At 36.8% G+C, this 57,671-nt stretch carries 57 protein-coding genes, 1 riboswitch and 1 other annotated feature (1 of these 59 running past the window's edge); of the genes, 47 read left to right on the top strand and 10 right to left on the bottom strand.

Translation table 11 applies throughout. The features are described from left to right. Positions 1-568, top strand: the 3' end of a protein-coding gene (locus tag RRB46_RS06585) for an AI-2E family transporter (protein WP_311537922.1). Its footprint begins 656 nt before the window's first position; 568 of the gene's 1,224 nt are visible here — the last part of the coding sequence; its start codon lies off the left edge, out of view; it ends in the stop codon at positions 566-568. 32 nt (positions 569-600) lie between these two features. Here the strand turns inward: RRB46_RS06585 and RRB46_RS06580 are convergent, their stop codons facing one another. Beyond that, positions 601-1,215 (bottom strand): thiamine diphosphokinase, encoded by a 615-nt coding sequence (locus tag RRB46_RS06580; RefSeq protein WP_311537921.1) that lies wholly within the window; start codon positions 1,213-1,215, stop codon positions 601-603. 92 nt (positions 1,216-1,307) lie between these two features. Here RRB46_RS06580 and RRB46_RS06575 point away from each other — a divergent pair, with 92 nt between their 5' ends. The 14 genes from RRB46_RS06575 to hydE all read left to right on the top strand — a co-directional run bounded on the left by RRB46_RS06575 (position 1,308) and on the right by hydE (position 18,267). After that, positions 1,308-2,516 carry an AI-2E family transporter gene (locus RRB46_RS06575; RefSeq protein ID WP_311537920.1) on the top strand — a complete coding sequence of 403 codons (1,209 nt, stop codon included), beginning with the start codon at positions 1,308-1,310 and terminating at the stop codon, positions 2,514-2,516. After that, positions 2,506-3,114 (top strand): hypothetical protein, encoded by a 609-nt coding sequence (locus RRB46_RS06570; RefSeq protein WP_311537919.1) that lies wholly within the window; start codon positions 2,506-2,508, stop codon positions 3,112-3,114. The genes RRB46_RS06575 and RRB46_RS06570 overlap by 11 nt, the downstream gene beginning before the upstream one ends. Further along, the gene (malQ, locus tag RRB46_RS06565; protein WP_311537918.1) at positions 3,107-4,621 is read left to right on the top strand and encodes a 4-alpha-glucanotransferase; all 1,515 of its coding nucleotides are present in this window, start codon (positions 3,107-3,109) and stop codon (positions 4,619-4,621) included. Before RRB46_RS06570 ends, malQ begins: the two co-directional genes overlap by 8 nt. After that, positions 4,621-6,996, top strand: a complete 2,376-nt coding sequence (locus tag RRB46_RS06560) for a glycogen/starch/alpha-glucan phosphorylase (protein ID WP_311537917.1) — start codon at positions 4,621-4,623, stop codon at positions 6,994-6,996. Before malQ ends, RRB46_RS06560 begins: the two co-directional genes overlap by 1 nt. A gap of 4 nt (positions 6,997-7,000) precedes the next feature. Next, entirely contained in the window at positions 7,001-7,795 is a 795-nt protein-coding gene (locus tag RRB46_RS06555; RefSeq protein WP_311537916.1) for a ZIP family metal transporter, read from the top strand. 281 nt (positions 7,796-8,076) lie between these two features. Beyond that, positions 8,077-9,981 (top strand): SpaA isopeptide-forming pilin-related protein, encoded by a 1,905-nt coding sequence (locus RRB46_RS06550; RefSeq protein ID WP_311537915.1) that lies wholly within the window; start codon positions 8,077-8,079, stop codon positions 9,979-9,981. A gap of 90 nt (positions 9,982-10,071) precedes the next feature. Further along, positions 10,072-11,052 carry a class C sortase gene (locus tag RRB46_RS06545; protein ID WP_311537914.1) on the top strand — a complete coding sequence of 327 codons (981 nt, stop codon included), beginning with the start codon at positions 10,072-10,074 and terminating at the stop codon, positions 11,050-11,052. Continuing rightward, positions 11,045-11,923, top strand: coding sequence for a class C sortase (locus tag RRB46_RS06540; protein WP_296126313.1), 879 nt, complete (start codon positions 11,045-11,047; stop codon positions 11,921-11,923). The genes RRB46_RS06545 and RRB46_RS06540 overlap by 8 nt, the downstream gene beginning before the upstream one ends. After that, positions 11,898-12,779: a class C sortase gene (locus tag RRB46_RS06535; RefSeq protein WP_311537913.1), complete on the top strand. Its 882-nt coding sequence runs from the start codon at positions 11,898-11,900 to the stop codon at positions 12,777-12,779. The genes RRB46_RS06540 and RRB46_RS06535 overlap by 26 nt, the downstream gene beginning before the upstream one ends. A gap of 283 nt (positions 12,780-13,062) precedes the next feature. After that, positions 13,063-14,475, top strand: coding sequence for an alanine/glycine:cation symporter family protein (locus tag RRB46_RS06530; RefSeq protein WP_311537912.1), 1,413 nt, complete (start codon positions 13,063-13,065; stop codon positions 14,473-14,475). 120 nt (positions 14,476-14,595) lie between these two features. Continuing rightward, complete coding sequence (locus RRB46_RS06525; protein WP_311537911.1) at positions 14,596-15,807, top strand: S41 family peptidase; 1,212 nt, start codon at positions 14,596-14,598, stop codon at positions 15,805-15,807. 34 nt (positions 15,808-15,841) lie between these two features. After that, the gene (locus RRB46_RS06520; RefSeq protein ID WP_311537910.1) at positions 15,842-16,531 is read left to right on the top strand and encodes an acyl-ACP thioesterase domain-containing protein; all 690 of its coding nucleotides are present in this window, start codon (positions 15,842-15,844) and stop codon (positions 16,529-16,531) included. Further along, on the top strand, positions 16,524-17,147 hold the full coding sequence (locus tag RRB46_RS06515; RefSeq protein ID WP_296126327.1) for a phosphohydrolase: 624 nt from the start codon (positions 16,524-16,526) through the stop codon (positions 17,145-17,147). Before RRB46_RS06520 ends, RRB46_RS06515 begins: the two co-directional genes overlap by 8 nt. A gap of 97 nt (positions 17,148-17,244) precedes the next feature. Continuing rightward, positions 17,245-18,267, top strand: coding sequence for a [FeFe] hydrogenase H-cluster radical SAM maturase HydE (gene hydE / locus RRB46_RS06510; RefSeq protein ID WP_296126330.1), 1,023 nt, complete (start codon positions 17,245-17,247; stop codon positions 18,265-18,267). Positions 18,268-18,322: 55 nt separating this feature from the next. On the opposite strand, the gene RRB46_RS06505 is transcribed toward hydE, so the two are convergent. Then, complete coding sequence (locus tag RRB46_RS06505) at positions 18,323-19,336, bottom strand: low specificity L-threonine aldolase (protein WP_296126333.1); 1,014 nt, start codon at positions 19,334-19,336, stop codon at positions 18,323-18,325. A 258-nt stretch (positions 19,337-19,594) separates the two neighbouring features. On the opposite strand from RRB46_RS06505, the gene RRB46_RS06500 reads away from it, so the two are divergent. The 6 genes from RRB46_RS06500 (at position 19,595) to RRB46_RS06475 (ending at position 23,933) form a co-directional block, all read left to right on the top strand. After that, positions 19,595-19,819, top strand: coding sequence for a FeoA family protein (locus tag RRB46_RS06500; protein WP_106460921.1), 225 nt, complete (start codon positions 19,595-19,597; stop codon positions 19,817-19,819). After that, positions 19,819-20,046, top strand: coding sequence for a ferrous iron transport protein A (locus RRB46_RS06495; protein ID WP_106460920.1), 228 nt, complete (start codon positions 19,819-19,821; stop codon positions 20,044-20,046). The genes RRB46_RS06500 and RRB46_RS06495 overlap by 1 nt, the downstream gene beginning before the upstream one ends. Continuing rightward, entirely contained in the window at positions 20,043-22,196 is a 2,154-nt protein-coding gene (gene feoB / locus RRB46_RS06490; RefSeq protein WP_311537909.1) for a ferrous iron transport protein B, read from the top strand. The genes RRB46_RS06495 and feoB overlap by 4 nt, the downstream gene beginning before the upstream one ends. Positions 22,197-22,324: 128 nt before the next feature. Next, a complete protein-coding gene (locus tag RRB46_RS06485) occupies positions 22,325-22,474 on the top strand; it encodes a FeoB-associated Cys-rich membrane protein (RefSeq protein ID WP_296128245.1) in 150 nt (49 codons plus the stop codon). A 478-nt stretch (positions 22,475-22,952) separates the two neighbouring features. Beyond that, the gene (locus RRB46_RS06480; RefSeq protein ID WP_265236047.1) at positions 22,953-23,384 is read left to right on the top strand and encodes a flavodoxin; all 432 of its coding nucleotides are present in this window, start codon (positions 22,953-22,955) and stop codon (positions 23,382-23,384) included. 3 nt (positions 23,385-23,387) lie between these two features. Further along, complete coding sequence (locus tag RRB46_RS06475; protein WP_296128255.1) at positions 23,388-23,933, top strand: DUF3793 family protein; 546 nt, start codon at positions 23,388-23,390, stop codon at positions 23,931-23,933. A 100-nt stretch (positions 23,934-24,033) separates the two neighbouring features. Here RRB46_RS06475 and RRB46_RS06470 read toward each other — a convergent pair whose 3' ends face one another. The 3 genes from RRB46_RS06470 to RRB46_RS06460 are packed head-to-tail and all read right to left on the bottom strand — an operon-like array spanning position 24,034 to position 28,838. After that, on the bottom strand, positions 24,034-25,800 hold the full coding sequence (locus RRB46_RS06470) for an ABC transporter ATP-binding protein (RefSeq protein ID WP_311537908.1): 1,767 nt from the start codon (positions 25,798-25,800) through the stop codon (positions 24,034-24,036). Further along, positions 25,790-27,658, bottom strand: a complete 1,869-nt coding sequence (locus RRB46_RS06465) for an ABC transporter ATP-binding protein (RefSeq protein WP_311537907.1) — start codon at positions 27,656-27,658, stop codon at positions 25,790-25,792. The genes RRB46_RS06470 and RRB46_RS06465 overlap by 11 nt, the downstream gene beginning before the upstream one ends. Next, entirely contained in the window at positions 27,642-28,838 is a 1,197-nt protein-coding gene (locus tag RRB46_RS06460; RefSeq protein ID WP_311537906.1) for a winged helix-turn-helix domain-containing protein, read from the bottom strand. The genes RRB46_RS06465 and RRB46_RS06460 overlap by 17 nt, the downstream gene beginning before the upstream one ends. Positions 28,839-29,005: 167 nt before the next feature. Continuing rightward, positions 29,006-29,110: riboswitch (TPP riboswitch) on the top strand. A 184-nt stretch (positions 29,111-29,294) separates the two neighbouring features. On the opposite strand from RRB46_RS06460, the gene thiD reads away from it, so the two are divergent. Beyond that, positions 29,295-30,113 carry a bifunctional hydroxymethylpyrimidine kinase/phosphomethylpyrimidine kinase gene (gene thiD, locus RRB46_RS06455; RefSeq protein WP_311537936.1) on the top strand — a complete coding sequence of 273 codons (819 nt, stop codon included), beginning with the start codon at positions 29,295-29,297 and terminating at the stop codon, positions 30,111-30,113. Next, positions 30,097-31,257, top strand: coding sequence for a putative hydroxymethylpyrimidine transporter CytX (cytX, locus tag RRB46_RS06450; protein WP_311537905.1), 1,161 nt, complete (start codon positions 30,097-30,099; stop codon positions 31,255-31,257). Before thiD ends, cytX begins: the two co-directional genes overlap by 17 nt. A gap of 34 nt (positions 31,258-31,291) precedes the next feature. Here the strand turns inward: cytX and RRB46_RS06445 are convergent, their stop codons facing one another. The 3 genes from RRB46_RS06445 to tyrS all read right to left on the bottom strand — a co-directional run bounded on the left by RRB46_RS06445 (position 31,292) and on the right by tyrS (position 33,328). Next, a complete protein-coding gene (locus RRB46_RS06445; protein ID WP_311537904.1) occupies positions 31,292-31,432 on the bottom strand; it encodes a hypothetical protein in 141 nt (46 codons plus the stop codon). Continuing rightward, positions 31,425-32,006: a protein adenylyltransferase Fic gene (gene fic, locus RRB46_RS06440; RefSeq protein ID WP_311537903.1), complete on the bottom strand. Its 582-nt coding sequence runs from the start codon at positions 32,004-32,006 to the stop codon at positions 31,425-31,427. The genes RRB46_RS06445 and fic overlap by 8 nt, the downstream gene beginning before the upstream one ends. A gap of 68 nt (positions 32,007-32,074) precedes the next feature. Then, the gene (gene tyrS, locus RRB46_RS06435; protein WP_311537902.1) at positions 32,075-33,328 is read right to left on the bottom strand and encodes a tyrosine--tRNA ligase; all 1,254 of its coding nucleotides are present in this window, start codon (positions 33,326-33,328) and stop codon (positions 32,075-32,077) included. A 299-nt stretch (positions 33,329-33,627) separates the two neighbouring features. On the opposite strand from tyrS, the gene RRB46_RS06430 reads away from it, so the two are divergent. From RRB46_RS06430 to rsmA, 9 genes are all read left to right on the top strand, one after another. Beyond that, entirely contained in the window at positions 33,628-33,918 is a 291-nt protein-coding gene (locus tag RRB46_RS06430; protein ID WP_311537901.1) for a hypothetical protein, read from the top strand. A 133-nt stretch (positions 33,919-34,051) separates the two neighbouring features. Next, on the top strand, positions 34,052-35,095 hold the full coding sequence (locus tag RRB46_RS06425; RefSeq protein ID WP_311537900.1) for a hypothetical protein: 1,044 nt from the start codon (positions 34,052-34,054) through the stop codon (positions 35,093-35,095). After that, on the top strand, positions 35,071-35,349 hold the full coding sequence (locus RRB46_RS06420; protein ID WP_311537935.1) for a hypothetical protein: 279 nt from the start codon (positions 35,071-35,073) through the stop codon (positions 35,347-35,349). The genes RRB46_RS06425 and RRB46_RS06420 overlap by 25 nt, the downstream gene beginning before the upstream one ends. A gap of 345 nt (positions 35,350-35,694) precedes the next feature. Continuing rightward, positions 35,695-36,063: a hypothetical protein gene (locus RRB46_RS06415; RefSeq protein ID WP_311537899.1), complete on the top strand. Its 369-nt coding sequence runs from the start codon at positions 35,695-35,697 to the stop codon at positions 36,061-36,063. A gap of 149 nt (positions 36,064-36,212) precedes the next feature. Next, the gene (locus RRB46_RS06410; protein WP_311537898.1) at positions 36,213-37,298 is read left to right on the top strand and encodes a glycosyltransferase; all 1,086 of its coding nucleotides are present in this window, start codon (positions 36,213-36,215) and stop codon (positions 37,296-37,298) included. A 124-nt stretch (positions 37,299-37,422) separates the two neighbouring features. Beyond that, positions 37,423-39,369 (top strand): methionine--tRNA ligase, encoded by a 1,947-nt coding sequence (metG, locus tag RRB46_RS06405; protein WP_311537897.1) that lies wholly within the window; start codon positions 37,423-37,425, stop codon positions 39,367-39,369. Then, complete coding sequence (locus RRB46_RS06400; RefSeq protein WP_311537896.1) at positions 39,369-40,127, top strand: TatD family hydrolase; 759 nt, start codon at positions 39,369-39,371, stop codon at positions 40,125-40,127. Before metG ends, RRB46_RS06400 begins: the two co-directional genes overlap by 1 nt. Further along, complete coding sequence (gene rnmV, locus RRB46_RS06395) at positions 40,124-40,654, top strand: ribonuclease M5 (protein WP_311537895.1); 531 nt, start codon at positions 40,124-40,126, stop codon at positions 40,652-40,654. The genes RRB46_RS06400 and rnmV overlap by 4 nt, the downstream gene beginning before the upstream one ends. Beyond that, positions 40,651-41,493, top strand: coding sequence for a 16S rRNA (adenine(1518)-N(6)/adenine(1519)-N(6))-dimethyltransferase RsmA (gene rsmA, locus RRB46_RS06390; protein ID WP_311537894.1), 843 nt, complete (start codon positions 40,651-40,653; stop codon positions 41,491-41,493). Before rnmV ends, rsmA begins: the two co-directional genes overlap by 4 nt. On the opposite strand, the gene RRB46_RS06385 is transcribed toward rsmA, so the two are convergent. Next, complete coding sequence (locus RRB46_RS06385) at positions 41,479-41,766, bottom strand: hypothetical protein (protein WP_311537893.1); 288 nt, start codon at positions 41,764-41,766, stop codon at positions 41,479-41,481. The two genes, rsmA and RRB46_RS06385, sit on opposite strands and share 15 nt — an antisense overlap. Positions 41,767-41,893: 127 nt before the next feature. Here RRB46_RS06385 and RRB46_RS06380 point away from each other — a divergent pair, with 127 nt between their 5' ends. From RRB46_RS06380 to RRB46_RS06345, 8 genes are all read left to right on the top strand, one after another. Continuing rightward, positions 41,894-42,121 carry a glutaredoxin family protein gene (locus RRB46_RS06380; RefSeq protein WP_106460892.1) on the top strand — a complete coding sequence of 76 codons (228 nt, stop codon included), beginning with the start codon at positions 41,894-41,896 and terminating at the stop codon, positions 42,119-42,121. Positions 42,122-42,223: 102 nt separating this feature from the next. Next, the gene (locus RRB46_RS06375; RefSeq protein ID WP_106460891.1) at positions 42,224-42,547 is read left to right on the top strand and encodes a type II toxin-antitoxin system Phd/YefM family antitoxin; all 324 of its coding nucleotides are present in this window, start codon (positions 42,224-42,226) and stop codon (positions 42,545-42,547) included. Further along, positions 42,544-42,864 carry a type II toxin-antitoxin system RelE/ParE family toxin gene (locus RRB46_RS06370; RefSeq protein WP_311537892.1) on the top strand — a complete coding sequence of 107 codons (321 nt, stop codon included), beginning with the start codon at positions 42,544-42,546 and terminating at the stop codon, positions 42,862-42,864. The genes RRB46_RS06375 and RRB46_RS06370 overlap by 4 nt, the downstream gene beginning before the upstream one ends. A gap of 163 nt (positions 42,865-43,027) precedes the next feature. Then, on the top strand, positions 43,028-44,446 hold the full coding sequence (gene hydG / locus RRB46_RS06365) for a [FeFe] hydrogenase H-cluster radical SAM maturase HydG (RefSeq protein ID WP_311537891.1): 1,419 nt from the start codon (positions 43,028-43,030) through the stop codon (positions 44,444-44,446). Next, entirely contained in the window at positions 44,430-45,581 is a 1,152-nt protein-coding gene (gene hydF / locus RRB46_RS06360; protein WP_311537890.1) for a [FeFe] hydrogenase H-cluster maturation GTPase HydF, read from the top strand. The genes hydG and hydF overlap by 17 nt, the downstream gene beginning before the upstream one ends. Positions 45,582-45,648: 67 nt before the next feature. After that, positions 45,649-45,880 (top strand) — a binding site (T-box leader). A 61-nt stretch (positions 45,881-45,941) separates the two neighbouring features. Further along, a complete protein-coding gene (locus tag RRB46_RS06355; protein ID WP_311537889.1) occupies positions 45,942-46,973 on the top strand; it encodes a methionine ABC transporter ATP-binding protein in 1,032 nt (343 codons plus the stop codon). Beyond that, complete coding sequence (locus tag RRB46_RS06350; protein ID WP_311537888.1) at positions 46,960-47,625, top strand: methionine ABC transporter permease; 666 nt, start codon at positions 46,960-46,962, stop codon at positions 47,623-47,625. Before RRB46_RS06355 ends, RRB46_RS06350 begins: the two co-directional genes overlap by 14 nt. A 60-nt stretch (positions 47,626-47,685) precedes the next feature. Next, positions 47,686-48,555, top strand: coding sequence for a MetQ/NlpA family ABC transporter substrate-binding protein (locus tag RRB46_RS06345; protein WP_311537887.1), 870 nt, complete (start codon positions 47,686-47,688; stop codon positions 48,553-48,555). 480 nt (positions 48,556-49,035) lie between these two features. On the opposite strand, the gene RRB46_RS06340 is transcribed toward RRB46_RS06345, so the two are convergent. Beyond that, positions 49,036-49,566, bottom strand: a complete 531-nt coding sequence (locus RRB46_RS06340; protein ID WP_311537886.1) for a sigma-70 family RNA polymerase sigma factor — start codon at positions 49,564-49,566, stop codon at positions 49,036-49,038. Between the two features lie 339 nt (positions 49,567-49,905). On the opposite strand from RRB46_RS06340, the gene RRB46_RS06335 reads away from it, so the two are divergent. The 7 genes from RRB46_RS06335 to RRB46_RS06305 form a co-directional block, all read left to right on the top strand. After that, a complete protein-coding gene (locus tag RRB46_RS06335; RefSeq protein ID WP_311537885.1) occupies positions 49,906-50,046 on the top strand; it encodes a YvrJ family protein in 141 nt (46 codons plus the stop codon). 21 nt (positions 50,047-50,067) lie between these two features. Beyond that, entirely contained in the window at positions 50,068-50,751 is a 684-nt protein-coding gene (locus RRB46_RS06330) for a peptidoglycan amidohydrolase family protein (protein WP_311537884.1), read from the top strand. Positions 50,752-50,838: 87 nt separating this feature from the next. Then, positions 50,839-51,057, top strand: coding sequence for a hypothetical protein (locus RRB46_RS06325; protein ID WP_296128351.1), 219 nt, complete (start codon positions 50,839-50,841; stop codon positions 51,055-51,057). 23 nt (positions 51,058-51,080) lie between these two features. Beyond that, a complete protein-coding gene (locus tag RRB46_RS06320; protein WP_296128354.1) occupies positions 51,081-51,311 on the top strand; it encodes a DUF2922 domain-containing protein in 231 nt (76 codons plus the stop codon). A gap of 210 nt (positions 51,312-51,521) precedes the next feature. Further along, positions 51,522-51,794 carry a type II toxin-antitoxin system RelB/DinJ family antitoxin gene (locus tag RRB46_RS06315; protein WP_311537883.1) on the top strand — a complete coding sequence of 91 codons (273 nt, stop codon included), beginning with the start codon at positions 51,522-51,524 and terminating at the stop codon, positions 51,792-51,794. A gap of 2,398 nt (positions 51,795-54,192) precedes the next feature. Then, positions 54,193-54,843, top strand: a complete 651-nt coding sequence (locus tag RRB46_RS06310; RefSeq protein WP_311537882.1) for a YSIRK-type signal peptide-containing protein — start codon at positions 54,193-54,195, stop codon at positions 54,841-54,843. After that, positions 54,761-57,671: Rib/alpha-like domain-containing protein (locus RRB46_RS06305; RefSeq protein WP_311537881.1), on the top strand; the 2,911-nt coding region annotated here is incomplete at its 3' end. The genes RRB46_RS06310 and RRB46_RS06305, both read left to right, overlap by 83 nt.

The following is a 57,671-nucleotide window of genomic DNA, read 5'->3' as shown; positions in this document are numbered from 1 at the left end:
CCTTCCAATAGAAGTGGCCAAAAATATAATCTATGTTTCAAAACTATCCTATGCATCATTTTCTAGGTTTCTTGAAACTAAAATTTTATCATGCATAGCCCTGGGAGTGGCTTGCTTTATAGGTATGCTCATCCTAAGGTTGCCATCAGCTGGTATGATATCAATCCTTATGGGAGCTTTTGACATTATTCCATATATTGGAGCATTTTCAGCAACAGCCATCGGTATGATTTTGATATTTATCTATTCGCCAGCCAAGGCCTTGATATTTTTGATCTTCATCCTAATCCTCCAACAAGTCCAACAGCAGATATTTTATCCGCTTGTAATAGGCAAGCACCAAGGCCTACCAGCTATTTGGATTTTTGTATCGGTAGTAATAGGTGGGGGACTCTTTGGAGTCTTTGGTATGGTAGCCTTCATACCACTCGCAACTGTGGTCTACACCCTAGTTACAGATAATACCAAAAAGAAACTTAAAAACAAAAATATCAGCGAAGAAGAAATAGAATATTTGAGGAATAAAACCTACGAAGAAATAAGAGAAGAAAATTTAAAAGATATGTAAGCAAAAAGCTAGCGGCTTATACTGCTAGCTTTTTATATAGAAAAATCTTCAAAAATTATGAGCAAATAGCCTGTTTCCAGGCTAATTTTAAAATCAGACCCCTTAGTCTGGTTAGAAACTCCTAGGCTATCATCAAGACTCATTTTATAGCAGTCAAGCTCATAGGCAAGTCCATCTATTGAAAGGATGGCTTCCCCATCTAAGGCAAAAATTGATACATAAAAGTCATGGCCCTTAAATTTATAAGAAAAATCAGAATCTATGACAAAAATTTCCTTGCCCCTTGCCTTTAGAGAAATATTTACACCCTTTTTCTTGTAATGGAGGAGGGTTTTGATATTTGAAATCGTATGAGATTCTCGTCCCCCTAGGCCGCCGTAGATTACTATGTCCTTATAGCCCTTTTCCATGGCAAGCCTTATGGCTGCAACTGTGTCTGTGAAGTCCTTAATAGGATTTAAGGCTATGATATTTTTAAAATCAGGCCTATCTGTCGAGTCGAAATCTCCAATTGCATAGTCAATTCTAATATTTTCCTTTTCTGCAAAACGAAAGCCTTTATCAGCTGTAATCACCAAATCATTTTCACAAATTTCATCGAAAAAGCCGTCAAAATCTCCGCCAGCTATTATAAAACACCTTTTCATAATTACTCCTTTATTTTATTATAACATTTTCTTAACTATTATTACAATTAATGGTAAAATGTATATGAATTATGAAAAAGAAGGAATTAAGCATGAAAGAATTAGATAGACAAACTAAAAATCTACTTAAGGTAGTAGTTATCGGAATTTTATTGTATTTTGGATTATTTTATATAGGTCAAGTCTCTAAGGCTCTTTCCACCCTCTATGCGGTCGTATCACCCTTTATTGTGGGTGGTGCCTTGGCCTTTATGATGAGTATTCCGACCAATTTTTTTGAGAGGAAGCTACATTCCCTTGATAAAAATTCTAAGCATGAAAAACTTATTTCAATTTCATCAATCCTCATATCTTGGGCCTTACTTATAGCTTTTCTAGTCATACTTATAAATATCTTGATTCCATCTATGGTTAAGATTGTTTATACCTTTTCTATAAGGTGGCCAGATTTTGTAAATTCAACCTATCATTTTCTAAAAAACCATGAATTGACTGAGCCTTATGCCAATAAATTCATGAATACCTTTAGCGGTGTGGGTTGGTACAATGTTAGAAATGCTATCTTTTCATTTATAGATGGAAAGGATGTCGATCTTTTCTCAAAGGCAACAGGACTTTTAAACTCTGTATCCAGTGGGGTTATTGGGATTTTTACAATGATAGTTTTCTCTATATTTGTATTAGTTTATAAGAAGATGCTTAAGAGAAATGGCACAAGACTTATCTATGCTTTGCTTAGCGAAGAGAGGGCTGATTATATCAACAAGGTCTTATCACTTTCTTATAACACCTTCAAGGATTATATATTTTCAAGGATGATATCAGTACTTTGCCTATCAGTCCTTACCTTTATAGGTATGAAAATATTTAAGATTCCAAATGCTCCAATTATTTCGATAGTGGTAGGTATTTCAGACCTTATCCCAATTTTTGGTCCAATCTTTGGTACTGGATTCTCAGCAATCTTGATTTTTGTTGAATCACCTTTTAAGGCTCTTATATTTTTGGCCTATAATGTTATCATTCAACAAATCCAAGAGAACCTAATCTTCCCATATATAGCAGGTGATGCAATAGGACTTCCTGCTGTTTGGGTGATGGCATCTGTAACTATAGGTGGGTCCCTGTTTGGGATTTGGGGTATGCTAATATCAATACCAGTTGTATCGGTATTTTACACCCTCTATCTAGAAAAGATTAACAAAAAACTTAAGGAGAAAAACTTCGATGAGGCTAAGCTTAAGGCTAAAGAAAATAAATCTTATACTATAGAGGAGATAGATACAGGTGATGAAACTTAAGGAAAGTAATTATTTTGTCCCCGTCTTAAAAGAAGGTGCGACCTACTACGGCGGCCACCAGGAATGGCTTAAAGAACTTGGCCTTTCTAAGTTTTTTAGAGATAGGGCCTGTGTGGTGACAGCCTTTACAAATGTGTATTTTTATATGTTTGAAAGAGGTCCTGTAGATTTTAAGACCTATAACGACATGCAATATAAGTTTTATAGGAGGCTGAGACCCAAGGCAAATGGAGTACCCACAGCTAGTTCCCTTCTAAAAAGAATTAGGATTATAAACCACCAAATGGACCTCAATTTATCCTACAGGATCCTTGAGGAAAACCTCCTAAAGAAGGTATCTTTAGAAAAAAAGATTGCCTTCATAGAAGAAGGCTTGGCCAAAGACTCTCCAGTGATTTTTATAAATTGGCTAAGCAGGGACATAGATGTAATGAGCCACCACGGCCTAGTTATAACAGAAATGAATAAGAAAAATGACAAGCACGAACTAGTCGTATCAAGCTGGGGTAGAAGACACACCTTCTACCTAGAAGACTTTGATAAGAGCCTAAGGACCTATACAGGCCTAATATATTTTGAAAGGAATATTTATGAATAAAAAACAAGCAAGATTAGACAGATCTTACGGCATAATCATGCCAATATTTTCACTGCCATCAAAATATGGCATCGGCACCTTCGGTCAGGCTGCCTATGACTTTGTAGACTATCTAAATGATTGTGGAGCCAAATACTGGCAAATCCTACCTCTAGGTCAAACATCTTACGGAGATAGCCCTTACCAATCATTCTCATCCTTTGCTGGCAATCCATATTTTATAGACTTAGACATGCTAATAGAAGATGGACTATTAGAAAAAGAAGACCTAGAAAATATAGATTTTGGTGGGAACGAAAGAGAAATAGACTATGCCAAACTTTACAATGTCAGATATAGGGTCTTAGAAATAGCTTTTGAAAATGCTAAAGAAAAATATGCCAAGGAAATTAAAGAATTTAGAAAAGCGGAAGCTGCTTGGCTAGAAGACTACGCCCTATTTATGGCCATTAAGAAAGATAATCTCGATAAGTCTTGGGAATTTTGGGATGAAGACCTTAGAAATAGAAAAAAATCTGCCCTAGATGAATTTAAAAAAGAAAATAAAAAATTAATAGATTTTTATGTCTATCTTCAATACGAATTTTTTAAACAATGGAATAAATTAAAAGAATTTGCAAACAGACATGAAATAGAGATAATAGGTGACCTTCCAATTTATGTAGCCTACGATTCTGCAGATGCTTGGGTTAATTATGAGATACTTAAACTTGATAAAGAAACAAAACGACCTATAGTAGTTGGGGGAGCACCTCCAGATGACTATTCAGTAGATGGACAACTCTGGGGCAACCCTGTTTACCGCTGGGAATACATGAGGGATGTTGAAAGATTCGATTTTTGGAAAAGAAGGATTGGAGCCTGCCTCAAACTTTATGATATCCTAAGACTCGATCACTTTAGAGGATTTGAAGCTTATTACGCCATACCAGCAACAGATGATACAGCCAGATACGGAAAATGGGAAAAAGGCTTACCTTATGACTTCTTCGATGCAATCAAAGAAAGCTATCCAGATGCAAAATATATAGCAGAAGATTTAGGCTTCATAACAAAAGAAGTCGAGGATTTAATTAATCACTACGCCTTCCCAGGCATGAAGGTAATACAATTTGCCTTTGGTGATAACTTTGATAGCGAATATCTACCACACAATTACGAGAGAAACTCTATGGTATACGCTTCAACCCATGACTCTGATACCCTTCAAGGATTCCTAGATAATGCTGACGAACATTTATTAGAACTTATAAGGACATATTTTGGAATCAGTGAAGATGAAAAGGATGAAAACATAAGAGAAATAATAGCAAGAAATCTTATGGCATCAGTATCAGATGTATGTATGTTTGAAATCCAAGACCTATTAGGCCTTGGCAACGAAGCAAGGATAAACTGCCCAGGTATCGTAGGCGGAAACTGGGATTGGAGAGCGGTAGCAAGCGACTTTGATAAGAAAATCGCTGAAAAATATGAAAAGATGGCAAAAACTTACGGGAGGATTTAATGAATAAGTTAGTTAAGGAAAAGTTTGCTGATCACTACATGGAAAACCTTCAAAGAATTACACTAAAGAGCTTTGAAGATACATCAGATAAGGATAGATATGATGCCCTTTGCGATACAATCATGGGACTAATCAACCAAGATTGGAGAAGAAGTAAGCAAAAAGTTAGAAAAGAAAGAAAAGCTTACTACCTATCAGCAGAATTCTTAATCGGTAGATCTCTAGGTAACAACCTAATCAACCTAGGAATCTATGACCAAGTAAAAGACCTACTAGATGAAATCGGAATAGACTTTGAAGCAATCGAAGACTATGAAGATGATGCAGCCCTTGGTAATGGTGGTCTAGGAAGACTAGCAGCCTGCTTTATGGATTCAGCTGCCAGCCAAAAACTAAGCCTATATGGATACGGTGTTAGATATCGTGAAGGTATCTTTAAACAATCAATCGAAAATGGCTTCCAAGTAGAATACGGCGATAGCTGGATAAAAGATGGTGACGGCTGGTCAATCAGGGTAGATTCTGATGCGAAAATAGTTAAATTTAGAGACCAACAAGTAAAGGCTGTACCATATGATATGCCAGTAGTAGGTTTTGAAAATGGTATAGTAAACACACTTAGACTATGGCAATCAGAACCATTTAGAGAATTTGACTTCGCTAAATTCAACAACTTCGAATATGACGAAGCTGTAGCTGAGAAAAACAGAGCAGAAGATATTACAAGAGTCCTATATCCAAACGATATGCAAAGAGCAGGAAAGCTATTAAGACTAAAACAACAATACTTCTTCTGTTCAGCATCAATCCAAGATATGGTAGAAAAATACAAGAGAGACTTCCCAGAAGACCTCAAATTTGAAAACTTCGCTAGATATCACGTAATCCAACTAAACGACACCCACCCAATCATGGCAATTCCAGAGTTAATAAGGGTATTAGTAGATGAAAATGGTATATACTTTGAAGATGCACTCGCAATAGCAAACAAGGTATTTGCCTTTACAAACCACACAGTACTTCAAGAAGCCCTAGAAAAATGGTCATTTGACCTAATGGAAGAAGTAAACCCAAGATGTCTAGAAATCGTAGAACAAATCAATAATAAACTTGTAAAAGAATTCAAAGACAGAGGCTTCAGCGACAAGGCAATAGATCCATACAGAATTGTAACAGGCGATCTAGTACACATGGCAAACCTTGCAATCTATGTAGGATTTTCTGTAAATGGTGTAGCTGAAATTCACTCACAAATCCTAAAAGATGATACCTTCAAAGAATGGTATAAGGAAAGCCCAGAGAAATTCAACAACAAGACAAACGGAATCACACCAAGAAGATGGTTAGTATACGCTAATAGAGAGCTAACAAACTTCATCACAGAAAAACTAGGCACAGACGCTTGGAAAAAAGACCTAGCTATGCTAAAGGGTCTAGAAAAATTCCTAGATGATGAAGAAGTACTAGATGAATTACTAGAAATCAAACAAACAAAGAAAGACCAACTAGCTAAATACATCCTAGAAAATGAAGGAATAAAAATTGACTCACATTCAATCTATGATATCCAAATCAAGAGAATCCACGAATACAAGAGACAACACCTTAACATCCTTCACATCATCCACCTATATCACAAACTAAAGAAAAACCCAGACCTAGACTTCACACCAACAACCTTTATCTTTGGTGGTAAGGCAGCTCCAGGATACTTTAGAGCAAAGGGAATGATCAAACTTGCCAATGAAGTAGCAAGAGTAGTAAACAACGATAAGGATGTAAATGACAAGCTAAAGGTAATCTTCGTAGAAAACTACAGAGTAACCTACGCTGAAAAACTCTTCCCAGCAGCAGATGTAAGTGAACAAATCTCAACAGCTGGTAAGGAAGCAAGTGGTACAGGTAACATGAAATTCATGCTAAACGGTGCCCTAACCCTAGGAACTCTAGATGGAGCTAACGTAGAAATCTTTGAAGAAGCAGGCGAAGAAAACAACTACAGATTCGGAGCAACAGTAGAAGAATTAGCAGAAATAGCAGAATCATACAATGCCTTTGAATTCTACAGCAAAGATGAAGACATCAAAGATGTAGTAGATTCCCTAGTAAGTGGAGAATTCAAAGACCAAGATTCTTACTACTTCCTAGACATCTATAACGAGCTAATCAAACCACAAAATGGCGGTAGAGCTGACCAATACTATCTACTAAAAGATTTCAAATCTTATAAAGAAACACAAGCTAAATTAAACAAAGAATTTAGAAATAGAAAAGAATGGGCAAGAAAGGCCCTAAAGAATATCGCAAACGCTGGATTCTTCTCATCAGATAGAACAATCCTAGAATATGCAGATGATATTTGGAAAATAGACTAAGACTATGAACATAGATGTAATATTGGGGATAATGATCCCCTTCATAGGAACAAGCTTAGGGGCTGCCTGTGTTTACATCATGAAAGGCGAGCTAAAAGAAAAGGTCCAAAAGGGCCTTTCTGGCTTTGCCGCAGGTGTAATGGTAGCAGCGTCAATCTGGTCATTAATAATGCCAGCCATGGATATGGTAGAAGATAAAATGGGCAAAATGAGCTGGATACCTGCAGCAGTAGGATTTCTTGTAGGAATCTTCTTCCTCCTATTTTTAGATAGCGTAATCCCTCACCAGCATATAGATAGCGACCATCCGGAAGGAATGAAGGCAGAAAGCCTCAGAAAAACAACCATGATGGTGCTAGCAGTAATCATACATAACATACCAGAGGGAATGGCAGTAGGAGTATCATTTGCAGGAGTCCTCTATGGTAATACCCACATGACAATGGCAGGAGCCATAGTCCTATCCATAGGTATAGCCATTCAAAACTTCCCAGAAGGAGCCATCATATCTATGCCCCTAAGGGCAGTAGGAGTAAACAAGCACAAGGCATTTGGAATGGGCATATTTTCAGGTGCAGTAGAGCCAATCGCAGCAATTCTAACCATAATCCTATCCCATTACCTAGTTCCAATCCTACCTTATCTTCTAGCCTTCGCAGCAGGGGCGATGATGTATGTAGTAGTAGAAGAACTAGTACCAGAAGCAACAGGTGAGGGCGAAGGCCACACCAACATAGGAACCCTTGGCTTTGCAGCAGGCTTTGTAGTAATGATGATTTTAGATGTCATGCTAGGATAAAATAATTGAAACTCAGTAATGGGTTTCTTTTTTAATTAAAATTTAGTTTTTTACTAACAAAATTTGTAATATATTTAGAAAATTTTATATTAAGTCATAATTGCTTGATATCAATAGTATTATTGCAATAAATGTGATATAATAGAAGTAATTAGAAGAGAAAAAATTTATATATAATTTATAAATATGAAACTCTTACATAGATTTCCTTAAATAAGCTAAGTAAATATAGATTTGCAAGAGTTAAGAAGGAAAGGCCTAATTATATTCTAGGAGGAATTATGGGAAAAATAATAAAAAATAAAATTCTAGGACTAATTTTGCCTTTGATGATGGTTTTGACCATATTTATTCCGAGTCTAAAGAGTTTTGCTACATCAACTGAAGCTAAGCCAAAAGTTCAGGCTGTAAGTAATAAGTACAGGGTAGAGCTAAAAATAAGCCATGTTGATGATAGAAAATCTGAGGGAGAAGACATCAAGGCAAATGGTAGACAGGTCAAGTATTTTAAATTGCCAAAAGAATACGAAACAAGAGACCATTTGGAAGTAGCTAAGAGGCTCCATTCCCTACCAATGGCAGAAGTAGAAAAAGAACTAAAAAGTGAGGGAATCTTATCCAATAAGTCTTTAATTTTTGATGATGGAAAGCTTGTAGAAAGCATAAAACCTGATAAGTTTGATAAGGATAATACCTTTGAAAAAATCGTATTAGAAAACCTTGAACCTGGTTTTTATCTTATAAAAGAAACAGATGAATCAAAGGAAAAATACGACCAGAAACTTATCACAACCATAGAAGAAGTCCCAGGAAAAACTGTAGAAAATGGACTTTTGATAGTAAACATGAAAAAAACTGTTAAGAATCCAGAAACTTCTATAACCCTTGTTAAGGTTGACCAAGATAATATCAACCAAAAATTAAACAAGGCAGAATTTAAGCTTTACAAAAAAGAAGGCGATAAGAAAATCCCTGTATCTGTCACAGAAGTTGCCAAGGGATCTTATAAGTATGACCCTACAAAGACAGTAGAAAGTATCCTAACAACCTGGGATAACGGAAGTTTGACTGTAGAAAACCTACCTGAAGGGGAATATTACTTTGAAGAAGTAACTCCTCCAGAAGGCTATGAAAATCCAGACAATATCGGTCAAATTTCAGATACCTTTAAACCAGGTCAAGGAAATGTAGTTGTTAAAAACAAGAGATATCCACTTCTTAAAAAAGTAGATGATAAGACAAGCGAAGCCCTAAATGGTGCTAAGTTTAAGTTATTTAAAAAAGATGGCAGCCCTGTAAAAGTGAAATTAAATGCCAAGGGCCAATTTACTTATGACGAAAAGGGTAATATTGACGTGGTTACTACATCAGGCAAGGGTACCATCTTTATAGAAGCTTTGCCAGATGGGGAATATTATTTCCAAGAGAGCGAAGCTCCTAAGGGCTATCAAGCTGATACAAAAAAGAAATATGAGTTTTCTTATGCAAAAGGCAAGATGACCACATCTGATAAGAAGCCTTACCTAACTATAGGCAATACAAAAATTCCTGTTAAAGGTGAAACACCAAAACCAAAAGAAACACCTAAAGGTGGTTACAAGTTCGTAAAAACTGACAATACTTCCAAGGCTAAAAGACTTGGTGGAGCAGTCTTCCAAGTACAAAAAATTGTAAATGGAAAATATGAGACCATCCAAAGAAATGGCAAAAACTACCAAGTAATATCAGATGAAAAGGGAGAATTTTCCGTATCTGACCTTGAATATGGTGACTATGCCCTAAGAGAGATTAAGGCACCAGCAGGTTATAATCCAGAAAGTGCGCCAATTAAATTTACTATTAAGGCAGGAAGTGATTCACTACCAGCTATCTTTATCGAAAATAAAGAGGTTCCACCAGGAACACCTCCACCACCAGAAAAACCACCAGTACCACCAACACCAGAAAAGCCAAACACTGTTATAAAAACCGAAAAGCCAAACACAATTATCAAGACAGACAAGCCAATAAATACAGTTAAGACAGATTACACACCATCTACCCAAACAACTGTATCTAAGATTATTAGAGGCCCACTTGTTAAGACTGGTGATATTAGGATTATCATCATGGCAGTGATTGGACTTATACTCTTGATAGTTGGTGTAAAATTAGTCAGATCAGCAGAAAAACCAAGAATAGCATAGTAGATTTACTTAAGAGTAAACTTCTTTATAATCTATTAGAGGGGCTCTAAGTCAGATGGCTTACGCCCCTCTTTTATGAATGGAAAAATAATGGCGAAAAAAGATAAAAAAGCAAAAAAAGTTAATAAGAAAAAATCAAACAAGGCCAAATGGATATTCAGGCTGTTTTTCTTGCTTGGCTTTATGGTCATGATGTATCCTTTGATTTCAAGACTCTATTACCGTATAGAATCCAATGAGCAGGTATCAACTTTCTCCGAAGGAGCTAAAAAACTTGATACTAAGGAAATTGACAGGCGTATCAACCTTGCCAAGGCCTTTAACGAGTCCTTGTCAGGTAAGATTGCATCAGACCCTTACAGCCGTAAGCAACAAGAAGAAGGTCGTAAGGAATACGCTAGGATGCTTGAGGTAGAGGAGATGATTGGTACTGTTGATATACCAAAGATTAACCAAAAGCTCCCAATCTATGCAGGTACCAGCGAGGATATCCTCCAAAAGGGTGTAGGTCACTTGGAAGGTACATCTCTTCCTATAGGTGGTAACTCCACCCACACGGTCCTTACAGCCCACTCAGGTCTTCCAGAAGCGACCCTCTTTACCCACCTTAACCAGCTTGAGATAGGAGATAAGTTCTATATAGAAAATATCGAGGGAATCATAGCCTACCAGGTAGACCAAATCAAGGTAATAGAGCCATCAAACTTTGATGACCTCATGATTAGCCCGGGCCATGACTATGCAACCCTTCTAACCTGTACACCAATCATGATCAATACCCACAGGCTTATTGTCAGAGGCCATAGGGTGCCTTATGTGCCAGCGGTTGATGAAGAACTTATTAGAGAAAGCAGAAATAACTGGATATTTAGACTCCTCTTCTTCGCTTCCCTAGTCCTAATCCTAATCCTTATAATCCTAATTTTAAAATTAAGAAGGGATAATAAGAAGTACTTTAGGAAGATTGCAGAGATTTCTAAGAAGGGCCTTACAATAGTTAAGCCGAAGGCAAAAAGTCAGGGTGACCTCTTTGACAATCTAGCGGAAGATGACGGAGATGACTATGACTAATCCAAAAAAGAAAAAGCCCAACAGGCTTATGTTTGTAGGCATCTTTCTTTTGGGTCTCTTGATTTTCTCCTATCCTTTGATAAGTCAAAAATATTATGAAATTCAAAAGGAAGATGAGGTTATAACCTTCGTTAAGGCAGCCAAGGCCCTTCCACCAGAAGATTTGGATAAGAGGATGGCCCTAGCCCATGCCTATAACAAAACCCTAGACCCATCACGTCTTGCAGACCCTTATACCGATATAGAAAAGGCTGCAAGGGCAGACTATGCTAGGATGCTAGAGGTAGAAGAGATGGTAGGTCATATAAATATCCCCAAAATTGGTGTAGATATTCCTATTCGTGCTGGCTCATCTGATGATGTTTTGCAAAAAGGGGCAGGCCACTTGGAGGGAACATCGCTTCCAGTAGGTGGAAAGTCTACCCATACGGTTATTACTGCCCATAGGGGCTTACCAAATGCCAAGCTCTTTAGAAACCTAGACCAGCTTTCTTATGGTGATGTATTTTATATTACAAATATCAAGGAGACAATTGCCTACAAGGTAGAGAAAATCCAGGTTGTAGAGCCATCCAATTTTGAGCCGGTCCTAGTAGTGGAAGGCCACGATTATGCGACTCTTTTAACCTGTACACCTTATATGATCAACTCCCACAGACTCTTAGTCAGGGGAGAGAGGATTCCTTACCAGGCAGCAATCGACGATGGTATAGCAAATACACCTAGAGCTAGGGTTGATTTCTTTAGGATGGTCCTTGTGATGATCCCAATAATTCTAATCTTAACCCTAACCCTCTTTAGAGAAAAGAAAAAAACAGACCACTTAAGTAAGGAGCTTAAAGAAATTGAAGAAAGAAATAAAACTAACTAAAAAATCATTTTTGGGATATATCCTGATTTTAGTTGGCCTAGCCCTCTTGACTAGCCCCCTTATCCTAAGGTCATACAACGATATTAGGGCAAATGCTTCTAAGAAAGTTTTTGAAAAGCAAGAGGCAGCAAAAAGTGCTGACCTAATTGAAGAAGAAAATAAAAAGGCCCAGGCCTATAATGAGATAATCAAAAATTCTGATATGAGTGTCCAAGACCCATTTACAACTGATGAGTATGAAAATGGCTATGATATGTTTACAAAAACTAACACTCCCTTTGCCTACCTATCTATACCCAAGCTTGATAAGTACCTTCCCCTATATATAGATGCTACAAAAGAGCATATATCAAGGGGAGTAGCCCAAGTTGCAGGCACAGCAATGCCGGTAGGTGGAGTTGGAACAAGGTGTGCCATAGCAGGCCATAGGGGCTGGTGGGGCGATACCATGTTCTTGTATGTAGATGAGCTAGAACAAGGCGATTATATCTACATAGAAAGGGCTAATCAAACTATGAGATATGTGGTAAGTGATAAGGAAGTCATAGGTCCATATGATCGGGACAAACTAGCCCCAAGAGAAGGCCTTGATATGATAACTCTCCTTACCTGTTCACCATTCTTGCCACCTAGACCAGATAGGCTTCTGGTAAATGCCGTAAGAGATGAAACAGGACCTGCAGAAGAATTTGAATTATCAAATGGCAGACTAAAGGCTAGCCAATACGATGATGAAGAAGGAGATAAGCTAGTAAAAATTACTAAGATTGCGACATTAATCGGGGCAATCTTAGGCACTCTTGCCTTTATCTATACCCTAGTCAGGTTTACAAAAAGGATTAAGATAAGCATTTAGAAATTAAATATAAGATTGATATGACAGGTTAGCTTTGTTTTTTATAGGCTAACCTGTTTTCTTATGCAGATATTTCTATATATATGAAATTAATTTTAATTATTTAATTTCCAAATATCTATAAATCAATCTAATATTAATCTAAAGCCTTTAATGACATTATAAATCTTGACTTAATATTCACATAAAAGTAAAATAAAAAAGACGTGCTTCACTATAGTAGATTAGTGAACAAAGGACCTAGTAGTAAATTTTTATTACTTTGAATATTGAAAGGAATTTTATGAGTTTTATAGAAAAGCTTATACCGACAATCAATGGATATTTGTATTATCCAATCTTAATTATTATTTTGCTGGCAAGTGGCCTATATTTTTCTTTTAGGAGTGGCTTTATTCAATTTAGGCTCCTTGGCGATGCCTTTAAGGTAATTGTAGAAAAACCCGAGAGCGATGAGGATGTATCAAGCTTTCAGGCTCTTATGGTATCTACCGCTTCTCGTGTTGGTACGGGTAATATTGTAGGGGTGGCCAATGCCATCTGCCTGGGAGGACCTGGTGCGGTATTTTGGATGTGGATTATTGCTATAATTGGCGGAGCTTCAGCCTTTATCGAATCAACCCTTGCCCAAATTTATAAGAGAAGGTCTGATGATGGTACATCTTACGGTGGACCTTCTTATTATATTGAAAATGGCCTTGGTTCAAGAAAGCTTGGAGTAATCTTTGCCATAGCCTTGATTATGACCTATGCCTTGGGCTTTAATATGTTAGCTTCCTTTAACCTCCAACAATCTTTTAGGGCCTATGGTTTTTATGACAAAAACACTACTCCTTGGCTTATTGGAGGTATCTTAGCCCTAGTTACAGCTTATTGCATACTTGGTGGTGGTAAGAGGATTATTAAGTTTACATCCTTCATAGTTCCCTTCATGGGCCTAATTTATGTATTGATGTCCTTAGTCATGATTGTTCTAAATTTTTCAAACATACCAGCCATGTTTAGATTAATCTTAGAAGATGCCTTCAATTTTAAGGCAATCTTTGGAGCAGTGGCAGGATCTGCTCTGGTAGAGGGAATCAAGAGAGGTCTTTATTCAAATGAGGCTGGTATGGGTTCGGCACCAAATGCTGCAGCAAGTGCTGTAGTAAGCCATCCTGTCAAGCAAGGCCTTGTGCAGATGATTTCTGTATTTCTTGATACCCTTGTGATTTGCACAGCTACAGCCTTTATGTCTCTCGTATCAGGTATTGTACCTACAGAAGAACTTGCTGGTTCGCCTCTAGTGCAAAAATCCTTAGCAACAGTATTTGGATCTTACGGTAATATTTTTATAACCGTATCCCTTGCCCTCTTTGCTTTTACAACTCTTCTGGGCAATCTTTACTATTGTGATTCTTGTCTTTCATATTTATTTAAGAAGACTCCGAATAAATATCTTATGATTTGCTTTAGGATTTTTGCAAGCCTAGTAATATTTGTGGGAGCCGGCATGAAGATGGAATTTGTGTGGAACTTTGCCGACCTACTCATGGGGATTATGACAATTATAAATATATCCTCAATCTTGCTTTTGGGTGGTATATCTATAAAAGCCCTAAATGATTATATTGACCAAAGGAGAAGAGGCCAAGAGCCAGTATTTATGGCAAAAAATATAGGTCTTGATGAAAGCAAGCTAGACTATTGGAAATAGAAATTTTACAGCCAGGCCCACCCTGGCTTTTTTCTTAGAAAATTATTGGTGATAGACTAGGCTTTTGTGATATAATATTAGTATTAGTAAATAGGCCTAGCCTATTAGAAAGGAAAAATTATGAAGAGATTAGGTAAATTTATATTAAGTCTTTGTCTGGTGGCAGGCATTGGTTTTGCAGGATTTATGCTAGGAACAAATATGGATACAGGATCTGGGAGCTCTTCTAGGTCTAACCAATTAATCAGCGATATGGCATCCCTTAAGGAATTGCTTGATAGGAATTTCCTTTTTGATGTCGATGAAGAAAAGCTTTATGAAGGCAGCCTAAAGGGTATGTTTGCAAATCTTGGCGACCCATATACTGCTTATTATCCAAAGGAAGAGTTTGCTAAGCTTATAGAAAACCTTGACGGAAGATATAAGGGAATAGGTATTAGTATGTCAAATTCTAAAGAAGGGCTTATAAAGGTTATTCAAGTGTTTGATGGTTCTCCTGCTCAGGAAGTTGGTTTAAAATCAGGAGATTTTATAAAATCAATTGAAGGAAAAGAATTCGCAGGAAATCAGCTAGAGGAAGCCGTTGCCCTTATTAGAGGAAAAGATGGTTCAAAGGTAAATATGAAAATATTGAGGGTTAGTGAAGATAATCCAAAGGGAGAGGAAATCGACGTTGAGGTTGAAAGACGTGATGTCAAGGTAGACACAGTCAAGTCCCAAACCCTAAATCTAAAGGGAATTAAGGTTGGTTATTTAAGATTAACTGCCTTTGATGATGTAACTTGGGAAGACTTCAAAGACCAATATGCCAAACTTAAAAACGAAGGGGTCCAAGGCCTTGTCCTTGACTTAAGAAATAATCCAGGTGGTGCCTTAGATGTTTGCCTAAATATAGCTGATACCTTCCTAGATGAGGGAGTAGTAGTAACCACAGAAGATAAGGATGGCAATGTCGTAAGCGAAAAATCAGATGCAGAATATGATGACATACCAATGGTAGCTTTGATAAACGAAAACTCAGCATCAGCATCAGAAATCCTAGCAGGCGCCCTAAAAGATAGGGGCAGGGCTAAGATAGTCGGTGAAAAATCCTTCGGCAAGGGAGTCGTTCAAAAGATATTCCCACTTGATAATGGAGCTGGAGCAAAGATTACTATCAGCGAATACAAGACACCAAACGGCGAGAAAATCAACAAAGTTGGTGTTAAGCCTGATATAGTAGTAGAAAATAAAAATCCAGACTTAGACCTAAATGAAAATGACTTTACTAAAGATAGTCAATTCTTAAAGGCTCTAACAGAACTTATAAAAGAAATAGGAAATAAAAATTAGGACAGCCAGCTGTCCTTTTTTTGAAGGGGTAAGTATGAAAGAGATAAGGACCTACAGGGTAGGGTCAATGCTTTGCAACAAGGAGGGCTTTTTAAGTCTTAAAAATCTAACAGGCCTTATGTTTGATATATCCTTTATCCAATCCGATAAAATTGAAAAAAATCTAGATATGAATGGAAAGGTGCGGCTAGTTTATTCCTGGGATATAGAAATCGATACGCCAATAAAAGCAGATGATGTTATAGAAATTACATCAATCCCCACCCAGATAAAAAGATTTTATGCCTACAGGAATTTCCTTATAAAAAAAGATGGCAGGCAAATTGCAAGGGCCTGTGCAAAACTTGTTTTATTTGATAGGCTTAAGGGAAAACTCAGCTTGATTGATGAAAATATCCAAAAAGCCTATGGAGAAGAAAAATCAATCTATGAGGGAAAAGATTTTAAAAGGCCAAATGATTTTGAGAATTTAAAGGAAATTGCTATTAGGCAGGCTGATTTTGATAAAAATGGTCACGTCAATAATGGGATTTATTTTGACTTCCTAAAAGAGATTGAAAAAAATAGGGAAGATAGGATTTCTTATATAAAAATCATCTACAAAAATGAGATAAGAGATCAGAAAGAAGTAAATTTATCCTATAAGGATTCTGATAAAGAAGTGGTATTTTCTCTTGATTCAGAAAGCATTAACCACAGCTATGGAGTGATTAGATATGTATAAGGAAAATTATGGAAATATTCCAAACAAGGATAAGATAAGGTCAATAATGGATGAGGCCTTTGCCGCAAATCCCACAAAATGGATAATCCATTCCCACCTAGTTGGCAAAACTTGCCAAAAGATAGGAAAGGAGCTTGGCCTTGACCCAGATATAGCACTTGCTTGTGGGAGTCTTTTTAATATAGGAAGGGGCCTTGGCCATGATAATATGGCTCATCTATTGGAGGGATACAAATTTTTAAGGAGCGAATCATACTTTTTCCCAGCCCGCCTTGCCCTAGGCTATGGCTTTGTGACTGACAAGATAGATTCTTATAGGGGGGAGAAAAATGTGTCTGATTTTGACTTGGATTTTATAGGAAAATTCCTTAAGAAGAGAGAGATAAGTCCCTATGAAAAGCTGGTAATTGTCGTTGATAATTATATTAAAAATGAATATCCAAGCCTTGCTGAGAAAAGTGATGTCAAAGAGGGGTCGGAAGATTCAGAAATTAGCAAGATAATAGATAATTGGCAGAAAGATTTTGAAAAAATCCTTAGCAAGGAAATAGGAGCCTATGTGCCCAAGAGAAAGTCTTACAAATTTCCCTATAATTTATTCAAAGATCAAAAATAATATTGCAAAATATGTATATTTGAGTATATTATAAGTGAATTTATTTTATCAACCCAGGGAGGTCGCACGACCTCCTCAATTTTTTTTATGAGGACTTATGACTAAAAGAGAAATCAACCACATTCCATACGACAAACTCAAAAAATATATAGAAGATGAATCCATGACTGAAAGCCTGATGGAAAGGGCTGATGAGATTAGAAGGGCAAATTACGGCAACAAGGTCTACATCAGAGGCCTAATCGAAGTGTCAAATATTTGCAAGAATAATTGCTATTATTGCGGGATAAGAAGGTCAAATGACCATGTCAACCGTTACAGGCTTGCCAAAGACGAAATCCTAAGATCGGCTGATTTTGGCTATGGGCTTGGTTTTAGGACCTTTGTTATGCAAGGGGGAGAAGACCCTAGCTTTTCCAGGGACTTTGTTGTAGATTCCATAAGAGAAATTAAAAATAAATATCCAGATACAGCCATAACCCTATCTCTAGGCGAAAGGTCTTATGAAGACTACAAGGCTTTTTACGATGCGGGAGCTGACAGGTATCTTTTAAGACAGGAAACATCAAACCCAGACCACTATGCCAAAATCCACCCTAAAGAGATGAGCTTAGCTCATAGGCAAGAATGTCTTTATAACTTAAAAGAAATAGGCTACCAGGTTGGGGGAGGCTTCATGGTCGATAGCCCCTACCAGACTACAGATGATTTGATAAGAGATATCAGATTTTTAGAAGATTTAGAGCCGGATATGGTAGGGATTGGACCATTTTTGGTAAGTCACGATACACCCTTTAAGGACTTTAAGGATGGGTCTTTTACAAAAACATTGAGAATGGTAGCTATCCTTAGGCTAGTCTTTCCCTATGCCCTAATACCAGCAACTACGGCCCTAGGCACCATAAATCCAAAGGGCAGAGAGCTTGGCCTTAGGGCAGGTGCCAATGTCCTCATGCCAAACTTATCCCCAGCAAAGGCCAAAAAATCCTACAATCTTTATGACAATAAGTTAAACACAGGCCTTGAAGCAGCAGAAGCCAAAAAGGCCCTAGAAAAGGAAATAGCAAGTTTTGGCTATCAGATAGTAACTGATAGGGGAGATGTTAGAGATAAGAATTAAGAAAAACCTTGATAAGTGCGGGAAAATCCGACTATCAAGGTTTTTTATTGCTTATTTATAATTTTTCCAAGAAACCTTCCACATCTTCCTTCCTGGTCCTAAAGGTGGTAACAAGTCTAATCACCTTCTCATTATCTTCTTCAGACATGATTTCAAAGTAGGCGACTTTCGCCATTTTTTCATACTGGTCATCTGATACTTTCACAAAAACTTGGTTTGACTCAAATGGATAGGCAAGTTTATAGCCTTTTTCCTCAAGACCCAATGCAAGTAGCTTTGCCATTTCAAAGGCGACCTTGCTGCCCTTTAGGTAAAAGCCTTCTTCAGAAAAGACTCTCTCCCACATGATTCCTTGAATAAAACCCTTGGCTAGGAGACTTCCTTTTTGTTTAATAAGGTTGATTAAATCTTTTTTAAGGTCCTCATTTTTTACAATCAGAGCCTCGCCAAAAAGAAAACCGGCCTTGGTTCCGCCTAGATAAAAGATATCACACATCTTAGTCAAGTCCTTTAGGCTGTAGTCGCAAAGATCACTTGCAAGGGCAGCAGCCATCCTAGCCCCGTCTATAAATAGATAAAGGCCATTTTCCTTGCAAAAATCATAGATTTCTTCTATTTCTTTTTTCTTATAAACTGTTCCAAGCTCAGTAGTATTTGAAATATAGACCTTTTTAGGAACTGTCACATATTCTGTAGAAAAGGATGCATAGGCTTTTTTAAGATTTTCTAGGCTAATTTTCCCATCTACTGACTCTATAAGCTCGATTTTAAGACCTGTAGCCTCAATTGAGCCTGCCTCATGACCCTCTATATGGCCAGTCGCAGCAGAAAGGACAGAATCTTGTTGGCGCATGCCAGCTGCTGCCCCTATGATATTTGCAGGTGTACCGCCTGGAAGAAAGTAGATATCGATATCTCTATCTCCAAGAGCTTCTTTTATAAGACTTTTGGCCTTATCAGAGTGAGAGTCAAAACCATAGCCAGGATTTTTCTCATCTATAGAATCTTTTAAAGCATCCAAGATTTCTGGATAGCAGATAGAATTATAATCATTGACAAAAAAATACATATAACCTCTTTTCTATAAATTTCACTTACTTTTATTTCTTCTATTATAACATTTTTAAAAAAATTAGATAAAATTAAATAAATTTCAAGAAATAAGGTTTTCCTGCTGATATCGTGAATGAGATTGATAATTTATATCAAAGATTTCTAATTAGTAGTATTGATATTCATTATCGACTATGATATATTAGTAGTGCAAGGATATGACATCCTGTATTTAAAGATATTGCAATAAAACTAAAATTATAGAGGAGAGATTATGCCTATTACATTTTATAGCATAGGTGATACAGTCGAAGTAATCAAACTTAAGGGCGATGAAAAGATTATAAAACACCTAAATAACCTAGGTTTTGCTAAAGGTAGAATAATAAAGCTTTTGAATTTTGATGGGGTCAACTACATATTTACTATTGATGATAATAGATTTGCCCTTAATAAAGAATTAGCTAGTAAGATAATTGTTAAGGAGGTAGCAGCCTAATGCCATTTTTAAATGAAGTGCCAGTAGGGGATACTGTAAAAGTTGTAAAACTTGAGGGCGATGGCCCTACAAAAAGAAGAATTATGGATATGGGAATTACAAAAAATACAGAAATTTTTGTAAGAAAACTTGCTCCACTAGGTGATCCTATCCAAATTAACCTAAGAGGTTATGAACTAAGTATTAGAAAAGAAGATGCGAAGAATATAAGAGTGGAAAAGATATGAGTATAAGAATAGCACTTGCTGGTAACCCAAACTCAGGTAAGACCACCCTATTTAATGCCCTAACAGGCTCAAATCAAAGGGTAGGTAACTGGCCAGGGGTTACTGTTGATAAAAAAGAAGGCGTATTAAAAGGCCACAAAGACGTAATAATAGAAGACTTGCCAGGTATTTATTCACTTTCTCCATATACAATGGAAGAAGTTGTTTCAAGAGAATATCTAATCAATGACAGACCTGACTTAATAGTAAACCTAGTAGATGGTTCAAACCTAGTTAGAAACCTCTACCTTACAAGCCAACTAGCAGAACTAGAAATCCCAATGGTTATATCCTTAAACATGATGGATATAGTTAAATCAAAGGGAGATAAGATTGACATCAAGGCCCTAGAAGAAAAACTAAATATTCCTATAGTTGAAACTGTTGCAGCTAGGGAAAAGGGTGTTGATAAATTAATAGCGAAAATATTAGAAGTTGCAAAAGATGGTCAAAAACCAAAAGAAATGGCCTTTGATGCTGACTTAGAAGAAGCCCTTAAACCAATTGAAGCTGGCTTAAAGCCAATAGTTGGTGAAGATTTATCTAGATATTATTCAATCAAGGCTTTCGAAAATGACGAAGAATCACTAGGCCATATCAAGCTTACAAGCGAATTAAAAACTAAGGTAGAAGAGGCTAGAAATAAGCTAGAAAAAGAACTAGAAGATGATGCTGAATCAATCATCACCACAGCTAGATATGAAAACTTAGCTAATCTTTCAAGCGATGTCCTAGTCAAGGCTCCACCAAAGGTAAGCCTTACAGATAAGGTTGATAAGATTGTAACCAGTAGAATCTTAGGTCTACCAATCTTTGCCCTAGTAATGTTTTTGGTGTTTTTCGGTGCAGTTTATGAACATTCACCAGGAACCATGGGCACAGATTTAGTAAATGGTTTCTTTGAAGATACCCTAATACCAGGTGTTGGAGCATGGATGGAAGGCGCTAATGTAAACCCAGTTATTCAATCATTGATAACAGATGGAGCTCTTGCAGGTGTGGGAGCAGTACTTGGATTCTTACCACAAATGATGGTTCTATTTGCCCTATTATCAATCCTAGAAGATATAGGATATATGGCAAGGGTAGCCTTCATCATGGACAGACTCTTTAGAAGATTTGGTCTATCTGGTAAATCATTCATCCCAGCCATGGTTGCAACAGGATGTGGTGTACCTGGTGTCCAAGCATCAAGAACAATCGAAAATGAAAGAGATAGAAAGATTACAATCATGACATCTACTTTCATGCCTTGTTCAGCAAAATTACCAGTAATTGCCCTTATAGCAGGAGCATTTTTCCCAGAAAACAAAGCCTTGGTATCATTCTCATTCTATATGATTGGTATAGCTTCAATTGTCTTTTCAGGAATTATCCTAAAGAAATTTAAGGCACTAGCAGATGAACCAGCACCATTTATTATGGAATTACCTCCATACCACGCACCAAGAGTAAAATCAGTTTTAACTGATGTTTATAATAAGTCTAAGGCCTATGTTAAGAGAGCTGGAACAATAATCTTTATATCAGCTGTTATAATTTGGTTCTTAACACACTTCGACTTCAGATTACACTTAATTGAAGAAAACTCAGAAGGATCAATCATAGCTGTATTAGGTTTCATAATCGGCGTAATCTTTAGGCCAATAGGCTTTGGAAGCTGGCAATCAACAGTTGCAACAATATCAGGTTTCGTAGCAAAAGAGAACGTAGTTTCTACAATGGGAGTTGTTTTAGGTCTAGGTAGTGAAGTTGCAGAAGATACACCTGAGTTACTCCAAGCCTTTGGTGCCGCAATAGGAACACCTGTAGCAGGTTATTCATTCTTACTATTTAACATGCTCTGCATGCCATGTTTTGCAGCAGTAGGTGCTATCAAGACAGAAATGGATGATAATAAGTGGACAGCCATAACTATAGGATATCAAATGGGCTTTGCTTATATAGTAAGCTTCATTTTCTATCAACTAGCAAGCTTCTTTGCTTATGGTAAATTTGGAATAGGCACAGTACTTGGACTAGTAGCCCTAATCTTCTTCATCTACATGGTAGTAAGAAAAGGAAGCTCTAGAAAAAACTTAGCATACAACGAATCATTAGCCAAAGCTTAGATTAAAAGGAAGCTAGAAAGTAAATCCTTAAACTAGAATTTCAAGTTTAAAATTATAAATCAAGTAAGAGCTTAAATTTAAGTCAGCCCCCTTTAAGGGGGGAGGGCTTATAAAAGAAAGGAAGAAAAATGAATTTACCATCATGGATTATCCTAATCTTAGTACTAGCAGCATGTTCTTATGTAATCTACACAAGATTTATCAAGAAAACATCAGGTGATTGTGGAGGTTGTTCAGGATGTTCTAGCGACAATGATCACAAATCTTGTTGCCACTAGGACTAGGCTAAAAATATAAAAAACGAAAACACAAAAAAGATGCCAGGCATAAAGAAAATATTAAGACTAAAAAGCTAATTTATAAAATTGACTAGAAAAGAAAAGTCAAAACTTAAAGGAATTAATAAATAGTCTTATGCTAAATTTCTGATGTCTAGGCTGTATACTTAATTTTTTTTGAAAGGCTTTTGATAAAAATTATCAATATCACATAAGTCTTCACAAGGTTCATCCCTTGACAATCAAATTTCTATTTCATTCTGACAAAGAAAGTCAGGAAGAATCCGATAAAGGTAGATTTAAATAATATATAAATTTGTCGAGGAGATGATCCAGAGTAAACTTTATTTTTTTAAGTAAAGTATGATATAGGTTATCATTATCATTATGATATCAAATATAAATCTTACCCGAAAGAAAAAGGGTACACATAGTTAGAATGTAACTAAAAAATATTAAAATTTTGGAGGAAAAAACGATGAGTAAAGTAGCAGTAGTATATTGGTCAGGAACAGGTAATACAGACATGATGGCAGATGAAATCACAGCCAAATTAAACGACCTAGGTCATGAAGCAGAAAAAATCTTTTCAGATAATTTCTCAGCTGATGATGTAGCAAACTTTGATGGTTTTGCCTTTGGTTGCCCAGCTATGGGATCAGAAGAGCTAGAAGATGGTTCATTTGAACCAATGTTTGAATCAGTAGAAGACAAACTTGGCGATAAACCAGTAGTCCTATTTGGTTCATACGAATGGGCAGATGGCGAATGGATGCAAAACTGGACATCTAGATGCCAAGATGACAATATCAACCTTGTAGCAGATGGTCTAATAGCTTATGATACTCCACAAGATGAAGATCTTGAAGCTTGCAGAAATCTTGCTGAAAGCCTAGCAAAAGCACTTTAAGCCATGGGTGAGTCCTATCTACTTAGTCACTGCACCCAAGTCTTAGCTAATATCAAGCCTGCCAACCTCTTCAGAATTGCAGGCAAGAGTAGGGAATATATCATAGACTTGTTAAAGGAATGGAATAAGAGATTTAATAAATTTGATATATATTTTAGACAGGTAGCAAAAAATGACAAGGGCTCACTAATATTTGTATATAGAAAAGATAAGTTACAAGCCTACCTAGCTGAAGATCAGATAAAAATATTCCTAAAGAGCCTAGACTATGAAGTTGAATCTCTCGATAAGTGCTTATCATGCGTTATCAAAAAACTGTCATTAGGATATTTCCCCCATGAGATTGGATGCTTTTTAGGCTACCCATACGAAGATGTGGAAGGTTTTATTGCAAACAAGGGCCAAAACTACCTCTGCTGTGGATACTGGAAGGTCTACAGCCAAAAAGAAGAAAAAGAAAAACTCTTCGCCCTTTACGATAAAACAAGAAAGGCCTATATGGACACCTACATTAAAGGCCAAGATATAGATAAACTAGTAATTGCATAGATAAACTAGTAATAGTACAGATCAAACCTAAAAACGTAATATCATTGAATGTAAAAAAGACCTAAGCTTTGAAATTTAGGTCTTTTTACTTGGATAAATTTTATACAAAATACTTGGCCTGGGCCTTGTAGAGGTCGGAGTATTTGTTTTTGTATTTCATGAGCTTTTCGTGGCTATCGTAGGCTGCGATTTTCCCCTCATCTAGGAGGAGAATTTTGTCTGTGAACCTGGTTGAGCTCATCCTGTGGGAGATGAAGATTGCGGTCTTATCTTTGGTCATTTCGTTAAAATGTTCATAGACCTGTGCTTCTGCCAATGGGTCAAGGCTTGCTGTTGGCTCATCTAGGATTATAAATTCTGGCTTGTGGTAGATGGCCCTGGCTATGGCAAGTTTTTGCTTTTGGCCAAGGGATAGGTCTGTGGCATTTTCGTAGATATCCTTGTTTAGATAGGTATCAAGGCCATTTTCAAGAGTTTTAACCCTCTCATCTAGGTCTAATTCCTTTAAAATTTCGCTAACATTTTCCACATCATAATCCATATTTCCTATAATATTTTCTTTTATTGTAAAAGGCATGATTGAAAAATCTTGGAAGACTCCGCTAATCTTTTTATAAAGAGATTTCTTTGAGATATTTTTGATATTGACTCCATTGTATAAAATTTCTCCGCTATCTATATCAAAAAATCTAAGGATTAGCTTGACTAGGGTTGTCTTTCCTGCGTTATTTACACCCACAATAGAGATTTTCTCGCCTCTGTTGATTTTAAAGGATATATCATCAATAATCTTTCTATCAGAACCTGGATAGGTGAAGGATACATTTTTAAAGACTAGGCTTTCAAATTCTCCTGCTTCTTTTAAATTTTCTTCCTTGTCAGAATCTAGGATATAAAAATCATAGAGGGGCTCGAGGTTGGCAAGGCTCATTATAAAGGCTGCTAGCTCAGAAAACATGGTCTGAAAGGCTGTCATGAAGTTTTCATTTGCAGCTATGATAGCAGAAAATGAACCAAAATTTATCTGTGGCCCGTAGGCAGCAGATAGGGTTCTCATTGCTACATAGGTGTAGGAAACTAACCTTAGAATAGACTCTAAAAATATTTTGAGAGCTCCCATATTGGCCTCATAGGCAAATTTATCTTCAAAGCCAGCAATCATCTCATCTAGATAGCCCTTGGTTTTTGATTTCATAAGAGGCCCTAGGTCAAAAACCCTAATTTCCTTCTGGTAGTGGGGACTTGCCATGAGGGAGAAATAATAAGAGAATCTCCTGTTTACATTTACAATCTCTAGGTCAAACTTGCTTGTGTAGGCAGCTTCTTTTCCATTTACAAAAATTATTAAGAGAGAAATAAATATTGAAAATGCGACCAAGTAAGGGGAGAAAGATATAATTACAAGGGCAGTTCCTATGATGGTTGCCACACTTGTTATTATATCCTTAAGGCATGATAGCAAGTTATGGATAGCCCCCATATTTATGGCAGCATTGGCTTTTTCCTTTAGGTCTAGGGTGTGAGGATTTTCTATGTTTTGGTAGGTCAAATCCATGGCTTTTTTGGCAAGCTCAAAGGTCAAATAATCATTAATTCCCTGGCGTCTTACAAATTCTTCTCTGCTTAAAAGTCTTTCAAGGCTTTCTAGGAGGATTTTTCCTATAATTAAGAGTAGAACAATTTTTATAAAGTCGCCTGTTGGCCTTGGCTCTGTGATTTGGTTGATAAAAATCATTGGCACGAAGACGTTGATCATGGTTGCTGCCGCAGGGGCCAAGGCATTTAGGATAATGACCGGTATATAAAGAGGATCGTTTTTTGCCGTAATTTTTGCAAAAAGCCAGAGGGCTTTTAATTTATTTTTCATTATTTTCCTCCAAATAGTATTTTCTTTGGGATTCGTACATTTCCTTATAAAGACCATTTTGTTTTAAAAGCTCTTCGTGACTTCCATATTCTGTGATTTTGCCGCCATCAAGGAGCATGATTTTATCACAAAATCTGGTAGATGCTAGTCTGTGGGAGATAAAAATCAGAGTCTTGTCTTTGCTGATTTCATCAAGGTCCCTATAGATTTTTTCTTCTGCAAGGGCATCGAGGGCTGCAGTTGGCTCATCCATTATTAATGCTCCAGCCTCCTTCTTATAAAGAGCTCTGGCTATTGCAAGTTTCTGATTTTCTCCTCCAGAAAAAAGTGTCCCATCGTCGTGGATATTTCGGGTCATTTGGGTGTCAATCCCCTTTGGAAGTTGGTCAAGCTTATAGGCAAGGCCTGCCTTTGTTAGTGAATCGATTACCCTGTCCCTATCGATATTCTTATCAGTCGCTGCCACATTTTCTGCAATAGAAACTGCAAGAGGTTCTACATTTTGTAGAACTGTGGCAAAGGCGGCATACCTTTCCTTACGGTCAAGGTCATTGGCATTTATGCCGTTAATTAAAATTTCGCCTGCTGTTGGCTTGTAGAGGCCTAAGATAAGGGAAACTATGGTAGATTTACCTGCTCCATTTACACCAACAATTGCGACCTTCTCTTTTTCACGAATTGTAAATGATAGATTTTCCAAAACATTCACATCAGATAGGGGATAGGAAAAGCTAACATTTTTAAATTCTATGGCCATAGGTCCTATGATTTTTTTATCTCCTGCCTCTGACTTGAGGTCTGCCCTAATCATATCAAAGCCATCTGACACATAAAGTAGATTTGACCTGGTTTGAGAGATGTTTATTACAAGAGTTAGGATAACCTGAGAATAAATCGCAACTGAAGTGATAAGGAGGGTTAGGTTTTTAAGGGTAATTTGATCTGCTAAAATTTTTCCTGTTAGGAAATAAAAGCAAAGAGCCTCGACTCCTACAAGGAGGACTGCAAGGACAGGGGATAAATACATCTCAGGTTTGATAAAGGTCCTTGAAATCTTAACTACATTTGCCACAAGAGGCTTAAAACCTTCTATAAACCTGTCCTTGAAGGAAAATACCCTAATATCTTTGGCAAAGCGAAAGTCGGATGCTTCCTTGTAATAGGCGTCAGTCTTTCTCCTAACCTTGTTAAGCTCTCCCATGTGGGAATGTCTGTATTTATTTGTATAAGATCTAATCATAAGCTGAATTAGGATTGAAATTATGGCAAGGATAAAAATTAGGGGAGATAATTTTGCCATAATCACTGATATTATCACAAAGGAGATAAGATTTGCCAAAATTTTATACATATCATGGTAAATCCCTTCTAGACCCTGGACATTGTTAGAAAAAGGTTCAAAACCTCTGGAAAATTCTGCCATAAAGAGAGAATTTTCCCCAAGACCGTAGTCCATTTCCATGATAGGACCAGAAGCCTTGATGAAGGTGGATAGCCTCGTACCCATATAAGTTGAGTAAGTTCTACGCTCTATCTGATTTGAAAGCATAGAACAGATGAAAATTATTAGGGCGTAGGCTGTAATTGTGACAATCATTGTCCTAAGGTCGGTGTTTTTTTCTATGAGATCAACCAAGTAATACATGATAAAGGCCTGGATTACTGGAATTAAGCCTGCAGTTATGGGATAGATTAAAAGAGATAATTTAATTTTAAGATTGTCCTTAAAAGGCTGGTAGGCCATCTTTAATAGGTCGATATTTGATAATTTATCGGCTCTTAAATATGATTTTACAAGATCTTCGTCCTTTAAATTTTGGGCTAAGTTTTCTTTTAGGTTTTTAAGATTCTTTTCCATGATTTTCCTCCCTTATATCCTTAGAAAATTCGGTTAATTCTTCTATGACCTTGTCAAAACCGGGACGTCTTAAATAATAATAGGTCTTCCTGCCCTCAATGTAGGCGCCGATAAAGCCACAAACGTGAAGCTGGCTAATGTGATAGGAGAGTGTAGCAGGAGTTATATAAAGCTTATCAGAAAGCTCTTTTGCATAGTGATTTTTCTCCTTTAAGAGATCTAAGATGTCAATTCTTGTAGGGTCTCCTAGGATTTTTAGGTATTGGCTAAGGTGTTTTAGTTTATTTTCTTTTTTGACAAAGTCCTTGTTTGAATAAATCCCAAATTTTATGAAGGCATCATCATAATCTTCTGATATAAATTGGATCATAGTCATGTTCGGTGCAAGGATTAGGCCATAGATATTAAGTGCCTCTTTTCTTTTTCTAAGAAAATCATTAAGGCCAACTTGATTTATAAGGTCATAGACTTTTTTGCAATCATCTTTTTCTATATTTTCAAAATGGTCTTCGAAAATTTTCTCAATCATAGGAAAATTATTTGCTAGAATTTCACAGATTTTCTCAAGAAGAGGATAGAGTCTATTATAAATTGATTTCTTATTAGAAAAAGATCTCAAAAGCTCCATAGCAAGCGTATCTTCATAGGGAAGAGTAGGTATAAGGCTTAGAAAATCAGATTTTAAAGCTTTTGCCGTCCATTCCTTTATATTTGTTGATTTTAAGCCTGAATCATTTATATCGACCCCAACAAATCTTAAGAAAGATAGGTCAAATACAAGCTCAAAGAGGTTGTAGGTGAAATCTTTTATATCGGTAACATTAATATTTTGGAAAATTCCTGCAAAGAAAGGTAGATAATTACCGTCATTTTCTGAAAAAATGTAGAAAAGATTTAAAATATCTTCGTTTTGATTGTTGAAAAAATCCTCAAGATAAGGAAGAGATTCTTTTTTTATTTTTTTAACATAATCTATATAAGTATCGTTGCTATTAAAAGCGATGTCTATAGAAGTTAAATTTAAATCCTGTGAATAGTTAAATCCTGGGTAAGAATCTTCAAAGGAAAAGAAATCTTTATTCTTGGCTGTGAGGTAGTTGGTATAAAGATAGATCATAAGGCCAGCTTCATTTACAAGCAGGGGTTTTCTTATTAGTTTAAAGTCCTTGAATTTTTCCATATTAGCTCCTTTATTCGATTTATATCTAATGGTAATTCTTATATTCGATATCTATTAACTTAATTATAAGACAAATTACATCTAACTTCAATAGACCTATATTCGATATTAATCTAATGAATTATAGGAAAATTTTCCTTGACATTATTTCCTATAAGTTTTAAAATTGATGTATACAAGGGAGTTCTTTCTAAGATCTGAGAGGAGGTTATAAACCTCGACCTTACCTGATTTGGGTAATGCCAACGTAGGGATGTGTACAAATTTACTCACTCTTATGAGAGCTTATTAAGACAGGCCTTGCTTGTCTTATTTTTTTGTAAATTTTTAAGAAAGGAAGATTCTTGTCGAAAATCGGCAAGCTTGCAAAAGGCAAGTAAAAATAATAAGCGTTAGATTGGGGGCACCACCTTCTATCGCTATAGAAAACAATGTAAGGAGATTTTTATGACAGAAATGAAAAAAGCATTGACCATTGCGGGTTCAGACTCCAGTGGAGGCGCCGGTATACAAGCAGATATCAAGACTATGACAGTCAATGGGGTTTTTGCCATGAGTGCGATCACAGCCCTAACTGCCCAAAACACAACCGGCGTAAGTGACATTTTAGAAGCAAGTCCAGAATTTTTGAAAGAACAATTGGATTCGGTTTTTACGGATATTTTTCCAGATGCAGTTAAGATTGGTATGGTTTCATCAAGTGGCTTAATCGAGGTAATTGCAGAAAGACTTATCCATTACAAGGCCAAAAATATTGTTGTAGACCCAGTAATGGTTGCAACAAGCGGGGCAAAATTATTACAAGATGATGCTATCAAAACCCTTGAAGATAAGCTCTTTCCACTTGCAGATGTCCTAACACCAAATATCCCAGAAGCAGAAATCCTAATCGGTAGGAAAATTAATTCTGTAGAAGATATGGAAGAGGCCGCTAAGGAAATTTCATCCAAATATAAGTGCGCAACTCTCTTAAAGGGCGGTCATGCCTTAAATGATGCCAATGACTACCTCTATGCAAATGGAACAGGTACTTGGTTTAAGGGCAAGAGAATTGACACAGAAAATACCCACGGAACAGGCTGTACTTTATCATCAGCAATCGCCTCTAACCTTGCCAAAGGATATCCAATGGATGAAGCAGTCAAAAAAGCCAAGGACTATATCTCAAAGGCCCTTGCCGCAGGGCTAGATCTAGGAAAAGGCTCAGGCCCAATGAACCACGCCTTTGATATAAAGGAAGAATATAAGGAGGTCTATGATGAAAAAGACTTCTAATTTTGAAAATGGCCTCATCTGGTTTGGGGCAGGGGTTTCCATAGCAGAAATTATTACAGGAACTTATTTTGCACCCCTAGGTTTTAAAAACGGCCTTATGGCCATCCTCATCGGCCATTTGATAGGGGCTATCCTCTTATATTTGGCAGGTATAATCGGAGGAAAAAGCGAAAAATCAGCCATGGAAACAGTTAAGATGTCCTTTGGCCAAAAGGGCGGCCTATTTTTCGCCTTCTTAAATGTCCTCCAACTTGTAGGCTGGACTGCCATCATGATCTATGACGGGGCAATTTCAACTTCCCACGTCTTTGCCACAGGCCACATCCTTTGGGCCCTAGTGATTGGACTTTTGATCCTAGTTTGGATAAAGATTGGAATTTCAAATCTTGGTAAGCTAAATACAGTTTCCATGTCACTTCTATTTATCCTAACTATTGTCCTTTCCTTTAAAATCCTAAAAGGAGTTGACTTTATGTCAGAATCCACTGCTGATGCCATGAGCTTTGGCCTTGCCATTGAGCTTGCCATAGCCATGCCAATGTCTTGGATGCCACTTATTTCTGACTACACTAGAGAGGCAGAAGACCCAAAGGCTGCAACCCTCACATCAACTCTAACTTACAGCCTTGTATCAATTTGGATGTATGTGATAGGAATGGGCATGGCCCTTCTTACAGAGGAAAGCGACATAGCCATGATTATGGTTAAATCAGGCCTAGGCCTTGCTGCCATGCTGATAATTATCCTATCTACAGTTACAACCACCTTCCTAGATGCTTATTCTGCAGGTATATCAGCCGAATCCCTATCAAAAAAAGTGAACGGTCAAAAGGTAGGAATAATTGTCACGATTATAGGTACAATCGGGGCAATAATTTTCCCAATGGATGATATAACAGACTTCCTTTACCTAATAGGTTCTGTTTTTGCTCCAATGATTGCAGTTCAAATAGCAGATTATTTCATAATAAAAAAAGATGTCACAAGCTGCGACATCTATGTTAAAAATATGATAATTTGGCTAATTGGCTTTATCATCTATAGGATACTCTTAAAGATGGATATTTTTATAGGCTCAACCATAGCTTGTATTGTAATTGTCCTTATCCTAAAGCTAATCGCAGAAAAATTAATAAAAGACTAAATAATTATAAGCAAAAACTGACCCAAAAGTTCAGTCATAGACAAAAGTCTGACTGACATAAGGAGTCAGTTTTTAATTGGCCTTTATTTAAAACAAAGCTAGTATATTTTTTTAATTCATCATCGTAATTTCCATCATAAAGGATACCATCAAGCATTTTTTCTTTTTCAGTCATGATTTTCCTTGTCAATTTCTCTTATAGATATGTCATAGAGGTCTTCGTAGAGGTAGGATTTGTCGATTCCTTTCATGAAAACTTCTCTATCTTCTATTCTATCTGTGAGTGCAGATTTTAAAAGATATTTTATTTCAAGTGTGTTTACAACAGATCTCTCCATAGCGGAAAGATAGGCAAACTTATCAATCTTGTCCCAATCGATGCATTTACCTAGGTTTTTCTTTAAGATAAGGTCAAGCCAAATCCTTGTTGCCCTGCCATTGCCTTCACGAAATGGGTGTGCTACGTTCATTTCTACATACTTATCAATAATCTCATCAAAAGTTGTTTCTGGCATCTTCTCTATTATATCAAGATTAGATTCCAGGAAAAGAAGGGGGGCAAAGCGGAAAGAGCCCTTAGATATATTTACAGTCCTGATTTTGCCAGCAAAATCAAAGACATCTTGAAAGAGATAGGCGTGGATATCTGCTAGGGATTTGAAAGTGCCCACTTCAAAATCATCTATAAGGCCAGTATCCCAAAGCTCTATGGCTCTTTTTTTGCTCAAATATTCTTCATTCTTGTTCATAGGCCCTCCTTTTTTATAAATTATACTCTTAGCCAATAAAAAAAGCAGACCTTAGGGCCTGCTAATCTTTAGGCTAACTCCACCTTGTGGAAGTTTTTCTTGCCTTTTTTGATTATTATTCTATTATCTTCAAAGATTTCTTCTGTGACTTCGAAGGCTGGGTCTGTGATTTTTTCATCGTTGATTGATACGCCGCCTTGTTGGACAGTTCTTCTTGCTTCACCGTTTGATTTGGTTAGGCCTACTTCTGTCATTAGGGCTAGAAGACCTTTCGGAAGGTCGGCTTTGGCAATTTGTGTGGTTGGCATGGCGCTTTCATCACCCTTGCCTGAAAATAGGGCTCTTGCTGCTGATAGGGCTTCATCTGCCTTGTCCTTGCCATGAACTAGTTTTACTACTTCGTAGGCTAGAGTTTCCTTGGCCTTGTTGATTTCTACTGCATCTGTTGCTGATCCTAGTTTCTTACATTCTGCTGTAGGTAGGAAGGTTAGTTGAAGGAGGAATTTCTCCACGTCCCTGTCGTCCACATTTCTCATGTATTGGAACATTTCATATGGTGAAGTTTTCTCTTCATCTAGCCATACAGCTCCTTTTTGGCTCTTGCCCATCTTTACTCCATCAGCTGTTGTAAGAAGGGAGAAGGTCATACCATAGGCCTTGCCATCTTCGTGTTTTTTGATTAAGTCAACTCCGCCGATGATGTTTGACCATTGGTCAGACCCACCCATTTCAAGGGTTACGCCATTTTCTCTGTACATTTTCAAAAAGTCGTAAGATTGGAGAAGCATATAAGAAAATTCGAAAAATGTTAGGCCGCCTGCTGCAAGTCTATTCTTGTAGGCATCTTTTTTAAGCATTTCACCTACTAGAAACTCGCTTCCTACATCCCTTAAAAATTCTAGGAATTTAAGGTCAAGGAGCCAATCTTTGTTATTTAACATTTCAGCTCCGCCCTCGTCAGAAAAGTCCAAAAACCTTTGGAATTGCTTATAGAAGCAGTCAGCATTGTGGTCGATTCTTTCAACTGTCATAACTTGGCGCATATCGCTTCTACCAGATGGGTCACCGATTAGGGTTGTACCACCACCAAGAAGGGCAACTGGCCTGTGTCCATAGTTTTGCATACGCATCATAACCATAATTTGGATAAGGTGGCCAACTGTAAGTGAATCAGCTGTAGCATCAAAACCACAGTAGAATTTTACAGAATCATTTGCTAGGATTTTCTTAAGTTCTTCTTCGTTGGTGGCTTGTTCATAGTAGCCACGATCTACCAGTTCATCAAAAACATTATCGTATTCTTTTTCGTAAGTAAATTTCATATTTCTTCCTTTCTTAAAATAAGCACAAAAAAAGAGCATAAAAGCGCAACAAATGCGGTACCAGCTTTTTTTATACTCTACATATGGGACAGGCGCCCATATTCGCCTTAAACAAAATGAAAGTGTAAGTTCAGATAAGTTATTTCAAACTATCCTACTGGAATTCATTGTAAGTTTTATTCTTACATCTACTTAACACTAGAAAGGCTATTTTGTCAACAATTACTAATTTATTATTGACAGAATATGTTTCATCCTATACTATAGTATTGTAATAATTTTCAAATATTGGAGGATATATGAAAGATTATCCAAAACTTACAGAAGATAAATTAGATGAAATAATAGGAAATTTACTTGAAGAAAAGTCTATAAATGAAAAAGAAAAAGAGGTTCTACTTGCATATAAAACAAAGAAAAATGTTAGTTTTTTAAGGAAAATTAAAGATTTAAAAGTGTCTATTAACAAACTTCAATTAACAGATGGCTTTGATTCTCTAAGTAAAGAAATACTAGATTTATATACAGAGATAATGAGGCAGTATCCAACAACAGGACCTTCATCAATTTTTAATGGGCTTATAAAATAAATGTAGACAAAAGTCAGTTAGGATTAGTTTGTTTTTTTTAACCATCACACTTTAATGTAATAATTAATTACTCAAATTATAAAAAAGGGGTATATTTATAATAAGTAAAGACAAGAAAAAGAAAGGAGCAAGCATGAAAAAGAAACTTATAGCAGGCGCACTAATGGTCGCCATGTTAATGCCAAATGCTCAGGCCTTTGCTGATTCTAAGGAATACACAGATGAAGGCTTTGGCAAGGGAGATTATTCTTATGAAGATGGAATGTATTTGCCAGCCCTTCATTATTTTGGGGTCACAAAAGGCAGGCAAGTTCACCCTTATGGGGAAAGTAAGGTTGGAAAGATATCTAAAGAGAAAAAACAAGAAATTCTAAAAAGACCTGAGATTAAAAGACTTGTAATAACTTACAATTCCTTTTACCAAACCATTATCAAATGGTATAAGTTTGGCGATAAACACATAGACAGGTGGAAAGAAGTTAAGGATATGGATGCGCCAGTTTTTGGCAAGATTAGCAAGAGAGATTGGCTAGAAATCTACCAACTAGGGGCAAATGGCCTACAAAAAGTCCGTGACTATTTTGATTATTTGGGCCTTGTAGATAGTGACTACACCAACAAAGAGACCCTGGATATGATAGATAGACCAGAGTTAAGCTTTGAACAGATTGAGACTTGTGGAGAGGAAGATAAAATTATTTTTAACAAAGGAATTTCAAGCAGAAAATTAGATGCTAAGTCCAAAGACCTTGCTGATTCTGATGGCGGAAAGCTTGTTAAAAAACTTGTAGAAAATCTTGATGGCTATAAGCTTGGTAAGCCAACAGAAGTCCTAGGAAAGTCTAAATCAGGAGCTTATGACAAGAGACTTTTCCTACAAATTTACTTAACTAGGGGTGATTCACAAATTCTCTTCCAAATGGCAGGCAAGGATGAAGAAATCTGGAGCGATTATTCCTTAAAAGATAAAAAAATATCCAACTTCTACGGACAAGAAATGGTACTTTCTGCCTATCCTGAAGGCAATTTATACAGGGCAGAGTTTAAAGACTTGGATAACCAATACCTAGTAGAATCTTCTGGAATTTCTGAAGATGAATTTTTGCTAATAGTAAGGTCTTTTATAGCTAATATTAGAAATGTTTCAGCTTTATCATCTATGAAATTAGAATTTTAGAAAAAATTGTCATAAATATAAATAAATATGGATTTTTAAATGCAACAGATGTGGCAGATTATCTAGTCAAGAAAGGCCTAGCCTTCAGGGATGCCCATCATATTGCAGCAAGGCTTGTAAAATATGCCATAGACAAAAACCTAACCCTAGAAGACCTTGATTTAGCCACCTACAAAAAAGAATCAGACCTCTTTGAAGAAGATATATATGAAGCCATAGATCTTAAAACCTGCCTAGAAAATCGAAAATCCTAAGGAGGCCCAGCCCCAGAAGAGCTCGAAAAACAAATAAGCTTAGTAGAAGAGAAAATATCTTAGGATTAGCTTAAATATAAATTAAAAAAATGATGTGCAGATTAGCTATTTTGCCCATCATTTTTTAATTTCCCTTGTTAACTTGATAAGAATTATTGGGTATATATTATTAATAACACTAGTGAATCTATAAAATTTTAGTTTAATTTGTTCTTAAAAGAAGGAAGTATAAGATGAAAAAGGATAGCCCAATGAGATATAAAAATGGAGACTGAGGATACTTTAGTACTTACATAAAGATAGGATTGTATTTTAAAAGAAAATTAGTTTATAGAAGGAAATTATATGAAAAAAATAATTTTGATGTCTTTCAAAAAGTTATTTATTATATTACTTTCAATTATAGCTTTAATAGGGTGTGGAAAAAAAGAAGATGAAGTAAAATGGGATAGAACTCCAATGGTCATGTATCAAGATAATTTATATTATTATGAAAGGTCATATGTAGATTATGACAGAACATATATAGGAGATAGTTCAGAGAATATAGAATATGATGGCAAATTTGAGAGTACAGTTGATCTAACTGATCTTCCAACGAAAAATGGACAGTCTAATTTTGGCATATACGAATATGTCTTAATGGATGACGGGAGTATGGAAGTTTATCTAGGTGATAAAAAATGGATGGTTTTATCAAGAAGAGATAATTAGTATAAAAAATAGAGTGTAGACTAGTCGTCTCACTCTATTTTTAAATAATTTTCTAGAAGGAAATTTCTGGTATAATAAAGATAAATTTGTCTATAAGACAATAATTTATTTTATAATGAAAAGTGAAATTCTTTATGGAGAATGAATATATGATTAGAGTAGTACATGTACTAGGAAACTTATCTGTAGGTGGGGTTGAAAGCTTCATTATGTCAATTTATAGGCAGATGGATAGGGAGAAAATACAATTTGATTTTATAGTTCATAGGCTAGAAAATGAGGCTTGTCGAAAAGAGATAGAGGACCTTGGTGGGAGGATTTTTATTTTAGACAGGCTTGATTTTAAAAATCCCTTAAAATATATAAGGGACCTAGATAAAATCTTAGAAGATCATAAGGAAATATCAATCCTTCATTGCCACTTTAGAGGAACTGAAGCTTTGATCCTTAAAAGAGCCAAAAAACATGGCCTTATGACTATTTCCCACAACCACGGGGCCCAATCATATTCTAAGATCAAGTCCTTTATAAGGGATATTTTTAAAAAGGATATCATGAAGTATTCGGATATAAGGCTTGCCTGCTCTAATGAAGCAGGTAGTAACTTGTATGGCAAGGGGAATTTCATAAAAATAAATAATGGTATAGACCTTGATAAGTATAAGTTTAGCGAGCAGATTCGCCAAAAAATAAGGGAAGACTTATCTCTAACAAATACCTATGTTCTGATGAATGTAGGCAGCCTTTCTGAGATAAAAAACCAAGAATTTTTAATTAACCTTATGCCAGACCTTTTGAAAAAAGACCCTAGCCTTAGACTGCTTTTAGTGGGCCATGGCCCTATGAAAGATGACCTTAAAAATTTAGCCAAGGAATTAAAGATAGAAAAGCAAGTGATTTTCTATGGAAATTCTGATAAGGTAAATGAGCTATTGATGGCAGCTGATATCTTCCTCTTCCCATCACTTAGGGAAGGCCTTGGAATAGCGGCCATAGAAGCCCAGGCAGCAGGCCTTGTGACCTTGCTTTCGAAAGGTGTACCTGCAGATACATCCCTTAGCGAAAATGCTAAATTCATAGACCTTGATAAGGATAAGTGGATAAGGCAAATCCTTGATAATAAGGATATGACTAGACTAAATAATATCGATCAGATAAGAAAAGAAGGCTATGATATAAAGGAAAGTGCTGATAAACTTAGCCATATCTATAATAATTTAGTAAGTCAAAGCTAATAATTAAATACGAATTTGCTTTTAGTCCAGCCTTGGCTGGGCTTTTTCATTTTTTAAGTCAAATTTCGATTTTTAGGGCTTTTGAAGTATGATAAAATAAGAATTATTTTTAGGAGATGACTAGATGACTAATAAGAAACCTTATTATATTACAACACCAATATATTATCCAAACTCCAATTTACATATAGGAAATACCTATACATCAATAATTGCGGATGTTTTAAAAAGATATAAAAATTTGATGGGCTATGATGCTTATCTTGTTACAGGTACTGATGAGCATGGCCAAAAGATTATGGAATCAGCCCATGCCCATGGCAAGGAACCTCAAGAATTTGTAGATAAAATCGCAGCTGAAACCATCAAATTATGGGAAAAGCTTGATATAAATTATGACACCTTTATCCGTTCTACCGGCAAGGACCACGAAAAGGATGTAGTAGATATTTTTAATAAGCTTTATGACCAAGGAGACATCTACAAGGGCGAGTACAAGGGTTATTATTGTACACCTTGCGAGACTTTTTGGACTGAAAGCCAGCTAGAAGATGGTAAATGTCCAGATTGTGGTCGTGATGTTGAATACCAAGAAGAAGAGACATATTTCTTTAGACTATCAAAATATACAGACAAGCTTAAAGAATTATTCAAAGATCATCCAGAATTTTTGGAGCCTAAGTTTAGGCAAAAGGAAATGCTTAATAACTTCATAGACAAGGGACTTTCTGACCTATCTGTGACAAGGACTTCCTTTGATTGGGGAGTGGATGTGCCATTTGATAATAAACACGTAGTTTATGTGTGGATTGATGCCCTATCTTGCTACTTGTCAGCAATTGGCTTTGGCACTGACAAGGAGAAATTTGAGAAATATTGGCCAGCAAGTGTTCATTTAATCGGTAAGGATATTGTAAGATTCCATACTATTATCTGGCCAGCCCTTTTGATGGCCCTTGACCTTCCACTTCCAGAAAAAGTTTTTGCCCACGGTTGGATTTTATTTGAAAATGACAAGATGAGTAAGTCTAAGGGCAATATCATGTATCCAGAGCCACTAGTAGACCTTTATGGCAATGATGCCCTTAAATATTTCATGCTAAGAGAATTTAACTTTGGATCTGATGGGGACTTTTCTGCGAAGAAATTTATGGAAAGATACAATTCAGACCTTGTAAATGACCTAGGTAACCTTGTTTCAAGAACAACCTCAATGATTTCTAAATACAATGGCGGCATAATCGAAAAGGGTACAGAAACTGATAAATATGATGATGAATTAATTGCTCTAGCTGGAAAGACCTACGAAGACTTTGTAAGACTTATGGATGACTTTAAATTCAACGAGGCTCTTGAGACAGTTTGGAAGCTAATCCGCCGTGCCAATAAATATGTAGATGAGACTGAGCCATGGATTCTTGGCCGTGATGAGGCAAATCTTCCAAGACTAAATAGAGTTTTATATAACCTTGCAGAGACTTTAAGAATTGTAGCTCAATTAATCGAGCCAACCATGAAGGATACTACAAAACTTATCCTAGAAAAATTAGGCACAAGCAATAAGGGAATCGAATCTGCCAAGACCTTTGGCCTTCTAGAAGAAGGAAGCAAGGTATCAAAGGGCAAGAACCTATTTGATAGACTTGATGTTGATGAAGAGCTAGCTAAACTTCACGAGAAAAACAACGCCCTTATTCAGGAAAGACTCGTTGATAGCAAGGTAGATGATAAGAAGGAAGATGAAAAGGCTGAAATTGCCTACGAAGACTTCACCAAGCTTGACCTAGTTGTAGGGAAAATTGTAGAAGCAGACTTCCATCCAGATGCAGACAAGCTTTTAGTTTTCAAAGTCGATATAGGAACAGAGACCAGGACAATCGTATCAGGCATCAAAAAATGGTACAAGCCAGAAGATTTGCTTGGTAAAAATGTAATTGTTGTCAAGAACCTAGCCCCAAGAAAGATGCGTGGTATTGAATCTCAAGGCATGCTCCTTGCAGCAGACTTCGAAGATGACTTGACCCTTCTTTCAACCCTAGCCGACATCAAGCCAGGAAGCAAGGTATCTTAATGAAGCTAATAGATTCTCACGCCCACTTAACAAGCGAAGAATTTGACCAGGACAGGCTCTTTATCCTAAGAGACCTGTCTAATTTCTTTGTAGAAGCAGTGGTAAATCCAGGAACAAATCTCGCAAATTCTAGAGCAAATATTGACCTTGCTAAGGACTTTGACAATTTCTATGCCCAGGTAGGCATCCACCCATCAGACGTGGCAGAAATGGGAGAAAATGATCTAGAGGAAATTGAAAAATTAGCCAAAGAAGGGGCAGTAGCCATAGGAGAAATCGGCCTTGATTACTATTGGACCACAGAAACTAAGGACCTCCAGAAGGAAGTTTTTATCAAGCAATTGGAAATGGCCAGAAGGCTTGACTTGCCAGTTGTAATTCACAATAGGGATGCCACAGAAGATATAATGGAAATTTTAAAAGACTTTACAGACTTAAAGGTCCAAATCCATTGCTTTTCGACAGATGAAAAGACTCTTAAAACCTACATGGACTGGGGCTTTTACATCTCTCTTGGCGGAGTTGTAACCTACAAGGATGGCCTAAATGAAAAGCAAGCTGCAGCCCTTGTGCCACTTGATAGGCTCATGCTTGAAACAGATAGCCCCTACCTTACTCCAAAGACCTTTAGGGGTCTTAGGAATGATCCACGCAGGATAATAGAGGTTGCCCAAAAAATCGCAGAAATAAGGGGCCAAAAGCTATCAACCATTGCTAAGTGGACAAGCAAAAATGCCAAGGAGTTTTTCAACCTATGATAAAAGAATGCCTAGTAGTAGAAGGAAAAGATGATATAGCCAATGTCAAAAGGGCAGTTGACTGTGAGATGATAGCCACAAATGGCCTTGCCTTTGATAAGGACCTCATTGATAGGCTAAAGGCTATCAACGAGAGGTGCGGGATAATAATTTTAACCGACCCAGACTATGCCGGCAAGAAAATCAGGGCCAAGATTGCCAGGGAAATTCCAACAGCCAAGCACGCCTATATTGACAGAAACAAGGCCATCAAAAAGGGCGATTTGGGAGTTGAAAATGCTGAGCCAGAAGTAATCCTAGAGGCCCTAAAAAAGGCCAAGGCAACAAAAATTGATAAGGCAAGCGAATTTACCATGGCAGACTTATTTAATAATGGCCTTGCCATTGGAGAAAACTCTAGAGAAAAAAGGGCTAAGCTTGGAGATTATCTAGGCATCGGCTATTATAACGCCAAGGGCCTATTGTCAAAGCTTAATTCCTTTGGGATTAGCCGAGAAGAATTTGAAAGGGGAGTGGAAGCTTTATGAAAAAACTATATTCACCAAAAGTTGTAAAAGATATAATAGACCTTTATGGCTTTAGATTTTCAAAATCCCTTGGCCAAAACTTCCTCATTGACAAGAATTTTGTCGATAAAATCGTAGATGGGGCAGATGTGGCAGGGAAAAATGTTATCGAAGTAGGCCCAGGAATCGGGACAATTTCCTACGAGATGGCAAAGACTTGCAAAAAACTCGTCCTAATAGAAATTGACTCGACCCTAATTCCAATTCTTGAAGAAAATATGGAAGAATTTGACAATGTTGAGATCATAAATGCAGATATTTTAAAGACAGATCTGGTTCAAATCCAGGAAAAATATTTCGCAGGAGAGCCCTTTGCCTTTGTATCAAATCTTCCCTATTATATAACAACACCAATCATAGAAAAAATCTTTGAAGACGATGTAAATTGCACGTCTATGACCGTCATGGTCCAAAAGGAAGTTGCAGATAGGATGCTAGCTGATGAAAAAAGCAAGGACTACTCATCCCTATCAGTTTTTGTAAAATATTATGCAGATGCCAAAAGGCTTACCAATGTTCCAAAATCAGTCTTCATGCCAGCTCCAAAAATAGACTCGGCAGTCCTTAGGCTGGATTTAAGGGCCTATGATAAAGATGTGGACAGGGATAAGCTCTTTAGCCTAGTGAGGGCAGGCTTTGCCAAAAGACGCAAGACCATCCTAAATTCCCTATCGGCAGTGGCAGCTAAGGAAGATTTGAAGGAGGCCTTTGCAAATTTGGGCCTAAAAGAAAATCTCAGGGCAGAAAATCTCTCCCTAGATGATTTTATAAATATAGCAAATAGCTTAGAAAATTGTTAGGCTAGAGGGATCGTAGAGTACTTTATCTATGATCTCCTCTAGGCTTTTTTCTTTGATAATAATTTTATCAAGGCTAGCAAATAGTCCCTTTCTGTCATCAAAGTCAGCCAAATAAATATTATCACCAGGACTTGATAAGACCCAGGCATTTGGGTGGTCATCATCGCCCAGATTATTTATAGAATAAGGGAAATTATCAAAAATAAATTCGATTTCATGGCCTATTTCTAATAGCTTTTTAAGGTATTTGTAGGAAAAATTTTGATTTTTCATGACTCCTCCTTGTTTAAGATAAAAATTTGGGGGTATATTTCTAATTGAGACTTCGGTCTTATTTTTATTTTATACTAATTTTATTTTTTGGGTATATATTAAATAGAGAAAAAGAAAGAGGGATTATATGCACGATATTACAATTTACACATCAAACACTTGCGTTTTTTGCAAGGCAGCAAAACAATATTTCAATGAAAAAGGCATTGAATACACAGAAAAAAACATCGACAAGGACAAGGAAGCAGTTAACTACCTTATAGAAAAAGGCTACAGGGGAGTACCTGTAATAAACATCGATGGCGAAGACATCGTAGGCTTTGATAAGGAAGTAATCGAAGAAAAATTAAAATAATATAGAAGGGCCAGGTGACTGGCTCTTTTTGTGTGGGGATTTATCGATTAAAGTATTGATATTTTTATAGATAAATATATAGTTATTATACAGGAGGGGCTTATGGATTTTGTAAGAAATATTAAAGAAAAAACTGTAGCTATATCTGATTTTAACAAGGGTCAAGCTGGAAAAATTTTTGATGAGGTCAATAAAAAGGGACCTAAGCTTGTTTTTAAAAATAATTCTCCAGAATGTGTCCTAATATCAGTAGATGACTATAGCAAGTTATTAGATGAGATAGAAGACTTAAAAGACTTAATCTTAGCAGAAAAGAGGATGAAGTCCCTAAAAGAAGAAGATTTAATCAGCCAGGAAGAATTTGAAAAACTTGCAGGTATTAGTTTGGAAGATACCCAAGCAATTGATTTAGATGAAATCCTATGAAATACAAATTAGTTTTAACTAAGGATGCTTATAAGGATTATATGAGCCTTGATGGATCTATGAAAAAACAAGTGGATAAGATTTTAAAAAGAGTCCTAGAAAACCCACTTCCTTCAAGCCAGGGAGGTTATGGAAAGCCTTTAAGAAATAAAAATGGTCTTGATTTATCAGATTATCTAAAAATCAAACTTAGATCTTCAGGTCTTAGAATTGTCTATAAATTAGTTGAAGTTGACGGACAGATGCTAGTAATAATTATTGGAGCTAGGTCTGATTTGGATGTTTATAAAGAAGCCTATAGAAGAATAAATAAGTAAGCAGGGGCCGGGTGACTGGCTCTTTTTGTGTGGGGATTTTTCCTTATCAGCTAATTTACTTTGTTATATAAAAAATTATTTTAAAAATTTGTCCAAAAGTATTATAATTATAGGTAGGTTAATAAATATAAGTAAAATTTACATAGAAAAGAAAGAAGGAAATATGACTAAATACGATCCTGCCTCTACTAAGGCAGTTGAATTTATAAATCACGAAGAGATACTTGAGACCCTAGATTATGGTAGGGCAAATGCCCACAACAGGGACCTTATCAAATCTATCCTAGAAAAAGCGAAAAAGGCCAAGGGCCTATCCCACAGGGAGGCCTTTGTGCTTTTATCATCCAAGGAAGATGATCTCAATGAAGAGATTTTTAACCTTGCAAGAGAGCTTAAGCACAAGTTTTATGCCAATAGGATTGTCTTATTTGCACCCCTTTACCTATCAAATTATTGTGTAAATGGTTGTGTATATTGTCCATACCATGGACAAAATAGGACTATTCCAAGGAGAAAACTTAGCCAAGAAGAGATTAAAGAGCAGGTTATTGCCCTCCAAGACCTAGGCCACAAGAGACTTGCCCTAGAGGCTGGAGAAGACCCAATAAATAACCCAATCGAATACATCCTTGAATCTATCAAGACAATTTATGGAATCAAGCACAAAAACGGTGCTATAAGAAGGGTCAATGTAAATATTGCCGCTACAACTGTAGAAAATTATAGGAAGCTCAAGGAAGCTGAGATTGGTACCTATATCCTCTTCCAAGAAACCTATAACAAAAAACAATACGAAGAACTTCACAAGTTCGGTCCAAAATCAAATTACGAATACCACACAGAAGCCATGGATAGGGCCATGGAAGGTGGGATTGATGATGTGGGCATGGGAGTTTTATATGGACTTGATTCCTACGAATATGAATTTGTCGGCCAATTGATGCACGCTGAGCACCTTGAAGCTAGGTTTAACGTAGGTCCTCACACAATTTCTGTCCCAAGAATCCAGCCTGCAGATGATATAGACCCTGATGATTTTGATAATTCTTTATCAGATGATATGTTTGCAAAAATTGTAGCCTGCATAAGAATTGCAGCCCCATACACAGGTATGATTGTCTCAACTCGTGAGTCTGAAGCTATGCGTGATAGATTGCTTGAGCTTGGTATAAGCCAAATTTCTGGAGGTTCAAAGACATCAGTAGGTGGCTACACAGATGATGAAACAGTTGGCTCTGACCAATTTGAGCTATCTGACAATAGGAGCTTGGATGAGGTTGTTGACTGGCTTATAGCTAAAAACCACGTCCCATCCTTCTGCACAGCCTGCTACAGAAAGGGCAGGACTGGTGAAGTCTTTATGGGCATGGTCAAAGAGCACGGTATAGGCAATATCTGCCATCCAAACGCCCTAGTTACCCTAAAAGAATATGGAGTGGACTACGCAAGCCCACAAACTAAGGCTGATATCGACAAGCTAATAGAAAGAGAACTTCCAAACATTGAAAATGAAAAGGTAAGGGAGTCCACAAGAGAAAATATCAAAAAAGTTGAGGAAGGCATCCGTGACCTCTATATCTAAGACAGGCTTTAGTGAAAGATGTCATATAGGGATTTTTGGTAGGACTAATGCTGGTAAATCAACCCTTCTAAACTATCTGACAGGTCTTGATCATGCCATAGTATCTGAAAAGGAAGGGACAACTACTGACCCTATCAGAAAGGCCATGGAGATAACAGACTTTGGGCCTGTTGTCCTTGTTGATACTGCAGGTTTTGCAGATAAGACCGACCTATCAGAAAAAAGAATAGAAAAATCCTTGTCAGAGATAGATAAGATTGACATATTTCTCTATTGTCTGTCTGAAAATGATGACCTAAAAATCTTAGAGAAAATCAACAAGCCTGTAATCTTCCTTGCCATGCACATGGATAAGGATAGGGGAGAGAAAATCCTTGAAGAATTTAAGGATAAGGCCCCAATTCCCGTTGATATTAGAAATACCAAGGCAAGGGATGAAATCTTTGCTAGGATTAGAAAGATCTACAAAAAAGAAGACCTATCTATCACCAAAAACCTGGTAGGGTCCCACGATACGGTAGTTCTTGTCATGCCTCAAGATGCGGCAAGCCCTAAGGATAGGCTCATAAAGCCGCAAGTTATGACCATCAGGGAAATAATTGATAAAAATGCCACAGCTATTTGTACAAATCTGGAAAATTTTGAGGCGACTATTAAATCTCTTAATAAAATAGATTTGATAATCACAGATAGCCAGGTTTTTAAAGAAGTCTATGAGAAAAAGCCAGAAGGAGTCTTGCTTACAAGCTTTTCAGTCCTATTTTCTGCCTTTAAGGGGGATATAAATTATTTTGTAAGGTCAGCTGCAAGGCTTGATGATGATATCAGAAATATCCTAATAGCAGAAGCTTGTACCCATCCTCCTATAGAAGAAGACATAGGCACAGTCAAGATTCCAAAGCTCATAAGAAAGATCCACCCTGATGTAAATATAGATTTTGTAAGGGGCAATGACCCTATAGATTATGCAAAATACGACCTAATCATTACTTGTGGATCATGTATGTTTAATAGGACCCATGTCCTAAATAGGCTAGCAAAATCAAAAGAGGCTCATGTTCCTATGACAAATTATGGAATAACTATAGCCAAACTTACCGGCATCCTTGATAAAATCACCCTTCCAGATGAATAAATAAAAATTAATTTGACATAAAAAATCAAAGATGGTATTATATGACTATCAATTCGATAATAGATTTACAAACCATTTGAAGAGAAGAGTAGTTTAAGTGGATTTTCTACAGAGAGCCCTGTTTGGTGCAAAGGGGTGAATTAAAGCTTAGATGAAGATGGCCTCGGATGGGATGAGTCGATATGAGACTCATACGGGTATTCCCGTTATAGAAGAAGAGTATGTTTGTACTTGATGAGTGTATATTTGGGGTGACCCAGGTATAAAATAAGGTGGTAACGCGATAAAACGTCCTTATGTTTCCTTTTGGAAATGTAAGGACGTTTTTTTATAATCTATAAGAAGAGAAAAGAGAGAAAGATGATAGAATTAAAAAATATAAGCGTAGACTTTGATGGCTTTAAGGCTGTCAAGGATGTAAGTCTAAAAATAGAAGAGCAGGATGCCTTCGGTATTGTAGGCTTTTCTGGGGCAGGCAAGTCGACCCTAGTTAGGACAATCAACCTCCTCCAAAGACCAAGTGAGGGAGAGGTCCTAATCGATGGGGAAAACCTCCTAGATCTAAGCCAAAAAGACCTAAGGGCAAGTAGGAAAAAAATTGGAATGATCTTCCAACATTTCAACCTCCTAAACAATCTGACAGTAATTGACAATGTAATATTTCCAATCAAAAAAGATAAGAGCCTAAGCCCTGAAGAAAAAAGAGCCAAGGCCCAAAGGCTTTTGGAAAAGGTGGGAATTGGAGATAAGGCAGATTCCTATCCGAGAGAATTATCAGGAGGCCAGCAGCAAAGATGTGCCATAGCAAGGGCCCTAGCATCAGATCCTGAAATCCTACTTTGCGATGAGGCCACAAGCGCCCTAGACCCAAAGACAACCAAGCAAATCCTAAAGCTCTTAAAAGAGCTTAACCAAGAGCTTAAGCTAACCATAGTGATCATAACCCACCAGATGGAAGTGGTAAAGGACCTTTGCAACAAATGTGCAGTTATGCAGGGTGGAGAAATCATAGAAATGGGCACGACCCTAGAAATTTTCGCCAATCCTCAAAATGACCTAACCAAAGAATTTGTTGAAACCAGCACCAACACCAGGGAAACCATCGAGGAAGTTAAGGCCAACCTTGGAATCTTAAGGGCAGATGAGCAGCTAGCCAAGCTAAACTACCTGGGAGATGCCACAACAGAGCCAATCATAAATGAGCTAAATGAGAAATTTGGTATAAGAACCAATATCCTAGCAGGTAACATCGAATTTATAAATGGAACACCTGTAGGCAACCTCATCGTAACCATAAAGGGTGATGACAAAAACCTAAGCCAGGTAAGGGCCTACCTTAAGGATAAGAAGACAAACATAGAAATTTTAGGAGGTAAGGATGGGATTCTTTGACTATTCCCTATCAATCAAAGATAGGATAATAAATGATTTTTGGATAACCCTCTACATGCTAGTCGTTTCTGCCATATTTGCAGGCATCCTTGGACTAATACTTGGGGTGATAATGGTAGTTACTGATAAGGGAAGGATATTAGAAAATAAGGCAATCTATAGCATCCTAGATAAGCTAACCAACCTCTTTAGGGCCATACCTTTTGTAATCATGATAGCCCTAGTAGTCCCAATAACCAAGGCAATTGTAAATACCAGGATAGGGCCAACAGCAGCCATAGTTCCCCTAGTATTTTCAACAGCGCCATTTTTTGCAAGGCAAGTAGAACAAGCCCTAGCAGAAGTAGAACCGGGCAAGATAGAGGCGGCAGATGCCATGGGGCTAAGCCCCTTTGAGATAATAATAAGAGTATACCTAAGAGAAGGTCTTCCAAGCCTAATCAGGGCATCATCAATAACTCTAATCTCCCTCCTAGGCCTTACAGCAATGGCAGGCATAGTCGGAGCAGGAGGTATAGGAGATTTGGCCATAGCCCTAGGTTATCAAAGATACAAAGATGATGTGGTAGTGGTAGCGGTAGTACTAATACTTGTAATAGTCTATATAATCCAAGCCATAGCCAACTACCTAATAAGAAAAACAAGTCACTAAGCTAAAAGATTTTAATATATATTGTTGGAACGTCACTAAAAAAATATAAAGGAGAAAGAAATGAAATTAACAGCAAAAATCGCCCTAGCCCTAGGCCTAGTAGCAACACTAACAGCTTGCGGAAATGCTAGCAAGACAGAAGAAAAGGCGGCAGAAGCATCAAAGACAGAGACAGCAGAAAAAGCAGAAACAAAAGATGACAAAGGCCCAATCAAAATTGGTGTAGTAGGAGAATACAACGAAGTCCTAGAAGAAGTAATAAAAAGATATGAAGAAGGAACAGGTGATAAGGTAGAGCTAGTCAAATTTGCAGACTACAACCAACCAAACGAAGCCCTTCTAGCAGGAGATATAGACCTAAACGCCTACCAACACTACAAATTCCTAGACGAATTTAACGCAGACAGGGGATCTGATCTAGTATCAATCGGTGATACAATGCTAGCACCAATTGCCCTATTCTCAAATAAGGTAAAAAGCCTTGATGACCTAAAAGAAGGATCAAGAATAGCTATACCAAATGACCCATCAAACGGATCAAGAGCCCTATTCCTCCTTCAAGACGCAGGTCTAATCAAAGTAGAAGGTGAGCCAGGCGAGATAGTAGGCCTCGATAAGATAAAAGAAAATCCAAAGAACCTAGAAATAATCGAGATGGACGCATCACAAACATCAAGAAGCTTAGATGATGTAGACGCAGCAGCAGTAAACGACACCTTCGCTCTAGATGCAGGCCTAGATAGAAAGACAATAATCTATGAAGAAAATCCAAAAAGCGAATCAGTAAAACAATACATCAACATAATCGCAGCAAGAAAAGAAGATGAAAACAACGAAAGATATAAAGAATTCGTAAAATACTACCAAACAGATGAAACAAAAGCTGACTACGAGAGAATAACAAAAGGATCTTGGATACCAGCTTGGTAAAAATCGAATTAATCTTAAGATGAAATATACTAATATTAATTATTCTTTCATTAAAAACATGGAATAAGAAGAAAAAGGACGAGCTCGCAGGCTCGTCTTTTTTACATTGGTTATCATAATCAGCCTAAGTACGAAAATCACTATATTCGAAGGCTTGTGAAAATAAACATGTGCTTCGTTCATAGTAAACATAAACGCCATATCAGTACTAATAGACTTGTCTCTAAGAGCCGACGGGCTTGCGCTCCTTGAGCCGACGGGCTTGTTATCGGTCGATGCAAGGGGGAGATGTTGGAAGCTTTATAAGCAATCTCTCTCGCTTCGCTGCGAACCGCTCCGCGGGGCTCCTCTACGCGCCGGAGGGGCGTGCCCCTTTTCTCGACCGAAGTGGAGAGAACCATTACGCAAACTCAAATCCCAACACAGCCTAAGAGCGACAATTCACTGTATCCGAAGGATTTGAATGTGAATTTTTAAAGCTTACCTATCATTAAGGTCTTTTAGGTCATAAAAATCACACATCTTTCTCAATTTCTTAATAATCAAGCTATTTTTATTTCTCACAGTCTTTGGGCTTAGGCCTAGGACTTTTCCTATCTGATCGTAGTCCATATTTTCATAAAATCTTAACCTTATTATTTCCCTTTTCTTTTCATTTAGCCTAGTTAGGCTATATTTTAAGATTTGGTATCTTTCTGCCTCTTCTAGGTCAGATCCTATGTCTATATCGCTTGCTAGTAAATCTCCTATAACCCCGCCCTCAGTGGGTGTTTCTAGGGATATTTCTACTGGATTTCTGCATTTGTTCCAAAAGTAGTAGTTGAGCTTGTGTTTTAGGAAATTTCCGAAGCTGCCCTGGTCCACATCGTAGGCAAGGATTGCTTCGATTACAACCATCCTAGCTTCATCTATGGCTTCACCTCTTTCAAAAGCTGGGAAACGCCTGATTGTTGCAAGTATTAGGGGCATATAATCATCTATAATTCTTTGTGCATTGTCTAAATTTATCATATTTTCACTTCTTTCATAAAAGATCAAAGTCTACCAGCCGAGCTGGTAAAGGCGCCTTTTGACCTTGTCAATGTCTATATTAATACAAAATAGTGAAAATGTTTAATCGCCTTAAAGCCTATAAGATAGGCATTATCCGCCTTAAAAGCCATAAGAAAAATTAAAGCTCCTTCTAAAATTTTTTAAGCTAATTAGAAAATATTGGGACAAAATATTAAGTTTTGCTATATATAAATAGCACGTGCAAATTAAATAAGAAAGGAGTGGCGTACTTTCTGGGCTTGCCATAAATTTTATCGCAAGCCAGACTTAGCCAGCTTGATCCTAAGGAAAGAAAGCTTGCTAAGTTTTGCCGAAATTAATATGGATATATTCAAACTTATATCAGAGCTTGGCTTTCCAATAGTAATGAACATCATCCTGATAGTTCAAATAAATGGGAAGCTTGATAGAATCATTGAAGAAATCCAAAAGTCTTAGGCTTTTGGAGAAAGGAGTTTTATGGGAAATATAGAAAAGATGATTGATTTTGGCCTTGCTAAAGTCGGCAGGGTGGGCTATTCCATGGCCTATCCTTCAAGGCTTGGGCCCAAATTTTATGACTGCTCATTCTTTGTCCACTACTGCCTCATAGCAGGAGGCTTCCTCCCAAGGACAAGCCTAATCGGCTCAACAGAGACCCTCTTTAAGATGAAGGGAGTCTATCTAAAGGAAATCTATTCCTATAATGAAATCCAAAGGGGAGATATCTTTATAAGGGGTATCGAGGGAAAATCTCTAGGAGCAGGCGGTCACACAGGCATCTTCCTAGCTAAGGATAAAATCCTTCATGCTAATTATAGGCACAGGGGAGTAAGCATCTCCACATCAAGGGATGACCTTTATTCCTTCCTGGCCTTAAAAAGGTCCTATAAGGAAAGATATTTTAGGCCCATAGCAAGCTTAAGTCCAGGCTATGCCATTGTCGAAAAACTTGGCAGGGCCCTGGTTTTAAAAGCAGTAAATGTCAGAGAAAGACCCTCAACTAGGAGTGGTGTTCTAGCAGTCTATTATCCAGGAGAGGCCATCCACTATGACCAGGTCCTAGAAAACGAGGGCTACAGGTGGATATCCTATATAGCCCTATCAGGCAAGAGGAGATATGTGAGTATAGGTGATGGAAAATCAACTTGGGTTAGGATTTAAAAAAGAAAATCAAAAAAATCGGGACAAAAAGGCGGATTTTGCTATATATATACAAGGCGCCAATAAAAAAACAAAAAAGGAGAAAATATGAAAGTAAAAATTAAATATGAAATTGCAAATGCAGACGGAGATGTGAGAAAGACCTATACAAAGACCTTCTCACAAGTAAATCAAGAGGCAAGTGACGAAAACATCAAGACCTTCGCAAGTGCCTATCTAGACCTACTAAGCAATAATGGTCATCCTCTAAATTACGCAATCTACAAAGCAGATGACAAACTAATCGAAGAAGGAAAACTATCATAAGGATAAAGAAAGGAAAATAAGATATGGAAAAAACAATCGACAAAAAACTCAAACTATACTTCAAAGACGCAACAGGTAGCCAAAGGACAATAACAATAGATAAGCCAAAACCATCCTACACAGATACAGACATCAAGACAGCCATGGATAAAATGATAGGAGCAAATGTCCTCATGACAAGCAAGGGACCTATAGCCACAAGGGAAAAAGCTCACGTAGAAAAAATAGAAAAAAATCCCTTCCAAGTAAAATAAGATCAAAAAGCCAGCCAAGTGCTGGCTTTTTGTATGAGAATTTAAACTAGGTTCAGAGAGACTATTTACATTTTCGCTTTTATATAAAATTATTAAAGCGAAAATGAGAATGTTCTGAATTAAATTAATACATATTGCCTGGACTTTGTAATGACAATGTATTTACTATAAACAAATATTCTTATATAATAAAACAAATGAGATGAGAAAATGGCTACAACGAATTTGAATATAAGAACAGATAAAGAAATAAAAGAAGCAGCAGAAAAAATCTACTCCAGTCTAGGTTTAAATATGACTACTGCAATTAATATGTTTTTAAGGGCAAGTATTAGAGAAAGTGGCATTCCTTTTGATCTCAAACTTAACCAGCCAAACGAAGAAACCATAAAAGCTATAGAAGAAGGAAGAAGAATAGGCAGAGATAAAAATGTTAGATCTTATGATAATATAGATGAATTGAGGAAAGCCCTTGAAGTATAAGATAAAGTTTATTAAATAAATATTAGAGATATTAAGCACTTACTAGTTTTAAGGTGCTTTTTTGATGATCAAAATAAGGGGGGAAGCTATTGTTAAATATAATATTGATACAAAGCTAAAACTGATATAAATAAAGAGCACCTAATTTATAGAATTATGACGCCCCTTTTGAAGATGACGGGCTTGCTTTTTACACTAGAAATGTGAGTGGGGTTATGGCTATCAATTGTCTTTTAGGAAATAGCGCCACTATGGATTAATCCTTTCCCACCCCGAACGAACATCGTGAGGAAGTAAGCCCGTCCGAATATCGCTTCTTCGAAGCTCTCCGTGTTACCGCACTATTATTCGGCGTAAAAAAATTGCCCTAGCGGCCGAGAGCGACCAAATCAAGGCATGTTTACGTGGCTCGTAGAGGACTCTCATGGTTCTTTTTATAAAGGGATTGGTTAATTCAACGGGCCATGTGTGTACTTATCATAGCCAAAATAACCAAAATGGCGAGATTAATCTCGCCAATCTTGATTTATCTACGCCAATTTCACTTTAATGGCGAGAAAGGATTGATCATACAAATAGAAAGTGGAAGGGCTACTAAATATATTAAAGTCAAAGACAGACCCTAGCATAATACGTTACTATATTCGAAGGCTATATAAACCAATTACCGATGTAAACACAAAACCCAAATATAATAATCTATGGGATTTCTCCCTGTAGGTCGAAATGGGAGGGGTGCTTGTCATTTACTTTTTATTCGAGGATATATGATTTATATCTATATAAGAAATCATTTATGGATTTACACATACTGTAGGAAAAACATTCACACCCCGACAGAGCTTGCGACGAGGGGTCTCATGGTTCTTTTTATAAAGAGATTTGTATCTACATCGGGCTATTTGGGTACTGAATTAAGCATAAACCAATTACCGATGTAAACACAAAACCCACGATATACAAAACCATGAGATTTCTCATTTCATTCGAAATAGGAAGGGGACTCGGTTTCTGATTTTATTAATATTTCTTATAATAATACTACCTTTACATAAACTCCTGTATTCACTAATAATATGGATTGCCTCCCCTTGTCTCGAGCTTGTCGAGAGACCTATTACGAAAACTCGAATTACAAGATAAACTAAGCACGACATGCTGCTATATTCTATGGCTTGTGAAAATAAACTTATGCTTTGTGCATAGTAAAAAATATCACCTAAGTGGTACTAATAGACTTCTCGACAAGCCACGATAACATGCCTTGATTTGGCATGTTATCGCCGAATGATAGCGCGGGAGCGCGGAGAGCTTCGAAGAAGCGGCATTCGTACGGGCTTGCACGTTGCTCGAAGCAAGGGAGAGAGTTGGAAGCTTTAAAAGCTTCCTTCATTATCCCTTTTCTCGACCGAAGTGGAGAGAACCATTACGAATACTCAAATCCCAAAGTAAGCCTTAGAACGACAATTCACTATATTCGGAGGCTTGTAAAAATATACCTGTGCTTTGTGCATAGTTAATGATAATATCTAACAATTTCTTTAGGCTTCTCGACAAGCTCGAAGCAAGGGAATAAGTAGGAAGCTTTAAAAGCTTCTTTCTCGCTTCGCTGCAACCGCTCCGTACGGGCACTCTGTGCGCCGGAGGGGATAATTTCGAGCTAAAGCTCGACCATTTCATGGAGAGTCCTCCACGAGCCGGACGGGCTTGCTCCTTGTCTCGAGCTTGTCGAGAGACCTATTACGAAAACTCAAATTCCAAGAAAGCCTTATCACGAAAATTCGCTATATTCGAAGGCCTTATAAGAAAACCTATACCTTTTTATTTATCTGGTTTCTCCTATTCAGACTCATTTTCTTACAAATCCTTCACCAACTCTCTACAAAAACTCTTAATTACCATATCACCACTTCACCCAAACCCAGTCTGAGACTCGTTTTCCTCTTTATCAATTTTTATAAAATTTAAATTCGAGAAAGTTGATAATTTTTTGGAGTAATTCATCTTATTGTCAATTAAAGTAAATATTAATCAAATTGTAAAATATACATAGCTTACATAATTCCCAGAACTATGCCATTTTTCTAATCATAATTTCCTGATTCTAAAAGCAGGTAAATTAACCTAAAAAACAAGTCACCACCTAGTTTTCAAAACTAGATTCATATAACTTTTAGATATATTGGGAAATTTAAAATCTTGATGGAAATGAGTTGAATAGAGATTTGGAAGATGTATATTATAAATATCCAGAGTGGCGCAATGACACTCGATAGATTGCAAATGATTTCTGCCTATTTTATTTATCGGTGGATAAATTGGGACCTGTTCGCCTATAACTTTATCACGATAAATGGATTGACCAGATCATTAAGCCAAAAATTTATAAGGAGATATTATGAAAGAAAGAAAAGCAGAATTACAAAAGCTTATTGATTTCAAAAAGTTAAAGGGTGCTAATAGAAAACCTAGATATGCTACCAGAAAGCTATCTATAGGCTTAGTATCATGCATGCTAGGATTTGTACTTTTAGTAAGCCCACAATCAGTAGAAGCTTCTGAAGTAGCTTCTGATGCACCAGCTGCAACAGAAGGAGCAGAACCAGCTAATGAAGAAAAAACAGAAGCTAAAGAAGAAGTAAAACTAGAAGCTCCTGTTGAAGAAAAAAATCAAGAAACAGAAGCTCCAAAAGCTGAACCAATAGCTGCACCAGCTAAAGCTAGCGAAAAATCAGAAGATAAACTAGCTAATAAAGAAGAAGATAAAAAAGAGGAAGTCAAGGAAGAAAAAGAAGACCTAAGCGAATATAAAGCAGCTGCTATCGCAAAAATCGAAAAAGCTTTCGAAAATGTAGATGCAGAAAAATCTTCTAAAACTCTTGAAATATATAAAGAAGAAGTAGAAAAAGCAGAAAGCAAAGAAGCAATTGATAAAATTGTAGAAGATGCTGAAAAAGAACTTAAACTTGAAGAAAAAAAAGAAATTAAAGAAGAAAAAGCTAAAAAAGAAGAAGCTAAATCTGAAAAAAGTAGAAAAGTTTACAGCTGAAGAAAAGGCAAAACTTGTTAAAGCAGGTATTTCTGAAGAAAGAATAGCCAACCTTGAAAAATCTTATAATGCTCTTAAGGATACTTATAAGCGTGAAGACTTCATTGCTGCATCAATTTTAGTATCAAACAACGGTCAAAATATTGAAAATATGGCAAAAGGAGCTCAAGAAACAGCTCTAAGGGAAGCAGCCGAAAAACATGCTAACCTTACAGAAGACCAAAAGAAAAGAGCTGGTCAATCTGCCAATAACTGGAAAGAAGAAATTTCACAAGACAATGACTACTGGCAAGTAGAAAAAGGTTGGCAAGGTAGAAACTTAGGAGGAACATCTAGTATAGGTATGGCTCTAAGTGAGGTTAACTATCTTGGAACATACACAGATGCCAATGGGAATGATGTTATAAGATTACAATGGCAAGGAGACGCTAGGTCTAGTATGCCATGGATGAACAACTTATCCCTAGCCTTTAAGTTCCAAAAAGACTTATATGAAAAAATTGATTGGGATAAGTCTTATGCTTATTCATCCTATGGAAAAGAAGAAAAATTCTTATTCAACAATGTAAAATCTTCAGATTATCAAGCTGAATTTACTTTACCTCAGCTAGCTAAGTCTTATAGTAAAATGTACGAACTACCAATCAATTTAGTGTTAAAAGATGGGGTTAAGATTGCTGATTTAGGAAAAAAAGATTACCTAATCCAACACAGAGGACTTGACATTGATAAAAAATTGGTTTTAACTAATGTTCCTGGTACTCAAAGAGATGTTGATCTTAATACTATTGAATATGGACAATTCACAAGATCTACTATTGTCCCATTAAATTCGAACCTTAATAACGATGTAATCCCTGCTAACTCAAACAAAAAGTCAAATGAACAAAGATTTGGTACAAGTGAGTACGATAGTGATAAAAAAGTTATTAGAACAAGACACTATTATATAAAATCTGACTCTATTGACTCATATTTAGGTAATGTAGGATTTACCCAATCATTTGATGCAAGATTACTTGACCTACTAAAAGAAGATGAAAAAGGTAATGTAGCTTATCTAGATGTAAACACAATAGATAATGAAAAAGCATATAAAACTACACCAAAGGTAGCTATAAAAAGAGATCAAATAAACGTTAAAAACGGAGTTGCTACTATCTATGTAGTAGGTTCTGACTTCAAGTCAAATCTAGAAGAGACAGGAATTAAGGTAGTACGTGCAACATCAGGAAATATAAAAACAGGTATTTATTCAACCATATTTAAGACATATACAATTAACTATGTAAACACTTCAATTGAATATAATGTTGATGAGGATATGATTTCAAAATTATTCCCTCAAAACAAATATCTACAAGCCTATGCTTTTAGTAGTGGATTTGTTCACGAAAACAAAGATGGTTTCCTAAGATCAGACCAAGAGGTAAAGGAAGATACTGTAATTAAAAAAGGTGATAAGCTTACCCTTGAGTTTAAAGATAGAATTAATAGCAAAGGCAACCAATATGTAATGCAAATTGGTGAAACCTACCACCTAATGAATGATGCTTCAGCCCCAGAAGGAGCTGAAAACTTTGAAACAATTTCTGAAAGAAACGAAGGCGGAATCCTAGCATCTAATAGGAATATGAAATATGATATCACCATGCAAGCTGGTAGAACACTATCTGCTGGTGAGAAGATTAGACTATGGATAATCAATGACAATGGTCAAAAATACGAAAGCCATAGCTGGAGACTATTCTTAAATACAGGTAATGCGGCAACAGATAAAGATATAGTAAATGTTGAAGGTGAGAACACATTTAAAAAAGATTATAGTCCTTACTACTTCCAACACTCAAAGAGCATTGATGGTGTAATGGTTACTAAGTACAAATATGTACCACAAGTAGAAGAAATCTTTGATACTGACACAGAGATTAAGGGTACTGTACGTAAAGATGGAAATAATGTAACAGGATACTATATAGCCCCATCAGGTGAAAAGTTCTACTTCGATACAAAATTAGCTGCTGACAAAAACTCTGCTGAAACTATCATACTAGATGAAAATGGTAGAAAAGTAGAAGCGGGAGATGAAAAATACGATGCTGTTTATAAGTATGCTCTTGGCCAACTAAAAACTGAAGATGGCGATGGTCTTAAATTAAAGAAAGATATGCCTATTTATATAAATACAGCTAGAAAAGGCCAATTCCCATCAGACCCAGTTATCGAAAAAGTTAAGTCAAGAGTCACATTTGACCAAAACTACGAAGGAAAACCAGAAGATAAGGTAGTTGTAGCTCCAGAAAACGAACAATATCTTGGAAATGCTGGTTACACACCAAACGGTCTTGACTACAATGGTAAAAACGTAATGCCAGAAAATCCAACAAGAGAAGGATATATCTTCAAAGGCTGGGCAACAAAAGCTGACGCTACAGAAGCAGACTTCACAAAAGATACAGCAATAACTGAATCATTAAAAGTTTATGCAGTATGGGTTAAAGAGGATGAAGCAAAAGACGCTGACAAGTATGAACCAGAAGTTAAGAAGGAAGAAATCGAAAAAGGTGGAAAAGTTGACTTAACAGACAACGTAACAAACCTAGACAAACTTCCAGAAGGAACAAAAGTAGAAGATGTAACTCCAGAAGGAACAATCGATACAAACAAACCTGGCGACTACACAGGAAAAATCAAAGTAACTTACCCAGACGGATCAAGTGAAGAAAAAGAAGTACCTGTAACAGTAAAAGATACAACACCAGCTCAAAAAGATGCTGACAAGTATGAACCAGAAGTTAAGAAGGAAGAAATCGAAAAAGGTGGAAAAG

The organism is uncultured Anaerococcus sp., assembly GCF_963512375.1.
Taxonomy (GTDB): domain Bacteria; phylum Bacillota; class Clostridia; order Tissierellales; family Peptoniphilaceae; genus Anaerococcus.
The sequence above is the reverse complement of the archived record's forward strand: the minus strand, read 5'-3'. Positions and strand labels throughout refer to the sequence as shown.

Bases quoted from the DNA above. Each gene is read 5' to 3' on its own strand.
- RRB46_RS06580 (WP_311537921.1), bottom strand. From the start codon at position 1,215: ATGAAAAGGTGTTTTATAATAGCTGGCGGAGATTTTGACGGCTTTTTC.
- RRB46_RS06575 (WP_311537920.1), top strand. From the start codon at position 1,308: ATGAAAGAATTAGATAGACAAACTAAAAATCTACTTAAGGTAGTAGTT.
- RRB46_RS06570 (WP_311537919.1), top strand. From the start codon at position 2,506: ATGAAACTTAAGGAAAGTAATTATTTTGTCCCCGTCTTAAAAGAAGGT.
- malQ (WP_311537918.1), top strand. From the start codon at position 3,107: ATGAATAAAAAACAAGCAAGATTAGACAGATCTTACGGCATAATCATG.
- RRB46_RS06560 (WP_311537917.1), top strand. From the start codon at position 4,621: ATGAATAAGTTAGTTAAGGAAAAGTTTGCTGATCACTACATGGAAAAC.
- RRB46_RS06555 (WP_311537916.1), top strand. From the start codon at position 7,001: ATGAACATAGATGTAATATTGGGGATAATGATCCCCTTCATAGGAACA.
- RRB46_RS06550 (WP_311537915.1), top strand. From the start codon at position 8,077: ATGGGAAAAATAATAAAAAATAAAATTCTAGGACTAATTTTGCCTTTG.
- RRB46_RS06545 (WP_311537914.1), top strand. From the start codon at position 10,072: ATGGCGAAAAAAGATAAAAAAGCAAAAAAAGTTAATAAGAAAAAATCA.
- RRB46_RS06540 (WP_296126313.1), top strand. From the start codon at position 11,045: ATGACTAATCCAAAAAAGAAAAAGCCCAACAGGCTTATGTTTGTAGGC.
- RRB46_RS06530 (WP_311537912.1), top strand. From the start codon at position 13,063: ATGAGTTTTATAGAAAAGCTTATACCGACAATCAATGGATATTTGTAT.
- RRB46_RS06525 (WP_311537911.1), top strand. From the start codon at position 14,596: ATGAAGAGATTAGGTAAATTTATATTAAGTCTTTGTCTGGTGGCAGGC.
- RRB46_RS06520 (WP_311537910.1), top strand. From the start codon at position 15,842: ATGAAAGAGATAAGGACCTACAGGGTAGGGTCAATGCTTTGCAACAAG.
- RRB46_RS06515 (WP_296126327.1), top strand. From the start codon at position 16,524: ATGTATAAGGAAAATTATGGAAATATTCCAAACAAGGATAAGATAAGG.
- hydE (WP_296126330.1), top strand. From the start codon at position 17,245: ATGACTAAAAGAGAAATCAACCACATTCCATACGACAAACTCAAAAAA.
- RRB46_RS06505 (WP_296126333.1), bottom strand. From the start codon at position 19,336: ATGTATTTTTTTGTCAATGATTATAATTCTATCTGCTATCCAGAAATC.
- RRB46_RS06500 (WP_106460921.1), top strand. From the start codon at position 19,595: ATGCCTATTACATTTTATAGCATAGGTGATACAGTCGAAGTAATCAAA.
- RRB46_RS06495 (WP_106460920.1), top strand. From the start codon at position 19,819: ATGCCATTTTTAAATGAAGTGCCAGTAGGGGATACTGTAAAAGTTGTA.
- feoB (WP_311537909.1), top strand. From the start codon at position 20,043: ATGAGTATAAGAATAGCACTTGCTGGTAACCCAAACTCAGGTAAGACC.
- RRB46_RS06485 (WP_296128245.1), top strand. From the start codon at position 22,325: ATGAATTTACCATCATGGATTATCCTAATCTTAGTACTAGCAGCATGT.
- RRB46_RS06480 (WP_265236047.1), top strand. From the start codon at position 22,953: ATGAGTAAAGTAGCAGTAGTATATTGGTCAGGAACAGGTAATACAGAC.
- RRB46_RS06475 (WP_296128255.1), top strand. From the start codon at position 23,388: ATGGGTGAGTCCTATCTACTTAGTCACTGCACCCAAGTCTTAGCTAAT.
- RRB46_RS06470 (WP_311537908.1), bottom strand. From the start codon at position 25,800: ATGAAAAATAAATTAAAAGCCCTCTGGCTTTTTGCAAAAATTACGGCA.
- RRB46_RS06465 (WP_311537907.1), bottom strand. From the start codon at position 27,658: ATGGAAAAGAATCTTAAAAACCTAAAAGAAAACTTAGCCCAAAATTTA.
- RRB46_RS06460 (WP_311537906.1), bottom strand. From the start codon at position 28,838: ATGGAAAAATTCAAGGACTTTAAACTAATAAGAAAACCCCTGCTTGTA.
- thiD (WP_311537936.1), top strand. From the start codon at position 29,295: ATGAAAAAAGCATTGACCATTGCGGGTTCAGACTCCAGTGGAGGCGCC.
- cytX (WP_311537905.1), top strand. From the start codon at position 30,097: ATGAAAAAGACTTCTAATTTTGAAAATGGCCTCATCTGGTTTGGGGCA.
- RRB46_RS06445 (WP_311537904.1), bottom strand. From the start codon at position 31,432: ATGACTGAAAAAGAAAAAATGCTTGATGGTATCCTTTATGATGGAAAT.
- fic (WP_311537903.1), bottom strand. From the start codon at position 32,006: ATGAACAAGAATGAAGAATATTTGAGCAAAAAAAGAGCCATAGAGCTT.
- tyrS (WP_311537902.1), bottom strand. From the start codon at position 33,328: ATGAAATTTACTTACGAAAAAGAATACGATAATGTTTTTGATGAACTG.
- RRB46_RS06430 (WP_311537901.1), top strand. From the start codon at position 33,628: ATGAAAGATTATCCAAAACTTACAGAAGATAAATTAGATGAAATAATA.
- RRB46_RS06425 (WP_311537900.1), top strand. From the start codon at position 34,052: ATGAAAAAGAAACTTATAGCAGGCGCACTAATGGTCGCCATGTTAATG.
- RRB46_RS06415 (WP_311537899.1), top strand. From the start codon at position 35,695: ATGAAAAAAATAATTTTGATGTCTTTCAAAAAGTTATTTATTATATTA.
- RRB46_RS06410 (WP_311537898.1), top strand. From the start codon at position 36,213: ATGATTAGAGTAGTACATGTACTAGGAAACTTATCTGTAGGTGGGGTT.
- metG (WP_311537897.1), top strand. From the start codon at position 37,423: ATGACTAATAAGAAACCTTATTATATTACAACACCAATATATTATCCA.
- RRB46_RS06400 (WP_311537896.1), top strand. From the start codon at position 39,369: ATGAAGCTAATAGATTCTCACGCCCACTTAACAAGCGAAGAATTTGAC.
- rnmV (WP_311537895.1), top strand. From the start codon at position 40,124: ATGATAAAAGAATGCCTAGTAGTAGAAGGAAAAGATGATATAGCCAAT.
- rsmA (WP_311537894.1), top strand. From the start codon at position 40,651: ATGAAAAAACTATATTCACCAAAAGTTGTAAAAGATATAATAGACCTT.
- RRB46_RS06385 (WP_311537893.1), bottom strand. From the start codon at position 41,766: ATGAAAAATCAAAATTTTTCCTACAAATACCTTAAAAAGCTATTAGAA.
- RRB46_RS06380 (WP_106460892.1), top strand. From the start codon at position 41,894: ATGCACGATATTACAATTTACACATCAAACACTTGCGTTTTTTGCAAG.
- RRB46_RS06375 (WP_106460891.1), top strand. From the start codon at position 42,224: ATGGATTTTGTAAGAAATATTAAAGAAAAAACTGTAGCTATATCTGAT.
- RRB46_RS06370 (WP_311537892.1), top strand. From the start codon at position 42,544: ATGAAATACAAATTAGTTTTAACTAAGGATGCTTATAAGGATTATATG.
- hydG (WP_311537891.1), top strand. From the start codon at position 43,028: ATGACTAAATACGATCCTGCCTCTACTAAGGCAGTTGAATTTATAAAT.
- RRB46_RS06355 (WP_311537889.1), top strand. From the start codon at position 45,942: ATGATAGAATTAAAAAATATAAGCGTAGACTTTGATGGCTTTAAGGCT.
- RRB46_RS06350 (WP_311537888.1), top strand. From the start codon at position 46,960: ATGGGATTCTTTGACTATTCCCTATCAATCAAAGATAGGATAATAAAT.
- RRB46_RS06345 (WP_311537887.1), top strand. From the start codon at position 47,686: ATGAAATTAACAGCAAAAATCGCCCTAGCCCTAGGCCTAGTAGCAACA.
- RRB46_RS06340 (WP_311537886.1), bottom strand. From the start codon at position 49,566: ATGATAAATTTAGACAATGCACAAAGAATTATAGATGATTATATGCCC.
- RRB46_RS06330 (WP_311537884.1), top strand. From the start codon at position 50,068: ATGGGAAATATAGAAAAGATGATTGATTTTGGCCTTGCTAAAGTCGGC.
- RRB46_RS06325 (WP_296128351.1), top strand. From the start codon at position 50,839: ATGAAAGTAAAAATTAAATATGAAATTGCAAATGCAGACGGAGATGTG.
- RRB46_RS06320 (WP_296128354.1), top strand. From the start codon at position 51,081: ATGGAAAAAACAATCGACAAAAAACTCAAACTATACTTCAAAGACGCA.
- RRB46_RS06315 (WP_311537883.1), top strand. From the start codon at position 51,522: ATGGCTACAACGAATTTGAATATAAGAACAGATAAAGAAATAAAAGAA.
- RRB46_RS06310 (WP_311537882.1), top strand. From the start codon at position 54,193: ATGAAAGAAAGAAAAGCAGAATTACAAAAGCTTATTGATTTCAAAAAG.